Below are 56,773 nucleotides of genomic sequence, written 5' to 3' on the forward strand. Positions count from 1 at the left end.
CGGTTGTCGAGGACACACCGCCTGCGCCGGAAACACGCCAGCCCGAACAGCAGCGCCCGGCCGAAGAGCGCCAGCCCGAGCGCGAACAGCCGCGTCCGGCCCCGCCGGCTGCCAGCGCCAGCGGCAATTTCGTGGTGCAGATCGCCGCCTTCCGCACGATCGAGGAGGCCGAAGAGGCGTGGATTGCCTTCGTGACCCGCTTCCCGGACCTCTCCTCAGGGCGCAGCCCCTCCATTGTCGAGGCCAATCTGGGCGCGCGCGGCATTTATCACCGTCTGCGCATTGCCGCGTTTGAAACGCGTGATGACGCCTCGCGCTATTGCCAGACGCTTTCCTCGCGCGGGCAGGACTGTCTGGTGGCGGCCCGATGAGCGTGACGGCGGCAATCTATGGCCTGATGGGTGAAAGCCTGACGCCGGAGGAGAAAGCCTTCTTCCGCGATGCGGACCCGTGGGGCTTTATCGTCTTTGCCCGCAATATCGACCGGCCCAAGCAGATCATCCGGCTGATGGGCGAGCTGCGCGATTGTGTGGGCCGCGATGCGCCCATTTTCATCGATCAGGAGGGCGGGCGTGTGCAGCGCCTCAAAGCCCCGCTCTGGCGCGCCGCGCCGCCTGCCGCCCGCTTTGGCGAGCTGTGGGACCGCGAGCCGGAACTGGCGCTGGAGGCCGTGCGCCAGAACCATCGCCTGCTGGCGCAGGAACTGCGCGATCTGGGCATTGATTGCGATTGCGCGCCGGTGGTCGATCTTGCCATTCCCGGCGCAGACGCGGTCATCGGCGACCGCGCCTTCCACGCCGAACCCGGCCCCGTCGCCGAGATGGCGCGCGCCGCGCTGGCGGGCCTGAAGGATCAGGGCGTGGCCGGTGTCATCAAGCACATACCCGGCCATGGCCGGGCCGATGCCGACAGCCATTATGCGTTGCCGGTGGTGCGCGAGGATCACGAAACCCTGCACGAAACGGACTTCGCCGCCTTCAAGGGCGTGGCTGAAGCTGCATCCATGGCGATGACGGCCCACGTCACCTACACCGCGATTGACCCGGAGAACTGCGCCACCCTGTCAAAGGATGTGATCGCGCAGATCATTCGCGGCGAGATGGGCTTTGACGGCCTGCTGATGAGCGATGATCTCTCCATGAAGGCGCTGTCAGGAACGCTGCGCCAGCGCGGCGAGCGGGCGCTCAAGGCGGGCTGTGACATGCTGCTGCACTGCAATGGTGAGCGCGCGGAGATGGTGGAGGTGGCCCACGCCGCCATCACGCTCTCCGGCAAGGCGCTGGAGCGGGCCAGGGCCGCAGAAGAGGCGCGTGGCACGGCCCAGGGGCTGGACGTCGCCGCCACCCACGATGCCATGGCGCGCTGCTTTGCCGAGGCCGGGCTGGAGGCGCCAGCGCCGTGAGTGATCTGTTCGAGGAAGATGTGCGCTTTGAGGCCGTCCGCGATGCGGACGAGGCCGGTAGCGCGCTTATCCTCGATATTGAGGGCTGGGAAGGCCCGCTGCACCTGCTCTTGCATCTGGCGCGCAAGAACAAGGTGGATCTGGCGAAAATCTCTATCCTGGCGCTGGCCGAGCAGTATCTCGTCTTCATCGAGGAGGCGCGCGAGAAGCGGCTGGACATCGCGGCTGAATATCTCGTCATGGCGGCCTGGCTCGCCTATCTCAAATCCCGCATGCTATTGCCCAAACCGCGCCCGGAAACCGATGAGCCGGAGCCGGAGATGATGGCGGCGGCGCTCGCCTTCCGTCTGATGCGCCTTGATGCGATGCGCGCAGGCGGCGAAGCGCTTTACGACCGGCATCTGCTCAAGCGCGATGTGTTCGAGCGCGGCGCGCCCGAAGGCGTGCGCTCCATCCGCGCGCCGCAATATGAAGCGAGCCTGTTTGATCTCTTGAAAGCCTATGCCGGTACGCGCGAGAAGTTTGCCTTCTCCACCTACGAGCCGGAAAAGCCCAAGGTTTACAGCCTGGAGGCAGCCCGCGCCCGCCTCAGCCTGCTCTCAAAGCGCCTGACGGGGTGGGAGCGGCTGGACAGCCTGCTGCCGGGCGCGGACGAGCTGGGGCCGGATGCGCCGCCTGCCGCGTCGCTGATGGCATCTTCGCTTCTCGCGGCTCTGGAAATCACCAAGGATGGTGAGGCGGCGCTGCGTCAGGAGGCGGTCTACGGCCCGATCTGGATGCGCGGGCAGGAGAGCCGCCCATGAGCGATCCGATTGCCGAAGCGATTGCCCGCCTGCGTGCGCGGCAAGGCCCGCAAGCCGCTGCATTGGCCGAACCCTCGCAGCAGGCGATACGCATGGCCGAGGCGCTTTTGTTTGCCGCGTCCGAGCCGCTGGACGCTGAAACGCTGGCCGCGCGCCTGCCCGCGGGCACCGATATTCCTGCCACCATCGCTGCCCTGCAAGAGAAATATGCCGATGCGGGCGTTCGGTTGAGCGAGGTGGGCGGGCGCTGGCGGTTTGAAACCGCGCCGGATCTTGCCCATTTGCTGGCGGAAATCCGTGAGGAACCGAAAAAGCTCTCCCAGGCCGCCTTGGAGACGCTTTCCATCATCGCCTATCACCAGCCGGTCACGCGCGCCGAGATCGAAGAGATACGCGGCGTTGCCGTCTCCAAGGGTACGATCGATCTCCTGTTCGAGCTGAAATGGATACGCCTGCGCGGCCGCCGCCGCAGCCCCGGCCGTCCGGTTACCTTTGGCACGACCGACACTTTCCTGGAATATTTCGGCCTGGCCGCGATCACTGATCTGCCGGGGCTGGGTGATCTGAAAGCCGCCGGGCTTCTCTCCTCGCGCCTGCCGGCCAATTTCGACATTCCGGACCCCGCGCGCCTGGCCGACAACGAAGACCCGCTGGACGATGAGGACAGCGCCCACTTCCATCTCGACTTCCTCGAAGGCGCCGAGGACGAGCGCGAGGAGTAGGGGATGGCCGGTGTCTCCCCCCGTTTGCGGCGGAGGAAACCGTCACACATCCTGCACGAGGTCCCGGACAACTGTCCCCTAGCTCGTCATTCCAGAAGCCCGAAGGGCTATCTGGAACCCAGTCGTTTATTTGTGCTCCGCACATCCGTGCGTCGCTGCGGGCAAAAGTGCCCGGCGCGCGGTCGCGCTTTTCAGGCCGCTTAGCGGCCTGCAAGGGCAAAGCCCGCCCGCGACTTTTTCGCGGAACATCGCAACGCGGATGCGTTGCGGAACCAAAAAGCTGGGTTCCGGCTTTCGCCGGAATGACGAGGTGGAGAGGCCGGAGGATGACAGCTTTGTGTGCCCCCCCACCTGAACCCGCCATTGGACCCTTGCGCGATAATCCTCTACGGGTATAGGCCAGTGGCCGTAACGGCATTCCCGCACGGAGAGCGCATATGGGACCGCATTGGAGCATTTTTGTCATCGTTGGCATTCTCGTGCTCGTCCTGTTTGGCGGGCGCGGACGGATTTCCGCGATGATGGGTGATTTCGCCAAGGGCATCACGGCCTTCCGCAAGGGGCTGAAAGATGACAGCAAGGACGAGGACGCCGCCGAAGAGCGCCCCGCCGCCAGCATCTCTGCCGAGACGCGCGAAGACGAGCGCACGGGCTCTTAAGCCCGTCAGGAGCTAGAGTTCCATGAATCCCGGCTTTGGCGCTGCCGAGCTTATCATCATTGTGATCCTCGCCCTTGTGGTGGTGGGGCCGAAAGACCTGCCGCTGATGATGCGCAAGGCCGGGCGTTTTATCGGCCAGATGCGGGCCATGGCGCGCGATTTCCAGAACAGTTTTGACGAGCTGGGCCGCGAGGCGGAGCTGGCCGAGCTGAAAAAGGAAGTCGAGGCGCTCAAGAAAGCCAATCCGGTTTCCGAAGTCACCGAAGAATTGCGTGCGGCCGAGGCCGACCTGAAGCGCTCTGCCCTCGACAAGCCGCATCCGCGCGCCGTAAAGCCTGCCAAACCTGCGCTGGGTGATGAGGCGATGCTGCCGCTGGATACCAGTCCCGAAGCCGCAGCCGATAGCCCGCCCGCTCAGAGCAGGCAGGACTAGGCCATGTCAGGCGAGAAGCTGTCAAACGCCGGTGCCGCTGGTGCGCAGGATGACGAGGTGGAAGCCTCGCGCGCGCCGCTGATGGAGCATCTGACCGAGCTGCGCACCCGGCTGATCTGGGTGCTGGGCGCGGTGGCGCTGGCCTTCGTGCTCTGCTTTGCCTTTGCCGAGTGGATCTACAACATCCTGCTGGTGCCGTTTGAAGAGGCGGCGCGTCAGGTGCGCGGCGAAGATTTGCAGCTCCAGCTCATCTTTACCGGCCCGCTGGAGTTTTTCTTCGTCAAGCTGAAGCTCGCTCTGTTTGGCGCCATCATCGTGGCCTTTCCGATGATTGCCTATCAGGTCTGGGCCTTTGTCCGCCCCGGCCTCTACAAGAATGAGCGCCTTGCCTTTGCGCCCTTCCTGATTGCCTCGCCGGTCCTGTTCGCGGCCGGCATCGCCTTTGTCTATTATTTCATCCTGCCCTTCGTGATGGGCTTTGCGCTGGGTCAGGAGCAGACCGGGGAAGAGGGCCGCACAGCCATCCAGCTCCTGCCGCGCGTGTCAGAATATCTAAATCTCGTCACCACGCTCATTCTGGCGTTCGGGATATCCTTCCAGCTGCCGGTCCTGCTCTCCCTGCTGGGCAAGGTGGGGATCGTCAATTCGGGGCAGCTGGTGCGCTTCTGGAAGTTTGCGGTGGTCGGCATTGCCGTCTTTGCCGGCTTTGTCACCCCGCCCGACCCGATCAGCCAGATTTTCCTCGCCGCGGCCATGTTCGGCCTTTACGGGCTTTCCATCCTGGCGGTGAAGATGGTCGAGCCGAAGGAATTGGAGGGGTAGGGTTTTCCCTGATCCTTCGAGCGCCACTGCGTCCGAAAGGATGAGGGAAAACAGGCTCATTCGCCCCTCATCCTGAGGGTGAGCGAAGCGAACGTCTCGAAGGACGAGGGGCGAGCACGAGGTCCCGGCTCCGCTTCGCGGGCCGGGAGTTCAGGCTTATGTGAGTGCTCTCCAACCAATATCGCGGCGGTAGACGCCTTCGGGCCAGTCGATCTCACCAATGGCCGCATACGCCCGGTCCACAGCTTCGCGCAAATTCTCGCCGGTCGCGGTGACGTTCAGCACGCGGCCACCGTTTGCGATGAAATTGCCGTCTGCATCGAGCGCGGTGCCTGCGTGGAAGATCATCACGCCGTCGCCATGGCCCGCATGGTGCAAATTCCTGATTGTGCTGCCCTTTTCCGGCGTGCCGGGATAGCCGGGCGCGGCCATCACCACCGTAACGGCCGGTTTCGGATTGGCGTCCATGGGAAGAAGCTGCGCGAACTCGCTGGCGCGCATGCCCCCCGTTGAGGCCGCGAGCAGAAGCGGCACGATATCGGCCTCGATCTGCATCATCAGCACCTGACATTCCGGATCGCCAAAGCGGCAGTTGAACTCGACAACCTTGGGGCCGTCCGGCGTCACCATCACGCCGATATACAAGACGCCGCGATAGGGCATGCCGTCACCGGCCATGCCGCGCAGCATCGGCACGGTGACCTCTTCCTCCACCCGCTTCATCAGTTCGGGCGTCATCACCGGCGCGGGCGCATAGGCGCCCATGCCGCCGGTGTTGGGGCCGGTATCGCCATCGCCGATGCGCTTGTGGTCCTGAGCGGCGGGGAGGGTCAGGTAATTGATCCCGTCGGTGATGACGAAGATGGAGGCTTCCTCGCCTTCCATGAATTCCTCGATGACCAGCTCTGCCGACGCCCCGCCAAACTTGCCAGACAGCATGTCGGCGAGCTCGGCCTCGGCCTCCTCGCGCGTTTCGGCAATGACCACGCCCTTGCCTGCGGCCAGCCCATCGGCTTTCAGCACGAAGGGTGCGGTCAGCGTGTCGAGGAAGGCTTTGGCAGCGGCCACATCGGTGAAGCGGCCATAGCGCGCGGTCGGCACGCCATAGGCGGCCATGCGGTCCTTGGCAAAGCCCTTGGAGGCTTCCAGCTGGGCGGCAGCCTGCGACGGCCCGAACACGTCAAATCCGCGTGCGCGCAGCATGTCGGCAAGGCCCTTGGCGAGCGGAGCCTCAGGCCCGATCACGATCAGATCGGGTTCCAGCTGCAAGGCAAGCTGCTGGATGCCCTCCACATCATCGGCAGCGACATCAAAGCACGGGCCGATCAGGTCAATCGCCGGGCTGCCCGGCGCGCACCAGACCGTGTCCACGAGCGGGCTCTGCGCGATCTTCCAGGCCAGCGCATGCTCGCGCCCGCCAGAGCCGATGATGAGGATGTTCATGGCCGCCCCTGCTCTTGTTTATGCGATGGCCGTCTCTTAGCGGGGCTGCACGCCTCTTGTCGACCGCCGGGCGGCATTACGGCTAGTCTGGCACCGAAACGACTCAAGAGCCGAAATGACCGATCTTACCAACGCACCGGAATATACCGTCTCCGATCTCGCCCGCGCGCTCAAACGCACGGTGGAGACCGAGTATGGCCATGTGCGGGTGCGCGGCGAGCTGGGCCGGGTGACTATCCCGAAATCCGGCCATATGTATCTCGACCTGAAGGACGCCGAGGCCGTCATTGACGGCGTGATGTGGAAAGGCTCGGTCTCGGCGCTGTCCTTTCGCCCGGAGGAGGGGCTGGAAGTGATAGTCGAGGGGCGGCTTTCCACCTTCCCCGGCCGGTCCAAATACCAGATCATCATCGAGCGCATGGAGCCTGCGGGCGCTGGCGCGCTGATGGCTCTGCTGGAAGAGCGCAAGCGCAAGCTGGCCGCCGAGGGTCTGTTTGCGCCAGAGCGAAAAGCCGCCATCCCCTATCTGCCGCGCGTGGTGGGGGTGGTGACATCGCCCACGGGCGCGGTGATCCGCGACATTCTGCACCGGCTGGACGACCGGTTTCCGGTGCATGTCCTCATCTGGCCGGTGCTGGTGCAGGGCGAGGGGGCAGCGGCCCAGATCGCCGCCGGTATCGAGGGGTTCAACGCGATTGCGCCCGGCGGGCCGGTGCCGCGCCCGGATGTGCTGATCGTCGCGCGCGGTGGCGGCTCGGTGGAGGATTTGTGGGCCTTCAACGAGGAAATCGTAGTCCGCGCGGCGGCCGCCTCGCAGATACCGCTCATCTCCGCTGTCGGCCACGAAACCGATACCACGCTGATTGATTTTGCCTCTGACCGCCGTGCGCCGACGCCTACGGGCGCCGCTGAAATGGCCGTGCCGGTGCGCCGCGAGCTGATGGAGCGCATTGAGGGCGCGCGCGGGCGGCTATCGGCCGCGCTGCTGCGCACGGTGGAGCGTAAAGGATCCGATCTGCGTTCGGCCTCGCGCGGTCTGCCCCGGCCCGAGAGCCTGCTGGGTGATGCGCGCCAGCGGCTGGATTATGCCCATGAAGCGCTGGTGCGTGGGCTGACGCTCGGCATTGAGCGCAGGCGCGGCACGCTGGAGCGCCTGGCCGTGCAGCTGCGTCCGCTAGCGCTCAAGCGCGAGATCGCTGAACGCCGCCAGAGGCTGGTTCAGGCGGGCGAGCGCATGCGCGCGGCCAAGCTGAGGCGGCTTGGCGATGATGGCCGCAGGCTGGCGGCGCTCACCTCCACGCTGGAGGCGCTCTCCTATCACAACGTCCTGAAACGCGGGTACGCGATCATCGAGGATGGTAAGGGCGCGCTGGTGCGCTCTGCCGGTGATCTGGCACCGGGCGATGCTGTCACCTTGCGCCTGCATGATGGCGAGCGCGCAGCGGCGATTGCAGGCGGCGTGGCCCCGCCGCGCAAGGACAAGCCGGCCAGCAAGCCCAAATCCACTAAAACAGCCTCCACGCAGCAAGGCTCGCTTTTTTAACCCTCACCGCTGCACGCGCGGCCTCCGGCGTGCTACATCTCTTGATGATGGTCCGCCCCCGGACCCGGTCAGGGAGATGTCTTCATGCGTGTACTTCTCACCAGCGTAGCCAGTCTTGCCCTTCTGGCCGCCTGCAATGGCGAAGCGCCGGAGAGCGTTGATGAGGCTGTTGAACAGACAGGCGACGCGACGAGTGATGCCGCCGAAGAATCCGGCGAGCTGTTTGGCGGTGCGGACGGGACCGAATCCGGCTTTGTGGGTGCTATCGAAGAGGCCGTTCAGGCTTCGATGGACCGCCCATCGCTGGAGCAGGTGCTGGCGCATCCGCGCCGCGAGGCAGACCGGGCCCGCGACCCGTACCGGCATCCGCGCGAGACGCTGGAATTCTTCGAGGTGGAGGCTGATTACACCGTGGTCGAGGCGCTGCCCGGCGGCGGCTGGTATGGCCGCATCCTCGCCCCCTGGCTGGCGGCGGAAGGCGAATATTACGGCCTCAACTATCCGATGAGCGTGTTTGAACAGCTCTTCCCCAATATCACCGACGAGCAGCGTGTCCGGCTGGAAGGCTGGGAGGCAGGCTTCCCTGCTGCCGCCGCCGAATGGGGCGGTCCGGCGCAAGGCGGCTACACCTTCGGCTCGATCCCGCAACGCGCGGCCGGTTCAGCCGATGTGGTGCTCTACATCCGTGCCCTGCACAACATGGCCCGTTTTGGCTTGCTGGAAACGGCGGTCAATGACGCCTGGACGCTTTTGAAGACGGGCGGCGTTGTCGGCGTGGTCCAGCACCGCGCACCTGCCGGTGAAACCGATGAACGCGCCGATGGCTCGCGCGGGTATTTGCGCGAAGCCGATGTCATCGCCGCCTTCGAGGCACGCGGTTTCGTGCTGGAAAGCGCCTCTGGCATCAACGCCAACCCGAACGATCCTGCCGATCACGAGATGGGCGTGTGGGCGCTGCCGCCATCGCTGGGTGGCCCTGAGGAGACCCGCGAAGCCATGCGCGCCATCGGCGAAAGCGACCGCATGACCCTGCGGTTCAGAAAGCCGTAGGGGGTAGCGGTTTCTCCCCCCGCTTGCGGGGGGAGGGCATTACATCTTCTGTCATCCTCCGGCCGCGTAGCGGTCCGGGGGACCCATGCCTCTTTAGTTCCGCAACGCATCCGCGTTGCGATGTTCCGCGAATACCCGCCTGCGCGGGCACAGGCAGTCGCGGGCGCGCGTTCGCGCTTTTCAGGCCGCAAAGCGGCCTGGAAGCCCTCGTCCTTCGAGACGGCTTCTGACGAAGCCCCTCAGGATGAGGGCTTTGGGTCTGCTTTTCCCCTCATGCCTCGGCCACGTGGTGCTCGAAGCACGAGGGAAAAGCAGAGGGACGCTTATGGCCCCGCCACCGTCGTGCGGTGCATCAGGCGGGCATGGCCGTCATAGCCGCCCGTCGCCATGTGCTGGGTGCAGCGATTGTCCCACATCAGCAGCATGTCGCTCTGCCATTTGTGGCGATAGACGAAGCGCTCGTCATGGGTGACGCCATAAAGCTCGACCAGCAGGAAGAAGGCTTCCTCGTCGGTCAGGCCCTTGACCGTTTTCACATAGCCCGGATTGATGAAAAGCGTCTTGCGGCCCGTTTCCGGATGGATGCGCACTATGGGGTGGGACTTCGTGTTGCGCGCCTCCGGTGCGGCACGGATCGTCATGGAGCGGTCCTTGGCGTCATTCTCGCCATAGACCCCGTCTGGCGCATAGGCCAGGGCGGCAGAGTGGATGGCTTCCAGCCCTTCCAGCCTCGCCTTCATCTCCTCTGACAGCGCCTCATAGGCCGCATAGCCATTGCAGAAGAGGGTATCCCCGCCCACGGGCGGCGTGATCTTGGAATGCAGGATCGTGCCGGCGGGCGGGGTGTCCTGAAAGCTCCAGTCAGAGTGCCAGGCAGCAGCAAAGACGGACGCCTTCTCGTCCGCCGCGCGCTTCACCTCGATAATGTGGGGGTGGCCCTCGATGGGCGCGATGAAAGGATCATCGCCAAAGGGGCCAAAATACTGCGTGAAGCGCTCCAGATCCTCATGGCTCATGGGTTGGCCGGGAAAGGCCAGCACCAGATGCTCCAGCCACGCTGCGCGGATGGCGGCTACCTCGTCCGCGTTTAGCGGCTTTGACAGATCAACGCCCGTTACCGATGCGCCAAGGCTTGCGCCGCTGGGCGTTACCTTGATGTGTGAAGCGGCCATGGCCGGTCTCCTCCCGTTTTTTTGCAGCAAGGCTGCAGGCGGCAGGAGCTCCGGTCAAGCAGGCCTTTGCCTAACCCACATGCTGCATATGGTGGAGCCATTGCAGATGGTGCTCGTAATGGCGCAGCACATCGCGGATGAGCTGGTTCTTTGAATAGCCAAACACGTCGTAATGCTGGCCGCCTGCGCGCAGGAAGACCTCGGCCCGCGCGTAGGAATTATCATCCGTGTCGGTGCGGTTGATCTCGGCATCCGAGCTCGCCTCATAGGCCTTCAGCGCCACGCCGTAGATGAAGTCCGGGTCATCACCATGTCCGATCCGCAAAGACAGCCGGTCATCCTCCCGCTCGATTGTCGCGCTGTGCCCCAGCCTCTCCATTTCGGGCGCCAGCTCGCCAAAGGCCGGTTCAGCGGTGGCATTGATCCAGCTTTCCACCTCCGCCGGGGCAGGGCGGGAGAACATCAGGCGCAGGCGCACTTTCCATGGCACCGCAACGCCCTCCACGGGCATTTGTGCGGCGCTCCGCTGACCGGCTTTGCGCGCGGTCTCCATGGACCAGGCACGCACCAGGCCGATAAAGGCCAGGCCAATGACCAGCGTGAACGGGAGGGCGGCGGCTATGGTTGCCGATCGCAGGGCGGCGAGCCCCCCTCCGATCAGCAGGACGGCTGCCACAACGCCCTCCAGCAGCGCCCAGAACAGGCGCTGCCAGACTGGCGGCGTCAGCGTGCCGCCGGAGGCCAGGGTCGATTTCACCAGAGACCCGGAATCCGACGAGGTGACGAAAAAAGTGGTGATGAGGACGATGGCTATCACCGAGGTGATCGAGGCCAGCGGCAGCGTGTCCAGCAACGCAAACAGAGCCAGCTCGGACTGTTCGGTGCGAACCGCCTCGATGATCGGACTGGCGGTATTGGCCATGACCTCCAGAAGGGCTGAATTGCCGTAAATCGTCATCCACAGGAAGGTGAACAGGGTCGGGCCGAACAGCGCGCCGATAATGAACTCGCGAATGGTGCGCCCGCGCGAAATGCGCGCAATGAACATCCCCACGAAGGGCGACCAGGATATCCACCAGCCCCAGTAGAACAGTGTCCACGTGCTGACCCATTCACCGTCGCCATAGGCATCGACGTTAAACGTCAGTGTCGCCAGCTGGTCTACATAATGGCCGATATTCTGGACGTAGGCGCCAATCAGGAAGAGCGTCGGCCCCATGACCAGAACGAAGACCAGAAGCCCGATGGCCAGATAGAGATTGATCTGCGAAAGCCGCCTGATCCCCTTGTCCAGCCCGGCGAGAACCGACGCTGTTGCGATCAACGTGATGATCGCGATGAGTACGACCTGCACTTCCTCGCTGATGGTCAGGCCGAAGACCACGTTCAGGCCGGCATTGATCTGGGTGACGCCATAGCCGAGCGATGTGGCCACGCCAAACAGCGTGCCCAGAATGGCGATCACGTCCACGATATGCCCGATAGGGCCGTAAATACGGTCACCAATCAGCGGATAGAGCGCGGAGCGTATGGTCAGCGGCAGGCCGTGGCGGAAGGCAAAATAGGCAAGGCTTAGCCCCACGATCACATAGACCGCCCAGGCGTGTATTCCCCAGTGGAAGAAGGTTAGCACCATGGATTGCTGGGCCGCGGCCTGGGTCTCAGGGCTGGCGTCTGGCGGGCTTAGATAATGGGTGATGGGTTCGGCGACGGCGAAGAACATGAGGCCGATGCCCATGCCGGCGGAGAACAGCATCGCAAACCAGGCCATGAAGCCGAACTCTGGCACGCTGTCGTCAGGACCCAGCTTGATGCGTCCCCAGTCAGACAGCGCGACGATAAGCGCAGCGATCAGGAATATCCCGATACCCACCGAATAGACCCAGCCAGCCGTGTCGGTGATGAAATCGCGTGCGGTGTTTAAAATCGTTTCGGCCTGATCGCCGGCGATCAGCACAGCGGCCACCCCGCCAATGGCCAGAATGGCGGCGGGGATGAAGACGGCCGGTTCGATCTGCTTGGTCATGGCGGGGCCTTTTCTTACAGCGGTCAGGCGGCGTTGGATTGTGTGTGGTCGCGGCGCCAGTCAGTGAGGGCCGGGCCGAGCGCGCTTTTCAGCGGGTCAAGGAAGGGTTCAAACGCTTTCCATTGCTCCAGGCCGGAACGGTAGAGGGGCTGGCGCACCTGTTCGGAGCTGGCGGTGCGCACTTCGCGCCGGGTCTTGTGGAAATCGACACAAGCCTGCTCGAACGGCAGGCCGCAGAAATCGAGAATGCGGCGCACCTGAGCTTCAATATCGTCGACCACATCTTCATGGATGACGCGCAGGATTTCGCCGGGCAGCACCGCGTCCCAATGGTCCATCAGCTCCGCATAGGCGCGGTAATAGCGCCCGATCTCTTCAAGCCCGTAGGTGAATTCCTGGCCCTCGGCAAAGAGCTGCTTGAACCCGGAGAAGCAGCACGCCATCGGGTGGCGGCGCGCATCAATGATCTTCGCGTTCGGCAGGATCAGCTTGATCAGCGCAATGTGCCGGAAATTGTTTGGCATCTTGTCGGTGAAGAAGGGCGCACCCTTGCGGTGGATCGCCGTCTCCTCGATATAGCGCCGCCCCATCGCGGCGAGTTCGTCTCCGTCCATCTCATGGAGGACACGCGGATAGCGTGTGCGGTCTGAACGGTCGCGGCCGCGAAGTGAATGGGCGGCGGAGAGGATATTGGGCAGTTCCAGCGTGCCATCCACCTGGCTGTGCGAGGCCAGGATCTGTTCGAGCAGGGTGGAGCCGGCGCGCGGCAGACCCACGATGAAGATGGGGGCCGGATCGTCATGCCCCTTGCCGGACTGTGCGGCGAACAGCTCCGGCGTACACAGCGCTTTCTGGGCTTCCAGCTCTTCTTCCATCTGGTCAGAGGTGTAGCGGGTCTGGCGGCGTTTGAGATCATTGCCGCGCGCATAGGCGGCAAAGGCGCTCTCGAAGTCCTCGCGGTCTTCATGCGCCTTGCCGAGCGCGAAGCTCAGATGGATGCGCTGGGTGTGGGAGAGGGCTGCGTTCTCTGCCTGCGCCAGCATCGCGGCCAGCTCGCCATCGTCAAAGCGGTAGGTTTTCAGGTTTGCCAGCGCGTACCAGGCGTCGGTGTGCTCCGGCTGGCTGGCCAGAGCCGCCTTGTAGGAAGCGACAGCCTTTTCGCTTTCACCAGCGGTCTTCAGTGCATGACCGCGCGAGGTGAGGGTGGCCGGGTCGCCCGGAATTTTTTCAAGCACGCGGTCAAAGGCCGACAACGCGGTTTCGTAATCGCCCGTCTGCATCGCCTCGATGGCGTAATGCGACAGGAAGACCGGACTGTCCGGATCGCGCTCCAGAAGGGCGCGCGCCTGCTCCAGCGCGGCGGCAAATTTCTGGCGCTTGCGCAGGACCTGAATGTAGTCGAGGCGCACCTGGATATTGTCCGGCTCGAAGGCCTGCGCGTTCTCCAGAAGAATCTCGGCATCGTCGGTGACGTTGAAGCGAACGCCTATTTCCGCCAGCAGGCGCATCGCCTCGACATGCCTTGGATTGGCTTTGAGGAAATTGCGGCACAGCGTCTCCGCGCGGATCAGCCGGCCCTCATAAAGATGGTGCATCACCGCCACGACAGGCTTTGGCAGGCCCGCTACGCGTTCACCTTGCGCGCGCGCCTGTCCGGCTTCGCCGGTCCGCCCCAGAGCCATGAGAATATCGCTCTGCGCAGCCCAGCTGGCGGTTAGGGCGGGGTTGTGCTGACAGGCGCGGGCATAGGCTTGCAGGGCATTCTCGTTGCGGCCCTTTGCGCGCTGGAGATGGCCTTCCTCCTGCCAGGCCCGGCCAAATTCGGGCTGGGCGGTCTTCAGCCGGTCCAGCGCGTCTTGCGCGTCATCCAGCCGCCCCAGATAGCGCTGGCAGACAGCCGTCATGTAGAGCGCCTCGCCATGCTCCGGCTCGGCGTCCAGAAAAGGGCCAGCAATATCCAGCGCCTCGGCGAAGGCGCCGGTCATGATCTTTTCCTGCGCCGCCTTCAACGCCGCATCGTGTGAATTGGAAGTCTCTGTCAAATCATGCCCCGCCAGGGAAAAGAGAAAGCGCCCCGCATCGCGGGACGCTTTCCATTATCGGTCATGCAGCCGGTGAGACAACACCGGAAGATGTTCCAAATCAGTACTGGACACCGACACGTATACCGACCGTACGCGGACGCATGATCGTTACACGTTCGCGGTCGAACACGAAGTTGTTGCTGAGCTCTGCACGCTCATTGGTGATGTTGTCAGCAAACACTTCTACCCGCCATTGCTCGGCGGCCAGGCCCGCAGAGAAGGCCAGCACGGTATAGCTGTCCAGATCGGCAGAATTGATGTCGATCACATCGCTGCGCGAACGGTCCGAATAGATGAGCTGCGGCATGACGTGCGCCGTCCAGCCATTATCGGTGTTCCACTCATAACGCGCCCGCAGATTGCCCTGGAAGTTCGGGGCAAAGGCGAGCTCGGCGCCGGCCGTCACATCATCGGTCGGCGTGATGACGCGCGTGATTTCGGTGTCGAGGATCGAGAATGCACCCGACACGGTCAGGCCCGGAATGCCCATAGGTGCCCAGGTGAGATCACCTTCCACACCACGGATTTCCGCGTCTGCTGCGTTGTCGGAGAAGAACAGGTTCACGATGCTCGGATCGAAGATCGTGGTCTGCAACCGGTCAATCTCGACATAGAAGGCGCTGCCGTTGAACCGCAGCTGGCGGTCAAACAGCTCGGTCTTCCAGCCGAACTCGTAATTGCGCACATCATCGGTATCGAGCGCGAAGGGCACGGTGTAGCTGCCCGGCCCGGGCGCGCCGCCCGGACGGTTCAGCAGGCCCGGACGGAAGCCTTCCGAATAGGTCGCGTAGAACAAGAGATTGTCCGCAGGCGTCCATGTGCCCGTCACCTTGGTGATGACACCGCTGGTGTGGGCCGACGACGGCGCACGCACCGAGTTGAAGATCTGCTGGGCCTGGGCAGGCGAGTATCCCATCGCCTCGATGTCGGCGAGCGAGTCGGCCAGCGTGAAGGTCTGGCGCATGGCCGGATCACACGAACCGATGAAGGTGAAGGTGCCAGAGCCGTCATACAGATCGGAAATATTGGTTCCGAACGCATTCTGGTCAGTCCCGCCGGAATTGCAGAAGGACGAGTTGGCCGTGCCCTGCAGGCCGACATCAATATCGTACCAGCGTGCGCCCAGCGTGATGGCGAACGTGTCCGGCACAAGGTCGAACGTCACTTCGCCGAACACGCCCAGCTGTTCGTCGGTGCGGCGCACATCATTGCGGAAGATCACGCCCGCCGGAAACGGCCCGGCATCAGACTGGAAGGCGCCCGGGAAGGGGAAGTTCGGGGCAAACGGCCCGAACGGTTCCGCCGCGATCATGCCCGGATAGTGGAAGTCATTACGCTCATCCAGCGTCAGATCGCTGTAGAACGCGCCAAACGTGGCCCGCAGGCGGTGTTCCTGCGGCGTGGTGGCGCGCAGCTCATGCGTCCACACCTCGGTCTGCGAGGTGGAGTTCACGAACAGGTTCGGCGCCTGGCAGGTGCCGGCCGGGTCAGCCGCGCCCGGATACGTCACCGACCCGTCGCAGATATAATAGGGCAGGTACTGGCCGACGAAGAGATAGTCTGAATAGTCAACGCGCTGATCGGTCGAGCGGTCCGTATAGGCACCGGCATAGACCACATCGAGCATGCCGATGCGCCCTTCGGCGGTCCAGCTCACATTGCGGAACTCGTCTTCGATCCGGTCCTGTTCAAAACGCTGGATCTGCAGGTCGTCGAGCTCCGGATCAACGAAGAACACGCCGTCGGCTTCGACGCGCTGCTGCGCGTAACCAACCGTCAGGCGCCAGTCATTATTGAACTCATAGCGTCCCGAGATGCGGAAACCGGCATAAGTGGTGTCGTTGAAATTGTCCTGCACCAGCCCGGCATTGTCGGCTTCGATGAAGTTGACGCCAGAGAAGTCCTGGCCGGCCTGGAAGCCAGCGCGCTGGGCCGAGACCGGCACGCCATTGGCGCGCATCGTGCCTTCAGGCCGGAAGCGGGCTGATTCCGACGCGTCGCGCGTACCCGCCACATTGTCGATATAGCCGCCCTGATTGTCGACATAGGCAACCGCGCGGATGGCGAAATTATCGCCGAACGGCAGGTTCACCACCGCTTCCAGCTGATTGCTCATATCGCCGTCCTGCGTGAACGACACGCCGGCCTGAGAGGAGGCGGAGAACTCGCCGAGAACCGGCTTGTTGGTGATCAGGCGCACCGTACCGGCTTGCGAGCTGGCGCCGTAAAGCGTGCCTTGCGGTCCGGGCAGAACCTCGACGCGTTCCATGTCGGCAGCGTAGACATCCAGATTGCGGCCGGGCTGGGCGAGCGGCTGCTCGTCCAGATAGAAGGCGACGTTGGGCGAAAGGCCCGCGACGCCCGCCACCGTCAGGTTCGGCGTCGTCGAGGCAATGCCGCGGATATAGATGGTGCTCTGGCCCGGCCCGCTGCCACCAGCGGTGATGCCGGGCAGCTGGGTCAGATAGTCGGTGAACGTGTCCACGCGCAGCTCGTCGAGCGCACTGGAATCGAGCGCATTCACCGCCACCGGAATCGATTGTGCGTCGGCCTCGGTCTTGGTGGCCGTCACGGTGATGACTTCAACCTGCGCGCTGGCCGCGCCCGCCGCGCCTGCGGCCATCATGGTTGCAGATAGAATAGTGCTTGTGAGCACCCGTTGCTTGAACGATCTCAAAGGTCCGCCCCTTTTTTTGCTGAATGGTTCGTGGCGGAGTTATAGGGATCGCGACCCGTCTGGCCAGAATTGCTTCCTGCAAAAAGGAGTTTTCAGACCGATTCCGCCGCACCCCTTGTTCAGCGGCGCGCATAAATACATGAAAAAACGCTATAAAAGCCGGTTGTGATAGTAATGCAACGCTATTTCATACATTCTTCACACAGCAATTCCGGCGAGGCGCTTGGCGTAAAAATGCATCGTGAGCGAAGCAATTATGCGAGTCGCTGGCGCGTCGGCGCGGCCTGCTCTACAACGCGATACTCCCACAGACAGGGTGAGCCCCGTGAAGGATCATGACGAGATACTGATCGCGCTGCGCCGGATAATCCGGGCGGTGCATCTGCGGTCCAAGAAGCTGGAAAAGGAAACCGGGCTGACAGCGCCGCAATTCATCGTGCTGCAGGCGCTAAGCCGTCATGGCGCGATGAAGCCGAGCGCCCTGTCACGCGAAATATCGCTGGGTCAGCCGACCGTGACGGCAATTCTGGACCGGCTCAAGCGCGCCGGACTGATAGAGCGCACTGCCAGCGCCAGTGACCGCAGAACGTGCCCCGCGCAGATAACGCCCGCCGGTCTTGCCGTGATCGAAACCTCGCCGGAACTTTTGCAGACCGGCTTTCTCAAAGCTTTCCGCAAACTTCCCGACTGGGAGCGGCACATGCTGATCGGGGCGCTCCAGCGCGTCGCCGAACTCATGGATGCCAGCGATGTCGATGCCTCGCCCATCCTGACCGGGTGTTCTGAAATGGTGAAGCCTGCGTCAGACAACAACGAGCCGCCGAAGGCCTGACTTGCGGTGGCGTGACGCTGCGGGCTAAACCGGGCGCACCAAATCGCTTTTTCCTGTTCCTTCAGTCCGGCTGGCACGCTTCATGTTCAAGAAAATCCTCATTGCCAATCGCGGCGAGATTGCCGTTCGCGTCATCAAGACCTGCAAGCGCATGGGGATAAAGACCGTCGCCGTTTACTCAGAGGCCGATGCCGACAGCCTGGCGGTGGAAATGGCCGATGAGCGCGTGTTCCTGGGCGGATCGCTGCCCGCCCAGTCCTATCTCGACATGGACAAGATCATCGCGGCGGTAAAGGAAACCGGCGCAGAGGCCGTCCATCCGGGCTTCGGCTTCCTGTCGGAGAACGCGAAGTTTGCCGAACGCCTGAAAAAAGAGGGCATTGGCTGGATCGGTCCGAACCCGCATGCCATCTCGGCCATGGGTGACAAGCTGGAGAGCAAGAAGCTCGCAGCCGCTGCCGGTGTCAGCACCGTGCCGGGATTCAAGGGCGAGATCGTCGATGACCAGCAGGCCGTCGAGGTGGCCGGTGATATTGGCTATCCGGTGATGATCAAGGCGTCGGCTGGCGGTGGCGGCAAGGGCATGCGCATCGCGTGGGACGAGAGCGAGGTGCGCGAGGGCTTCCGCGCCGCGCGCTCCGAAGCCAAATCCTCCTTCGGCGATGAGCGCATACTGATCGAGAAATTCGTCGAGAAGCCGCGCCATATCGAGATACAGGTGCTCGGCGACAAGCACGGACACGTTATCCATCTCAATGAGCGTGAATGCTCGGTCCAGCGGCGCAATCAGAAGGTTCTCGAGGAGGCGCCATCTCCCTTCCTCGACAAGAAGACGCGCGAGAAGATGGGCGAGCAGGCCGTCGCGCTGGCAAAAGCGGTCGATTATGACAGCGCAGGCACGGTGGAGTTCATCGTCGACCCGAACAAGAACTTCTACTTCCTTGAAATGAATACGCGTCTGCAGGTGGAGCACCCGGTTACCGAACTGACCCACGGGCTTGATCTCGTTGAGCAGATGATCCGCGTCGCCGCTGGCGAGAAGCTGGAGCTGGCGCAAAAGGATGTGACCATCACCGGCTGGGCGGTCGAGGCGCGGCTCTATGCCGAAGACCCGTATCGCGGCTTCCTGCCCTCCATCGGGCGTCTGGTGCGCTATGTGGAGCCGGCTGAAGGCCCCAGCGGACCGGGCACGCTGCGCATCGATTCCGGTGTGCGCGAGGGCGATGAAATCTCCATGTTCTATGACCCGATGATCGCCAAGGTGATCGGGCAGGGCGATACGCGCGAGAAGGCCATCGACGCGCTTTCCGCCGCGCTGGACCGGCTGGATGTGGCAGGCCTGCAGTCCAACGCGCCTTTCCTGGCCGCCGTGCTGGACGAGCCTGATTTCCGCAAAGGCGCGATCCATACCGGCTATATCGAGGAGCATTTCCCCGATGGCTTTCACGGCACCGCGCCCAAGGAAAGCCAGTGGCGCGCCTTCGTGGCTGCATCGGCCCTGATCCATACCGTTTTCGTGGAGCGCGCGGCGCGCATTGCCGGGCGCATCACGCCGGGCGTGGGCGATGGCAAGCCGCATAACTGGACGGTTCTCATTGATGACCAGCAGTTTGCGGTCGAGATAACGCTGGAGCGCAGTCTTGATGGCGGCTTTGCCGCCACCGTCTACATGCCGGGCCTCGGCGCCGAGCCGGTCAATCTGGAGACGGGCTGGAAGCCGGGCGATCATCTGTTCGAGGCAAAGCTCGGCAAGGAAAGCTTTAGCCTGTCGGTGGAAGACCGCACGCAGGGCTACTGGCTGCGCCACCGGGGCTTTTCCGCGCTGGTGCGGGTCTATTCCCCGCGCATTGCAGAGCTGGCTGCGCGCCTGCCCGAACGCCCCGAACCCGATACCAGCAAGCAGATCATCAGCCCGATGCCGGGCCTCATCGTTTCGGTCGCGGTGGAGCCGGGCCGTGAGGTGAAGGCGGGCGAGGTATTGCTCACCGTTGAAGCCATGAAGATGGAAAACGTGCTGCGCGCCGAGCGCGACGGCACGGTGAAAACCGTCAGCGTGAAAGCAGGTGACAGCGTGGCCGCAGACGAGCTGCTGGTAGAGCTGGAGTAACTTTTTTCAGGTTTCTTGTTGACCGCCCCTGCCTTAGGGGCCGACCTTGGGCCAAGGATTGAATCGCGTACCTGGCCCCCTCGAGCCTCTGCGTGCCGATCCGGCTTGTTTTGACCACTTCCCGGAGGGACTAAGACATGAATTTCATGGACGCCGTAAAATCGGTCTATTCCAACTATGTTGGCTTTCAAGGGCGCGCCCGCCGCAGTGAGTATTGGTGGTTTTTCCTCTTTTACCTCATTGCCTATAGCGTGCTTTACGCCATCGATCTGAGCGTTATCGGCTTCCCGGCGCTGTCGGGCATTTTTGCCCTCGCCAGCTTCCTGCCCTCACTCGCGGTGGCTGTGCGCCGTCTGCACGACACCGGACGTTCGGGCTGGTGGATTCTGATCAGCCTGGTGCCGCTGGTCGGCTTCATCGTGCTGATCATCTTCTACGTCTCGGACAGCCAGCCGGGTGTGAACCAGCACGGCCCTAATCCGAAAGGCGTTGTGGCGGCTGCTGCCGATGCCGTGACCGGCGGCTAGCCAATACCTCTGCTGAGGTGAATTTTGCGGGCGCGGGGTGATCCTCGCGCCCGTTCTCGTGTGGAATAACGAAGTGACGGAAATTCCGGGACTTTTCAGAAGAATCGCTGGAGCGTTTTGGCGATTGTATTTCAGCAGGCATTGGGAGGCTAGAAATGCCGGAATTTATCAAGCGGTTCGTTAGTTTCGACAAGCTTATCGCCACGACGCTCATCAAGATACTTTACTGGATCGGCATGGTGGGCATCGCGATTTATGTTCTGGTGGGCATGGTAAGCGGGCTCGCCATGATTACCCAGAACTTCATGGTCGGAATCGGCATGTTCCTGCTTGCCCCGATCGGTGGTGCGATCGGCGTTCTGTTCTGGCGTTTCCTGATGGAACTCTACATCGTGATCTTCTCCATCCATGACCGCCTCGGTGAAATCCGCGACAAAACCGGCTCATCCGCATCGTGAACCGGCCATCGGCCGGTTTCATCACGTGATCGCAGCGGGCGCGGGTGCCAAACCCGCGCCCGTTTCTCTTCCGCCCGTTCCCGGCTTGGGCTAGAAGCGGCCCGAAACACGCTTTCCCCCGTCCCGGAGCCCCCTTGTGCCGATCAACTTCCGTGCATTTTTCCTGCCCGATACGCGCGCTGACGCGGACACGTTCTGGCTGGGGCTGGGATTTATCGCTTTTGCCGACGCGCTGCGCCTGACCCTGCTCGATGCGGGGCTGGCCATGTTTGCCTGGCTGCTGATCCTGTTCTGCCTTGCCGCGCTTCATATCAACCGGCTGCGCGATGCCGGACGCCAGGGCCCGCTGGTGATCGTGCCGCTGGCCGCGGGTGTGGCGGTCAAGGCGATTGTCGCCATCATCGCGGTGACGGTCGCCATCCTGCCGGGCTTCATGGACTATCTCGAAGCGCAGGGCGTGGACATCAACGACCCCGCGCAGGTGCAGGCCGCCGGTCAGGACGATGAGCTCATCGCCGGTTTCCAGCAGCTGATGATCGAGAACGAGGCCGATACGCTCGCGGCGTTTTCCGCTGGCGACTGGCCGTCCGCCATCGCCTTCTGGCTGACCGTGTTTGCCATCGGCTTCTGGTTTGCGCGCATGCCCCGCAAGGGGTGAGGGTGGTTTTCCAGAGGCTGCGAACGGGTTTCCTCCCCCGTTTACGGGGGAGGTGTCAGCGCAGCTGACGGAGGGGGGAACCTTTTCTGTTTTAAATCCCCCCTCGGTCCTTCGGACCACTCCCCCCGTGAACGGGGGGAGAAAACGTTATCGTTGCCCCCCTCAAACCGGCGGTGCTTCGTCCTCCACCCCGCCGAAAATCTCCACGAACGCTGATTTCAGCGCAAAGTCTGCATCGTCCATGGTCACGGGCAGGCCCAGATCGGTCAGGCTGGTGACGCCAAAGGATGGATTGGTGATGCCGCACGGGACTATTCCACCAAAATGGGAAAGGTCCGGCTCGACATTCAGCGCGATGCCGTGAAACGAGATCCAGCGGCGCAGGCGGATGCCGATCGCGGCAATCTTGTCCTCGCGCGGCGGGCCACCCATGGCTGTGCGGTCCACCCACACGCCAATTCGGTCGCAGCGCTTTTCGCCCTTCACATTGAATCGATCCAGCGCGCCGATAATCCAGTCTTCGAGATTGTTGACGAACTGGCGCGCATCGCGGCCGCGTTCCCGCAAATCCATCATCACATAGGCCACGCGCTGGCCCGGCCCGTGATAGGTGTATTCACCGCCCCGGCCGGAACGGTAGACCGGAAATTTCTCCGGCTCGCGCAGGTCTGACGCGTCCGCGCTGGTGCCCGCAGTGTAGAGGGCAGGGTGCTCCAATAGCCAGATCAGCTCGCCCGCCTCGCCGCGATGAATGGCGGCCACGCGCGCCTCCATCGCCGCAACGGCGGCGTCATAATCGACCGGGGCTGCAGAAACTGCCCATCCGGCTGGTTTTTGTTGCATTGCTTAACGCCTCGGAAACCGGCCCGGAACATCGTGTGTAAACGCGCCGCTTTCAAGTGAGGGTGTGCGGCGGGAAAACGCGGGACAAGGTATCATCATCTTATGAGTCAGCTCGGCGCTGTGCAGATTGAAATTGCGGTTCTTCTGGGCCGCTCGCGCCTGCCCATCCAGCAATTCTTGCGGATGGGACGCGGCGCGGTGATTCCCCTTGATGCCGCCGAGCATGAAGAAGTGTGGATTCTGGCCAATAACCATCCCATCGCGCGCGGCGAGATCGTCATACAGGGCGATCATATCGCCGTGTCGATCACCGAAGCGGCTGACGTTCACGACTATTTCGCCGCCTGATAGGAGCTTTCGGCGTGCGCGCGAAAATAGAGCGCGCTCGCGCAGTGAAGGGCTTTCCTTTCCTCTTGGGTCTTGCTAAACGCCCGTCTCCCAGTTTGCGGCCGTGGCGGAACTGGTAGACGCGCAGCGTTGAGGTCGCTGTGGGGCAACCCGTGGAAGTTCGAGTCTTCTCGGCCGCACCATTTTCTCTCCTGCGGGAGAGATATGAAAAACCACCCGGTTCGCATGTCGCGGGCCGGGTGTTTTCATTTTTGCGCTGCTGACATCACCTCAAGCCTCGCCTTGCCGGGCTGCACACAGTAGGCTTGCCGCCATAATCCTGCCTTCCGGCGAGGGGAGGCTTAAGGTCTGGTTGTTCGCTGTGCTGGAGGGTGCTTCTTGCGCCGTATTGTCTGCCTTTCCACGCTTGTGATTGCGGGCGCGCTTGCTGTCACAGGCCCGTCTGCCCTGATGTCCGCTGCAAACGCACAGGACGGTGCCAGCAGCGGGCTTTCCCTGCATGCGGGCTGGCAGAGCGGGCCGGAGCTGGAAAGCGCCCGCGCCGGTCTGGCTGCCGTCACGCTGGATGATCAGATCTATGCCGCAGGCGGGGCAGGGCGCGTCACTCCGCGCGACAATTTCGAGGTCTATGACAGCGAGATCAATCGCTGGCGGCCTCTCTCCCCCCTGCCTGAAGGGCTGGAGCGCTTTGGCCTTGCTGCCGCTGACGGGCGCATCTGGGCGGCCGGCGGATACGGTTCGGAATCGGGCCGCGAGCCGATTGCGGAGATGTGGTCCTATGACCCGGAAACCGATGTCTGGCAGAGCGAGACGCCCATGCCCGCGCCGCGCGCGGCCTTTGCCATGGTGGCCCATGAGGGCCGGCTGTATGCCGTAGGCGGCACTGAAGAGCCGGGCGGCATTTTCGTCTTCGACATCGAGACAAGCGAATGGGCCGCCCTGGAAGCACCATCAGACCTGCGCCGCCGCGATGCCGGCATCACGCTGGTCAATGGCGAAATCTGGGTGACTGGCGGGATTGTGAACCGTCGCGCGGTTGCCCGCGTGGACATATACAATATCGATGCGCGCCAGTGGCGGCGCGGCCCGGACCTGCCGCAGGCGCGGGCCGGTCATGCCCTGGTCTTTGACGGATCGCGCGTACTGGCGCTGGGCGGACGCGGGGACGATCTGCGCTCCACCCATGACACCGTGTTCACCGCCGCGCCGGACGCGCGCAGCTGGCAGGCTGGAGGCGCGCTGACAGCCGCGCGCACCGAGGCGGCGGCTGCGGTGCTGGACGGCGCCGTGTTTCTGATCGGGGGCGGCGTCGGCGGCGGCGTGTTCGCGCCCTTCACCGCGCTCGCCACTGTGGACGTTCTGGGACGCAGCCAGTAGCGCGGCAACCAATTTGCAACGATACCGCAAAGGCCCCTGACGGGCGTTTCGGAACGGGACACTTATGAAGCCGCGCTTGAAATCCAGCCGCGCCGCGCGCGAACTCATCAAGACCCATGAACCCTTCCTGGGCGACGCGCTGCGCCGTGGACGGCGCTGGGCGCTGGGCTACGGCCACACGGCAGCGGCCAGGGAAGGCGCGCGCATCAGCCGTGAAGATGCCGAACTGCTGCTTCTCTATGATGTGATCCAGGCCGAACAGGCCATCGGCAAGGCGGTGGGCGAGGACCTGCCCGGCGCTGTCCGCGACGCGCTGGTCTCCTTTGCCTGCTCCATCGGTGCGGGTGCATTCAAGGTGTCGGACGTGGCGCGCCTCGCCCGTGACGGCCGTCATCTGGAAGCCGCGGCCGCGCTGGAAACCTGGGTGCGCGCCGAGGAAGATGGCCGTCTGGTCGTCTCCGAGCGCCTGGTGCGCCGCCGCGCTGCCGAGAAGGCGCTCTATCTGCGCGGTGTGCAGGAGCAGGCCGAACCGGCCCCGGCCGCCGAGCCTGCGCCCGAACCCGCGCCGGAGCCTGCAGAGGCCGCGCCGCGCATCGGCCCGCTTGTCGATCTGGAGCTCGAATTTGTCGATCCGCCAGAGCCGGGCGGCATGGTGTTGGAAGATGAAGCGCAAGCGGAGCCGGAAGCTGAAGTTCAGCCCGTAGCTGAACCTGAGCCGGAACCCGAGCCCGAGCCTGAGCCTGAAGCGGCCGCCGAACCGGCTGAAGAGGAATCGCCCGCTCCGGCACCGGCGCTTGCGCCCGGCGGGATGGATGATCCGACCGGCAGCGTCATTGCGCGCATGAATGCGCAAATGGCCGAGACGCTGGCTGTTCCGGCGCACCCTGCTGACCAGCCGGAAGCGGAGTCTGAGCCCGTGCGCGGCGATGCCCGTCTGGGTTTCAGCTTCATGAGCCGCGCCGAGCCGGAAAGCCCGGCGGCAGCCGAAGTGCAGCCCGCAGCGCAAACCGAACCGGAGCAGCCCCGTTACAAGGTTGGCCCGGTCCCGGTCTATGCGGCCATATCGTCAGTAACGATCACCCGTACCGATATTGCGGTGCCGGTCACGCCGGCTGTGCCCCAGGCCGCTCAGCCCGGCACTATCAGCGCTGATGCGCCTGCCCCCAGCGCAGGCTTTTCCGGCGAGGTGCAGGCCGTAGGCCGCCCGGCCGACATGCCTGAGGAAGACGAGACCGCTGACGCGGATGAAATCCATCCCGGCGTGCTCATGGGCAGTGCGGCTCCGGCACCCGAACTGCCGCAGGCCGGACCCGGTCCGGCACTGCCCTCAAAACAGGCCGGCAGCGGCACATGGCTGTTCGCCGCGAACCTGGCTGTCGGTGTGGCGATGACGGGCTTTGGCCTGTGGACGATTATCGAGCGGGGCTCTGATCCGGAGATCGTCGATTTTGGCCTTCTGGGGCCGGTGGCAGCGGCCATGGGCATTGCGCTGACCATCACCTCTGGCTGGATACTCCTCACCCGCAAGAGCGAGCCCAAAGCCTCAGCTGAAAGCGCTGATACGGCGAACCAACTCACCCCGCCAACAGCGGAATAAAGACAGCCGGAGCTTGACCGTAATGGCGGGCGTGGTATCTCGCCTGCCATGATATCGAACCAATACCCGACGCTGGAATTCCCCCTGGGGGAGACCGCAGAGATGCTGCGCGACACCGTGCGCAGCTTTGCTTCCGACAATATCGCGCCTTTGGCGGCCGAGATCGATGTGAAGGACGAGTTCCCGCATCATCTCTGGCGCGGGATGGGCGAGCTGGGCCTTCTGGGCATTACCGTCGGCGAGGAATATGGCGGTTCGGGCCTTGGCTATCTCGAGCATGTGATCGCGATGGAGGAAATCTCCCGCGCGTCTGCTTCGGTGGGCCTTTCCTACGGCGCGCACTCAAACCTGTGCGTCAACCAGATCAAGCTCAATGGCAGTGACGCGCAGCGGGAGAAATACCTGCCCAAACTCGTCTCCGGCGAGCATGTCGGCGCGCTCGCCATGAGCGAGCCGGGCGCAGGCTCTGACGTCGTTTCCATGCGCCTGAAAGCTGAAAAGAAGGGCGATCGCTACGTCCTCAATGGCTCGAAAATGTGGATCACCAACGGGCCGAGCGCCGACGTGCTGGTGGTCTATGCCAAGACCGATCCCAATGGCGGCTCCAAAGGCATCACCGCCTTCCTGATCGAGAAGGACATGAAGGGTTTCTCCGTCGCCCAGAAGCTCGACAAGCTGGGCATGCGCGGCTCTGAAACCGGCGAGCTGGTGTTTGAAGACTGCGAAGTACCCGAAGAGAACGTGCTCGGCGGCATCGGCCAGGGCGTGCGCGTGCTGATGAGCGGGCTCGATTATGAGCGCGCCGTGCTCTCTGCCGGGCCGGTCGGCATCATGCAGGCCTGCATGGATGTGGTCATGCCCTACATCCACGAGCGCAAGCAGTTCGGCAAATCCATTGGCGAGTTCCAGCTGGTACAGGGCAAGATTGCCGACATGTACACCCGCATGAACGCGTCGCGCGCCTATGTGTATGCCGTGGCGCAAGCCTGTGATGCGGGCAAGACGACCCGCAAGGACGCCGCTGGCGCGATCCTCTTTGCTGCTGAGGCCGCCACGCAGTGCGCGCTGGACGCCATCCAGATTCTCGGCGGGAATGGCTATATCAACGAATACCCGACCGGGCGCCTCTTGCGCGATGCCAAGCTCTACGAGATCGGCGCTGGCACCAGCGAAATCCGCCGCTGGCTGATCGGCCGGGAATTGTTTGGCGAGAGCGCTTAGAGCCTTCCTATACTTCGTCATTCCGGGCGAGCTTTTGGCGAGACCCGGAACCCAGCTTTTGTTTTGATGCTCAGCCCATCCCCCGCCTCCGTGTTGTGTTCCGTGAGATTGTTGAGGATTTCGAGCGGGCTTTGATAGCCGAGGCATCGCAGGCGTGTGCGGTTATAGTTTTGGACGAAGTTTCGGATATAGGCGTTGCGCTGCTCGTGCGTGTCGAAGCAGTTGCGGCCCTGATTGCGTCCGTTTGGCGGGTGGGCGTCGAGATGTTCCTGCAGGCGGCGGTTGAAGCGTTCTGCCATACCGTTGGTCTGCGGACGGAAGGGGCGTGTGAGCCGGTGTTTGACACCGTGGGCGGCGCAGACCCGGTCGAAGGCATGGGTACCGCTGGGACGGTCTTCGGGCTTGCCCTTCTTGTCGACGGCGAACCGGTCTGTGAACTCTGATCCGTTATCGGACAGGACGGTGTGGACCTTCAGCGGGAAGCTTTCCAGGAAGCGCTCGAAGAAGGCGGCGGCGTTGGCTGCGCTGCGCGTGTTGAAGATGTCCAGATGGACGAAGCGCGTGGCCCGGTCGATGGCGATGAAGGCATAGGCGGGCTGCCGGTTCAGGCGTGTCAGGTGCTTCACATCGACATGGATGAACCCGGCGGGCTGGCCGGTCTCGAACACGCCGGTGCGCGCACGCGCCTGCACGGGCCGGGCCGAGATGCCATGACGGCGCCAGCAGCGGTGCAGGGCCGCGCGTGACAGGTCCGGCTTCACACAGCGCCGCATCACCTCCAGCGCATCATCCAGCGACAGGCCCACATGACAGCGCAGCTCGACAGCCAGCGCTTCCTCCACGCCGCTCATAGAGGTCTTCAGCGTATGGGGCACATGCGGGCGGTCAGCCACTTCGCTGCGCGCCCGCCAGCGTCTTATCGTAGTCTCTGACACCCCCAGCTCGGCCGACAGCACAGCAACCGGCTTGCCACAGGTCTGGATGTAACGCCGTGTCGCCGGCGTCGTGCGGGCATTGGCATGAAGACGCAACTCCATCACCGGCCTCCCAGTCTGGACCGCACATACTCTACACCCGCAGACACCGAAGCGGTATCCAAACAATCAAACGAGATGAAACACCTCCGCGGGGGCAGGCCGGGCTTCGCGCCATTTACTGCCCCGCTGGTCCAACCGGGGTCCCCGCCCCGACGGGGGACCCATGGACAAGCCCGGTGGCTGAAAAATGGACCCCGGCTCTGGGGCCGGGGACCCGGTGGAGAGGCAAGCGGGATATAAGACAGATCACGAAGCGGCCTGAAAAGCGCGATCCCCGATCAGGCCGGGGACGGGCCTTCGCGCCCGCGACTGCCTGTCCCCGCGCAGGCGGGTATTCGCGGAACATCGCAACGCGGATGCGTTCCGGAACTAAAACACTTTGGGTTCCAGATAAGCGCTAAAGCGCTTTCTGGAATGACGAGGGAAATGGGCATTTCCCTTTTCGTCGTTCCCGCCTGCGCGGGGATGACGATTGGTGTGGGGAGTCTGGCCCTTACCCCCTACTCCCCCGGTTTCAGCCGCGCCATAAGCCGGTGATCAGCGCTGTTGAGCATGGCAATCGTGCTGTCGTACCCGGCGACGATGGCGTCGTCGTATCGGCGCCATTCGCGCAAATCCATCTCTATGTCGGGCAGGACGAGCATGTCGGCTGCCTCGCGCGTTTCGGCGTGTTCATCCAGCGTGGCGGCGGTGGCCGCGCGCATCAATAGCGAGGCGATGGGCGGCGGATCAGACAGGCCATGGCGCATCGCCCAGCCGAAAAAGCCCGGCGGATTGATGAAATCCTTCGGGTTGATGGCGCGGTTGCGCGTCACATCCACACCGATATTCGCGCCGCGATGGCTCGATTTGAGTTCCTTGATGGGGAAGTTGTTGAACACCGCCCCGTCCACCAGCACGTTCTCGCCATCGATCACGGGCGGCAAAAGCCCAGGAATCGCCAGAGAAGCGCGCAAGGCATCACGCAGGCGGCCTGTCCGGTGGATGCGCACCGCGCCATCGGTCAGGTTTGAGGACACGCAGAAGAAGGGCCGGTGCAGATCGGCAATGTCGACATCGCCGAAATGCTCGGCGAGGCGCTTTTCCACCTCCTTGCCGCGCACCAGGCTAACCACCGGCAGGGTCCAGTCGTTCAGGGGGCTGGATTCCACAAACGCCTTGCGGATGCGGGTATCGATCTCGTCATTGCTCCACCCCATGGCGACACCGGCGGCGATGATCGCGCCCATGGAGGTGCCGGCCACAAAGTCGAACTCGATACCGTGATCGCGGAAGGCCTGGATCGCGCCGATATGGGCATAGGCGCGGCTGCCGCCGCCAGACAGGACCAGCCCCACCGAGCATCCCGCCATGGTGCGCGCCAGATGGGCCACGTCGCGCTCCTCGAACTGGCGCCAGTGGAAGCAGCGCGCGGCCTCGGCGGCGTCCATCCATTCCTGCGGTGTGGCGACGCTACGGCTGCCGCCATGATGCAGCAGCACGACATCGATCAGGCGCAGCTTGGCAGCCGGTGAGGGGTCTTCAGGCAGGATGGGCAAAGAGGGTCTGGCGTCGCCGCGCGCCAGCAGCCAGACGCGGTCAGCCCGGCCAACCGCCTGACGCGCCCAGGACACGTCATTCAGGCGGGCGGTGAGGATGACAATGTCGCCGGTGCGTTCGGCCTCATCTAGCTGTGAGGGCGGTATCACATCGCCTTCCTCGCCGATGATCGTGCAGCTGCGCCCCAGCGCCGCGAGCGCGTCTTTCAGCTGGCGTGAGCGCAAGGCGAGATCAATGGTCGGCGAGGTGGAAACCAGCGCAAATACGCGCGGCTCGGCCTTGGAACGCAGCGTGCCGCCGCGCAGGCGGAACAGCATCATGCGCGCCAGCTCGCGCATCAGGCTGGCATGGCGCCGGGTCAGCTTCTCGAACGCGGCCTTGGGCAGGCGGATCAGCTCGCTATCGCGCAGCGCATAGATATTGGCCGAATGGGGCCGGTCCTCGACCAGCGCCATTTCGCCAATCGGCTCGCCAGCGCGGATATGGCCGACGAGTTCGGGGCGTCCGTCCGCGCCGGTGCGGAAGGCCGCCAGCGCGCCGGAGCGCACCAGATAGAAGGCATCAGCCGGATCGCCGGCTTCAAACAGGGTCTGACCGGCGGGCAGGCAGAACCATTCCACCTCGGCCTCGACAGCCTTCAGCGCGGCTTTCTCAAGCCGGTTCAGGAAGGGAAGAAAGCCAAGCTTCATATCCATAATGGTTGCGCCCCTGCCGGGTTGCGTAGCGCGCTACCCGGTTATCGTCCAGATACCGCCCAAGATAGGCTCATGAGTCCGCACGAACGAACACCCGTGTTTGCGGATGGCGTTCTCCGGCCCCATGCCTTCGGCGTTCGTCATTCCAGAAGCCTTAAGGGCTTGCCGCTATAGCGCTGGCCTTCAACACTTCGTCGTTCCCGCGCAGGCGGGAACCCAGAGCCGTTTGCGCAGGGCCATTGCTGGTCAAACTCTGGATGCCCGCCTGTGCGGGCATGACGAGAGTGGGTGTCTCCCCCCGTAAACGGGGGAGGACATCGGAGTGGGCCGGGCTCCCGTTCATCCCGGACTGACGAGGAGCGCGTGGCCCCTAGCCCGCCTGAACCTCGGCGATCCATTCATCGATCAGCTCTTCAAGGATGGCCAGCGGCACGGCGCCATCGCGCAAGACCACCTCGTGGAACATGCGGATGTCAAAATCATCGCCAAGCGCTGTCTCGGCCCGCTCGCGCAATGCGAGGATTTCCAGCATGCCGATCATGTAGGCGGTCGCCTGGCCCGGCATGACGATATAGCGCTCGATGGCGTTGATGGCGTCCCCGCGCGAGTTGGGCGTGTTCTCGACGAGATACTCGATGGCCTGTTCGCGGGACCATTGCTTGTAGTGCAGCCCGGTATCGACGACGAGGCGGGCGGCGCGCCACAGCTCCATCGCGAGGCGGCCAAAGTTGGAATACGGGTCTTCATAGAAGCCCATTTCCAGCGGCAGATACTCGGTATAGAGGCCCCAGCCTTCGGTATAGGCGGTATAGCCGCCAAACCGGCGGAAGGCGGGTACGTCCTCCAGATCGGTCATGATGGCGAGCTGCATATGGTGGCCGGGATTGCCCTCGTGATAGGCCAGCGCCTCCATCTGGTAGATCGGCATGTCGGCCATATCGCGCAGGTTTGCGTAGTAGATGCCGGGGCGCGAACCGTCGGCTGCCGGGCGCGAATAGAAGGCCTTGCCGGCGGACGCCTCGCGGAAGGGCTCCACCCGGCGCACTTCCAGCGCGTGTTCGGGCAGGGTGATGAAGTATTCGGGCAGGCGCTCATTCATGCGCTCGATGATGGCGGTGGCCTCATCAAGATAGGCCTGACGGCCTTCATCGGTGTTGGGATAGTAGAATTGCGGATCCTCGCGCATGAACACGAAGAACTCCTGCAGGCTGCCGTCAAATTCCACTTCCGCCATGATGGCTTCCATCTCGCGATGGATGCGCTCCACATTCTCCACGCCCAGATCGTGGATGTCCTGCGCGCTCAGGTCTGTGGTGGTGAAATTGGCCAGGCGCGCATTGTAGAAGGCGTCGCCCTCGGGCAGGCGCCATACGCCGTCACCGGCGGCTGCGCTTTCGCGCTGGGCGGTCATCACCGAGATCAGGCGCTCATAAGGGGCTACCCAGCTTTCAAGTGCCGTGCGGCCTTCATTGAGCAGGCGCAGGCGGTCTTCGGCGCTGATATCTATCTGGTTGATATTCCGCTCATAGCTTTCCCAGACGATATTATCGCCTTCACCCTCGAACGGCGCGCCGGAAATGACGTTCTGCGCGGTCTCGATGATGTAGTCATACATCCAGCGCGGCGGCTGGATGCCCATCTCGAAACGGGCCTCGGCCTCGTCGATCAGCGTGTTCATCACCTCGTCCACGCTGCCTGCACGGGAGACCCAGGCCTCGGCGGTTTCCAGCGAGTTGATGCGGTGAATGGTGGTCAGGAATACCGGGATATTGGCATGCATGCCGCTCATCTGGTGGAAGACATAGCCGTGGCGGCGGAAGGGATGGTTGGCCCTTGCATTCTCCTGACCGTATTCAAACAGGCGCCAGCTGAGCTGGGCTGACGGGTCCAGCGCGTCGAAGTCGAAATTCCCGCGCATATGGGCCAGCCGGTCTTCGCTGATCTGGAAGCTCTCTTCGGCAAATTCATTGCTGAAATCGCCCCACTGGCCGTAATCCTCATCGATAATGCCGCGATAGGCCTTCATCAGCGGGCTGCGGTCGAGGTCTTCCTGCTCGATCTGTTCAAACCAGGCGTTCAGGCGCTCGGTTTCGCTCTGCTCGGCGGCGGCGTCCTGCGCGGCGATGCTGGCAAAGGCAGGAGCCGCCACCATCGGAGCCGACAGAAGAATAGCCGTCATGGCGGCGCCGGACAGGCGCTGGCGAAGTGTGCTGGTCATGAGTTTTGAACTCCCCGGTTCTTGTCTTTCAGGTGTCGCGGCCCAGCCTTTTGACCGGCGCGAGCGGCGTGAAATTGCCCTCGCGCTTTTCAGACCGGGCGGCCATCGCCTCGACAATATCATGGGGATTCCAGATGGAAGCCTGCAGTGTCATCACATGTTCGAGACTGTCTGCCACCGTGTGATCGCGCGAATAGAGATGGGATTTCTTGATGCCCGCAATCGTCAAAGGCGGGCGGCTGGCGATGCGGGCTGCCACTGCGTCCACCTGCGCCTTGAGGGCCGCTTCGTCGGGCAGCACGCCATTGAGAAGGCCCAGCGCATAGGCGCGCTCAGGGGCAAGTGTTTCGCCCGTATAGGCCAGCTCCAGTGCGATACCGGGGGGGATCAGGCGCGGCAGGCGCTGCAGCGTGCCGACATCGGCCATCATGCCGATATTGGTCTCCTCGATGCGCAGCCAGGCGTCTTTCGTGGCGTAACGCAGATCACACGCCGTCACCATGTCCACCCCGCCGCCGACGCACGGCCCCTGCATGGCGGCGATGACCGGAAAGCGGGCGCGCTCGAACGCCGTGAATGCATCCTGCAAGGACATGGCGGCGCACATGAAGGCTTCGCGCGTGGCGGCGGTATCGGTGGTCAGCGCGTTCGGGTCAGAGAACACCGAAATGTCCATCCCGGCGGTAAAGACCGGGCCTTCAGCATCGAGAATCAGCACCCGTGTCTCACCTGCGTCCGACAGCGCATTCACCGCATCGGGCAGCTCGCGCCAGAAGGCGGGCGTCATCGTGTTGCGCTTGTCAGGACGGTTCAGCGTCAGGCGGGCAATCGGCCCGTCTGACGACAGGGCGAAGCTGGAATAACTCATGGGCGCGCTCCCGGTCACAAGGTGAGGGCGTCACTCTAGACCGGGAGGCCGGGCATGCCAGTGTGTTATCAGCTGCGTTCGGGCTGGACAGCTATTGCAGATAGTCCAGCGGATCGATCACGGTGAAGCCGGGCGCTTCCTCCAGATACTGGTCGAGCAGGTATTTGTGGCCCGCGCCGTAAATGACCAGCACCCGCTCGCCGGGCTGGGCGATCTGCGCGATGCGGGCGAAAATGATCATGTTGCGCCCCCACCATGCGGCCATCTGGTGCGCGCCCACCGGATCCTCGACCGTTCCGGCCTGCGCCAGCCAGAGATACATGCGGTGGAAACCCAGCATCTCGGCGGAGTTGGCGTCGATCAGCCGTTCGCGGATAGTGCCATCGGCATTACGCGAGAAGAACGCTTCCACCTCGCCAACCGTCTGCTGGAAGGCTTCGAGCAGATCTGTCTGTCCGGCCTCCTGCGCGGCCCCCAGCATGGCCTGGAAGTCCATCCCGTTCTGATAGTCCACCGCCCAGACCTGTTCATGGCCCATACGCGCTGCCAGACGCAGGCCGATCTGGTCGCGCTCATTGACCGTCAGCTCGGCTTCGCCAGCGCGCCAGGCCCGGTAGCGGTCATTGATCCAGTCTTCATGCTCGGGTTCCAGCTCGACGATGATCCGGTCCGGCTGGAAGGCTTCGATCCGGTCCAGAATGTCGGCGATTTCCTGCTGGCGCTGAGGGGAGAGGAAGTCGTCCACCTCCGGATTGACGTAGTCACTTCCTCCGCTGAAATGGATGGTGCCCAGTACCATGACCTGCGTATCGCCGGCCGGACGCGTATCATCGTTTTGAGCATAGGCACTGCTTGCGCAGATAAGTGCGCCCAGGAGGCCCGCGAACTGTTTCAGCATGAAAACTTTCCTTCGACGAAATGGAGTGGCTTTACCACCATGATGCAGGCAAGAGGCTGTCTGGATGCAATGACCGGACAAACAAGCCAACGCACTGCTTACATTGCACTTGCGCCATGTTACCGGCTAAGAGCAGCGCTTGCTGCCATCTCGACATCAGGAAGCCGCTCATGACCCAGCTTACCTCCAGGCTCGACCCCGCCTCCGACAGTTTCAAGGCCAATGCCGCGCGCATGGACGAGCTGGTAGCCGAGCTGAAAGCGCGCACCGCTGAAGCCGCGCTGGGCGGGCCGGAGCGCGCACGCGAGAAGCATCTGGCGCGCGGCAAGCTGCTCCCCCGCGAGCGCGTGGAGCGCCTGCTGGACCCCGGCACGCCGTTTCTGGAGATCGGCGCGCTGGCGGCCAATGGCATGTATGAGGGCGATGTCCACGGCGCGGGCATGATTGCCGGCATTGGCCGCGTATCGGGCCGCGAGGTGATGATCGTCTGCAATGACGCCACGGTGAAGGGCGGGACATATTATCCGCTGACCGTGAAGAAGCATTTGCGCGCGCAGGAGATTGCCCGCGAGAACCGGCTGCCGTGCGTGTATCTGGTCGATTCGGGCGGCGCGAACCTGCCCTTCCAGGCCGATGTCTTCCCCGACCGGGAGCATTTCGGCCGCATCTTCTTCAATCAGGCAAACCTCTCATCCGAAGGCATTGCGCAGGTGGCCGTGGTCATGGGCTCATGCACCGCGGGCGGTGCCTACGTGCCTGCCATGAGTGACGAGACCGTGATCGTGAGGAAGCAGGGCACGATCTTTCTGGGCGGTCCGCCGCTGGTGAAGGCCGCGACCGGGGAGGTGATCTCGGCAGAGGATCTCGGCGGCGCGGACGTTCACGCCCGCCGCTCCGGCGTGGTCGATCACTACGCTGCCAATGACGACCATGCCCTGCAGACCGCGCGGCGCATCGTGGCCGGGCTCAACACGGTAAAACGCGTGGATATGGATCTGGCCGAACCGGAAGCCCCGGCCATCGATCCGGAAACGCTGAATGGCGTGATCCCGTCAGACGTGCGCACGCCCTATGATGTGCGTGAGGTGATCGCGCGGCTGGTGGACGGTTCGCGCTTTGACGAGTTCAAGGCGCTCTACGGGGACACGCTGGTGTGCGGCTTTGCGCGCGTACACGGCATGCCCGTCGGCATCATCGCCAATAATGGCGTCATCTTCTCTGAAAGCGCGCTCAAAGGCGCGCACTTCATCGAGCTGTGCTGCCAGCGCGGCATACCGCTCCTCTTCCTGCAGAACATTACCGGCTTCATGGTCGGCTCCAAATATGAGGCGGGCGGCATTGCCAAGGACGGGGCCAAGCTGGTCACGGCGGTATCCTGTGCGCGCGTGCCGAAAATCACCATCATCATTGGCGGCTCTTATGGAGCGGGCAATTACGGCATGTGCGGGCGCGCCTATGGCCCCCGCTTCCTCTTCATGTGGCCGAACGCCCGCATTTCCGTCATGGGCGGGGAGCAGGCCGCCAGCGTGCTCGCCACCGTCAAGCGCGATGGCATGGAGCTGCGCGGGGAGGAATGGAGCGCCGAGGCCGAAGACGCCTTCAAGGCCCCGATCCGCGAGAAATACGAGGCAGAGGGCTCGCCCTATTATTCCACTGCGCGGCTGTGGGATGATGGCGTGATCGCGCCGTCCCAGACCCGCGACGTGGTGGGCCTTGCGCTCTCTGCCTGCCTCAACGCCCCGATCGAAAAGACGCGGTTTGGCGTGTTCAGGATGTAGTCATTCTTGCATTTCACTGGCTCCCGCGTTTCACCGGCGTAAGCCGGTGCCCAGTCTTTTTCCTAATGCTCAGCCCATCCCCCGCCTCCGCGGGGGCAGGCCGGGCTTCGCGCCGTTTACTGCCCCGCTGGTCCAACCGGGGGCCCCCGCCCCGACGGGGGACCCATGGACAGGCCCGGCGGCTGGAAAAATGGACCCCGGCTCGGTGGCCGGGGACCCGGTTTTAGAACGGCTCATACCCGTCCGGCCCCGTCAGGGGCCGCAAGGCCGACCGGCCGCCCGCGACTTTTCGCGGAACATCGCAACGCGGATGCGTTGCGGAACCAGAAGAGGCATGGCTTCCCCGGACCTCGCTGCCGCTCGGCCGGAGAATGACACGCGTAGAGGTTTTCCGTTCTCCCCCGCGTTTCCTCTCTCACCCCTCCGCCCCATTAAATCTTGGTAGGAAAGCAAAAACCCGCTTTCGCGCCGCGCGCGCCGGGATAATCATGCGGCCATGAAAAACATCCTGCGCTGCTCCGTGATTCTTCCCGCCCTGCTGCTGTCTGCCAGTCCTGCGCTGGGCGATGAGCCGCCCGCAGACCTGTTCCAGCGGGCGGTGGCCACCGCCCAGCTTCATAATGACCGCGCCGGCGAGGTGTGCGGCTTTGCCTATGCCCCGCACTGGAACGAGGATGGCGGTTTCATCGTGGAGCAGGGCGAGGGCGCTGCCCGCTGGCTGGACGCCCGCTCACAGCCGCTGGATGAGGAACTGGCGGCAAACTTTCCCGAAGACCCGCGCCAGATGATCCGCCAGTCGCCTGACCGCCTTCTGGAGAGCGCAGACACGCCGCGCTTTGTGCGCTGGGAGGACGGGCTGGCCATCTACCAGTTCCAGCCGGTGAGCCTTCCGCTCGCGGGTGGCGGATTCAGCTTTGACGTCGCCGAAAACGTGGTGGCCGAAGTCGGCATAGACCCGGACACGGCCATGGTGGCATTCCGGGAAGTGAAGGCTCCGTCGAGCTTCCGGCCCAACGCGGTCGTGCGCATTCGCGATTATGAAACACGGGTCAATTTCCGCCCCGCCTGGCCCGACGGCCCCGTTGTGGTGGCAGACCAGCGCTATGCGATTGTCGCCGTTGCCATGCTGCAGACCCATAATCTGACCGGCTCCAGCACCTATTCAGGCTTTACGCGCTGCGAGGCAGGCTGAGCCGCCCAATCTGCCGCATGGCGTTTGGCTGCAACGCACGCTAATGTCCCCACTTCAACTGGGGAGATTTGAGACATGGCGCGTTCCATCCTTCTGGTAAACGGACACCCCGATCCCTCGAAGGAGCGGTTCTGCCATGCCTTGTGCAATGCCTATCAGGAGGGCGCGCACGAGGGGGGCAACGCGGTGGCGCGGGTGGATATAGGCGCGCTGGAATTTGCCTTTCTGGAGAATGCGCAAGCCTTCGTCACGCCGCCGCCGGTCGATATTGCCGCCGTTCAGGCCATGCTGGAGCGGGCCGATCACATGGTGCTCGTTCACCCGCTATGGCTTGGCACCCTGCCTGCGCGCACCAAGGCATTTCTGGAGCATCTCGCCCGCAATGATTTCCTTGTGAAGACCGAGGTGAAGGGCATGTGGCCGGCCAAGCGTATGCGCGGCAAGTCAGCGCGTATCGTGATGACCATGGGCATGCCGGGCTTTGCCTACAACATTTTCTACCGCGCCCATTCCCTGAAAGCGCTGGAGGCCGGTATCTTCCAGATGGCGGGGTTCAAACCCGTCCAGCACACGATTTTCGGTGCCATTGATTTCAGCGCTGAGAGCCGCCAGCGCATGCTGGCGAAAATGCGCGCGCTCGGCCGCGCCGGGAAATAGCGCCTGCTGCACGCTGGCCAGCTTTCCCTTGCCAATCGCGCCTGTCCCCGGTTTTATGGATTAACCATATCCAAACTGAGCCGGGGGGCGAATTTCATGGATGCACTTCAACCTGTGCTGGACTTTTTCCGGCAGGGATTCAGCACCGTAAACGGTGTTCAGGGGCTGATCATCGCGCTGGTCGCGGCCTTTCTTCTGCCTGCCTGGAGCCGTCTGATCGTTTTCGTGTTTGGCGCGACACTGGTTCATCTGGTGGTCGATGCGCTGCTGCCGGTGCTGGCCAATAACGCCGCATTGCGCCTGCCCGACGTGCTCTCCATGCCGTTCTGGCGCTACGTCGCGGCCCTGCTCGCGGGCTATCTGATCGTCATCAGCCTGCTCGCATTGCTCAAGCGATTGCTCCTTAGACGGTAGAATTGCTGCGTCTGCACTATGCCGCCGGGCGCTCAACCCGCCCGTGCAAGGTGCGTTTTTGTTTGCTTTTTGGTAAGAATTTGGCACGGTTCGGGGCGGGAATGCCCGTCCGGGCAGGCGAATGAGGGGAAACATAATGGAAATTCTCGATACGGTATGGGGTTATCTTGAGCCGGTATGGGCGTGGTTGCGCGCCGGGCTGGACATTCACGGGCCGGGCAACTGGACCGAGTTGGGCATCCAGATGGGCGTGATTGCCGTCGTGATGGCGCTGATGATGCAGAGCTTTGGCGCAATCCTGATCTTCACCGTGGTGGGTGTCATCATCCACGTCGTGGTCGACCAGGTATTGCCGATGGTGCGCGACAGCGCGGCCTTCTCGATGCCGCCGGTATCGGACATGAGCTACTGGCAGTATATCGCCTTCCTGGCGCTGGCCTACTTCGTGGGCCTGATCGTGCTCTTCCTGATCAAGAGCATCATCTTCCGCCGCTAGGCATCTGCAAGTTGACGGGCAGGGGCGCTGATCGGGGGATTGGCGCCTTTTTCCCGTGCTGACATGAAAAGCGCCCCGGTCATCTGGCCGGGGCGCTTTGCTTTGGGCGCCTCACTGGCCTAATGATGGCGCAAAGCACGCGATTTGCGCGCGCACCGATGAGGAGCCTCCCCCATGAGCCAGAACGATGTCCTTCTGTCCGTCACGCCGGGCGGCACCGCGATCATCACGCTGAACCGCCCCGACAAGCACAACGCCTTCAACGCCGACGTGATCGCCACCCTGTCGGATATGTTCGAGACGCTGCGCGCCAATACTGACGAGGTGCGTATGGTGGTCCTGCGCGGGGCTGGCCCCAGCTTCTCTGCCGGGGCGGATCTGGAATGGATGAAGGCGGCCGCCGACTGGACCCATGACGATAATGAGGAAGACGCGCTGGGCCTGGCGCGCATGCTGCGCCGCCTGCACGACCTGCCGCAGCTGACTGTGGCGCTGGTGCAGGGCGCGGCCATGGGCGGCGGGGCCGGGCTGGTGGCCGCCTGCGATGTCGCCATCGCGGTGAAAGACACCAAATTCCGCTTCTCCGAAGTGCGCCTCGGCCTGACGCCCGCCACCATCTCGCCCTTCGTGGTCCGGGCCATCGGCCCGCGCTGGGCCAAGGCCCTGTTCGCCACCGCCGAAGGCTTTGACGGCGAGTTCGCCCATAAAATCGGCCTCGCCCAGTATGTGGTGGACAGCGCGGACGATCTCGATGACGCGCTGGAAATGGTCGCAAAGCTGGTCTTTGCCGCTGCGCCGGGCGCGGTCGCGGCCTCCAAGGCGCTGGTGGACGAGGTGACGGGGCAGGAGATTGATGACCGGCTTGGCAAGCACACGGCCAAGCTGATCGCTGACCGGCGGGTTTCCAAGGAGGGCCGGGAGGGCCTTGCCGCCTTCCTTGAAAAGCGCAAGCCGGGCTGGGTGAAGTAACGCGCCGCGCCGCGCCGGCCATGCTCTCCCTGCGCCAGCTTGAGGCTGCGTTTCACGCGCGCCGCGAAGCCTTGCGAGCCCGGCTCGTGCGCGGGCGATGGAGCGGCTATGCGTTCGAGTTTCTGGCCTTCGGCATCAAGCAGGGCTGGGCCTGCCTGTTCGGCGCGCTCATGCTCGCCCTGCTGCTGGCGACTTTCCTCTACTATCCTGCCGATGCGCCGCTCGCCCGTTATGATTTCCTGACCCTTGCCGCCATTGCCATCCAGATTGGCATGCTCGCTTTCGGGCTGGAAAACTGGGAGGAGGCGCGCGTCATTGCCGTCTTCCATCTGGTCGGCACGGTCATGGAAATCTTCAAGGTGACGATGGGGTCGTGGATCTATCCCGAAGCGGGCGGGGCAATTCTGGTCATCGCGGGCGTGCCGCTCTTTTCCGGCTTCATGTATGCGGCCGTGGGCAGCTATATCGCGCGGGTCTGGCGGCTTTTCGATTTCCGCTATGACCGCTTCCCGCCTTTGTGGCTGCAGGGCCTGTTGGGACTTGCGATTTACGTGAACTTCTTCACTCACCACTTCACCATCGACATCCGCCTTGGTCTCTTCGCAGCTAGCGCGCTCATCTACGGGCCGTGTGTGATCTGGTTCCGGCCAGACAGGGTGCATCGCTGCATGCCGTTACTGCTGGCTGCGATTCTGACCGCGCTCTTCATCTGGTTTGCCGAGAATATCGGCACCTTCGCCAGAGCCTGGGCCTATCCGGGGCAGGAATCTGGCTGGCACATGGTCTCGCTCGCCAAGCTCGGCTCCTGGTATCTGCTGATGATTATCAGCTTCGTGCTGGTGGCGGCGGTCCACCGCGCCTCCGTTGCGCGCTTGCGTCTGCGCGCCTGATCGCCCACAACGCCGCAACAGACCTGATCAGAGAATTGAGGGCGCGCCCATGATAACCAAACTCCTCATTGCCAATCGCGGGGAAATCGCCTGCCGTGTCATCCGTTCGGCGCGCCAGATGGGCATTGCCAGTGTCGCGGTCTATTCGGACGCCGACGCGAACGCCCCGCATGTGAAAATGGCTGATGAGGCGGTGCATATCGGCCCGTCACCGGCACGCGAGAGCTATCTGATCGCCGAGCGCATCATCCAGGCGGCCAAGGACACTGGCGCGGACGCGATCCATCCCGGCTATGGTTTCCTGTCGGAGAATGCCGCCTTCGCCCGTACCTGCGCGAAGAACGGAATCATTTTTGTCGGCCCGAGCCCGGAAGCTATCGAGGCGATGGGCCTGAAAGACCGCGCCAAGGCGCTGATGGAAGAGGCAGGCGTGCCGGTTACGCCCGGCTATCACGGCGATAATCAGGACGCGGACTTCCTAAAAGAGCAGGCCGACAAGATCGGTTATCCGGTGCTCATCAAGGCGGTCGCCGGCGGCGGCGGCAAGGGCATGCGCAAGGTGGAGAAATCGGCCGATTTCGCCGCCGCGCTGGAAAGCTGCCGGCGCGAGGCGGCCTCCAGCTTTGGCGATGAGAACGTCCTGATCGAGAAATACATCACCAGCCCGCGCCATATCGAGGTGCAGGTGTTCGGCGATAGCCATGGACAGGTGGTCCATCTGTTCGAGCGTGACTGCTCGCTGCAGCGCCGCCACCAGAAAGTGCTGGAAGAAGCGCCAGCCCCCGGCATGAGCGAAGAGGTGCGCGAGGCCATGTGCTCGGCGGCTGTGCGCGCCGCGCAGGCGGTCAATTACGCGGGCGCTGGCACGGTGGAGTTCATCGTCGATGGCTCCGGCGAGCTGCGCGCGGACGGTTTCTACTTCATGGAAATGAATACCCGCCTGCAGGTGGAGCATCCCGTCACCGAGATGGTGACAGGGCTAGATCTGGTGCGCCTGCAGCTGGAGGTCGCCTCTGGCGGGCATGTCCCGGCGCAGGACGAGATCACGCTTTCCGGTCATGCCATCGAGGCGCGCCTCTATGCCGAAGACCCGGTGACGGGCTTCCTGCCCTCCACCGGCGTGCTGGAGCGCCTCGATCTGCCCGAGGGCCGTGAGGGCGTGCGCGTGGATTCCGGCGTGGAGCAGGGCGGCGAAGTCACCATGTTCTACGATCCGATGATCGCCAAGATCATCGCCCACGGCGGCGACCGCGAGGAAGCCATTGAGCGCCTCATCGACGCCATTGACAGCGATGTCGGCGTCTGGCCGGTGCGCACCAATGCAGGCTTTTTGCGCCGCGCGCTGGCCCATCCGGACTTCGGCGCAGGCGATGTCTATACCGGCTTTATCGAGGCGCATCTGGATGAACTCGTGCCGCCGGGCCTGCCTGCGCTGCACTATGGCGTGGCGGCGCTGGTCCTCTCCGGGGCCGGGCGCGGCAGCGATCCGTGGGATTCGCTTGCCGGTTTCCGTCTGAACGCCGCGCCGCGCGTGGAGTACGGGTTTGATGCGGGCGGGGAGCGCCTGTCCGTGCGTCTCGCGCAAGGCGGCGTCAGCGTGAACGGTGAACCGCTCCAGCTCAGCGACGTGCAGGGCTATCTGGGTGAGCAGGGCGGGGTGGTCGAGTTCGTTCACGAAGACGACACGCTGCTCGCCGCTGTCGAGCATCATCGCGACGGGCTTCTCATCACCCTGCAGGGCCAGGCCGTGCTGGTGCGCGATCATGATGCTGCCGTCGATGCCGATGCGCTGGCGGGCGGCGATGCGGTCAAGGCGCCCATGCCCGGCAAGGTGCTCTCTCTGGCCGTGAAGCCGGGCGACACCGTCGCCAAGGGCCAGACGCTCGCCGTGATGGAGGCGATGAAGATGGAAATGGCGCTCACCGCCCCGCGCGACGGCGTGGTGGATGCGGTCAATGCCGCCGAAGGCCAGCAGGTCAATGAAGGCGATGTGCTGGTCGCGCTGGCGGAAGAGGGGGAGTAGTCCCCTTACTCCCCACCTGTCATCCTCCGGCCGCGTAGCGGTCCGGGGGACCCATGCCTCTTTTAATTCCGCAGCCCTTTCGGGCTGCGATGTTCCGCGAAAAGTCGCGGGCGCGCAGTCGCGCTTTTCAGGCCGCAAAGCGGCCTGCAACGATACCGCTAGCTCTCACCTCTCAGGCATGGGTGGCCCGGATAAACCGGGCCATGACAGTGATTGGGAAATCGCGCCGGGAAATTGGCTCCTTTACGTACTCCCATCGTCATTCCAGAAAGCGCGTCAGCGCTTATCTGGAACTCAGTTCTTTTAAAAAGGCTGGGTTCCGGCTTGCGCCGGAATGACGAGGTTGGGGGGTATCTGAACATTCTGCAGGTACGCCGCCGAGCTTCTCAACCGGGGGATGATCCCGGACTGGTGATGTCCTCCCCCGTTTACGGGGGAGGTGTCTGGCTTGCCAGACGGAGGGGGGTAGGTGCTTTTCCCTGATCCTTCGAGACGTTCGCTTCGCTCACCCTCAGGATGAGGGGAAAAGCACACCAAAGCCCTCATCCTGAGGAGGCCGAAGGCCGTCTCGAAGGACGAGGGCCGCTACTGGCACGTCCTTCGCATGATGCATGCCCGATCCCCTCACGCTGTCCCTGATCCGGACAGAAGCGACAAAGGTTTCGGCCATGCACGTTCTGGCAGACTGGACTGATCAGACCCGCAGCGATTTTCGTGAGCGCATTACCCGCACCACGCACAATCTGCACACCTCGCCCCTGTTCAGCGAGGCGGCGATCGAGCGCCTGATCGAGATTCATCCGCGCGAATACGCCGATTTTGCCACCATGGACGAGACCGGCAGCCGCAACTCCTGGAAGACGGGCGATCCGGGCCAGCTGTCCGGCAAGGAGCTGATCCGGGCAGTGAAATCCGGCCGGCTCTGGATAAATTTGCGCAATCTGTTCGGCATTCACGACGAATACCGCGCCCTGCTGGACCAGATGTTCGAGGAGCTTCAGGACGAAAATCCGGGCTTTCATCCGGTGCGCATTCTGGGCGGGCTTCTGGTCTCTTCGCCGCAGGCCAAAGTGCCGTTCCACATGGACCGCACTGACACCATGCTGTGGCATATCAGCGGGAAGAAGCGCGTCTTCGTCTATCCCCACCATGATGATGTCGCCACGGATGCCGAGCGCGAGGAAGTGCTGCTGCACGCCTTCAATGACGAGCTGAACTACCGCCCCGAAGCGGAAAAGCACGCAAAATATTTCGATCTGGAACCGGGCGAGATGATCTGCTGGCCGCTGCACACGCCCCACCGTGTGGAGAATATGGGCACGCTCAATATCTCGCTGGCGACCGAGTACACGACGCCGGAAGCGCGCAAGCAGAATAATGCGATGTATTTCAACGGCGTGATGCGCCGCCGCTTTGGCTGGCAGCCGCCGCGCATTGCCGAAACCCATGGCCTGAACCGCACGGCGCGCTTTGTCGCCGGGGCGCTGATGCGCAAGGCGGGGATCAGCGTGCCGGTGGAGACGCCGCACGAGGGTGGCTACCGCTTCGAGATCGATCCCGATGCGCCGCTGGGCGTGCGCGCCTGATGGCTGCTGCGACGCGTAAGCGCGTAGCCCCGCCACTGCTCGACTGGAGCGAGGATCACCGCGGCGAATTTGCCAGAGGCGTGGTCAGCGCCCGCCACCAGCTTGCCCGCCTGCCGCTCTTCACTGACGAGGCGCTGGCCGCCATGCTGGACCAGCATGACCGGGCCAATCTGGATGTCTGCACGATGGGCCGCGATCCGGCGGAGCGCTCCAGCTGGCGCGATGTGCCGGTCTGCCGCCATCTGCCCGGTCATCATCTGATCGAGGCCGTGCATCAGACCCGGCTGTGGGTACATGCCCGCCACGCGCTGGATACCGATAGCGAGCTGAAACCCGTCTTTGCCGCCATGATGGACCAGCTGCGCCATCTCAATCCCGGCTGGGCGCCCTTGCGTGCCTATGGCGGCGTTGTCATCGCCTCGCCGGGCGCGCAGGTCTTCCTGCATTCGGACATTTCCGAGACGATGATGTTCCAGGTGCGCGGTTCGCAGCAGGTTTTCGTCTACCCGCCGCGCGATCCCTGGGTCAGTGACCGGGCGCTGGAAGGCGTGCTGCTGGGCGAGGCGGGCGAGGATCTGCCCTATGACCCCTCATGGGATGCAGAGGCCGCGCGCATCGATATGGAGCGCGGCAGCTTTGCCGCCTGGCCGCTGCATGCGCCCCACCGCATCCGCTTTGGCAATGAGCTGTCGGTGACGCTGGTGCTGGAAGTGGTGACGCAAGGATCGCTGGTGAAGAACGGCGTGCTGCACGCCAATGGCCTGATGCGCCGGGCCGGGTTCAACCCGAAAAGCGCTGATACGGCCGGCCTCGGCGCGGCGGTGAAGCTCGCCATTTCGCGCGCCGCGAAGGCGGCTGGCGCCGTGCGCAGGCGGCGCGGCGAGGCGGACATCTCCGATGTCTCGCTTGCCCGCGCGCTGGAACAGGCCTGACCACTGCAAAACGACCGGTCAGGGACTTTGACCACGCCCCGGTTTCGTCCTAGCTCATGAGGCATGGGCCTCAATCTTATCAAGCTGTGCGTCGGCACCGACACGATCGAAGACCTGGAAGCCTGGCGCGCCAAAATCGCGCCCGGCGACAAGCCGATGTATCACGTCACGCGGATGAGCCCGAAGCGGGCCGATGAGCTGCTTGATGGCGGCTCGCTCTACTGGGTCATCAAGCGCGTCATCCAGGTCCGCCAGCGCATTATCGGCCTCGAGGAAGTCACCGGCAGTGACGGTATTTCGCGCTGCTGCATCTGGCTCGACCGCGAACTTGTCCGCACCGCCCCGCGTCCGAAAAAGCCGTTTCAGGGCTGGCGTTATCTGACAACCGCCGACGCCCCGCCAGACCTGTCCTCGCCTGCCGCCGGCGGCGAGGAGCTGCCCGATGAGCTGCGCGCCACGCTCATCGAAATGGGGGCTTGGTAGGGATTGTTTTTTCTGTTGCTCGGCCCATCCCGGCTTCGCTCGGGAAGCCGATCAATTTCGAGTGGCGGCTTCAAGCCCCTCTCGCTAACCTGTTTGCATGCAGATCAATCTCACCCGCGAGCAAATCCTCGAGTATGAAGCACGCTACGTTTATGACGCGGACGATGTGCTGGGCGCGCGGATGGAGGCTGCTGCTCGACGCGGTCACATGACGCGTGACGATCTTATCGAGGTCGCGAGGTGGAAATGGCGGGGTGGTGCCACGCGCAAGCTTTGTTCTCAAAACTCGGAAGCCGAGGTTGAAGAGATCACCGGCATTTCCTTCGCAGCCAAGACCGAGAGACTTCGAATTGGCGCGTTGCTCGCACTGCACGGCGTCCAATGGCCGATGGCCAGCGTCATATTGCATTTCGCGTTTCCTGACCGGTATCCCATCCTGGACGTAAGGGCCATGAATACAGTCGGGACTTCGACACACTACACTTTCGAGAAGTGGCTGGAATATACCAAGCTCTGCCGCGAGTTTGCTGCTAAGCACGATGTCAACATGCGGACCCTCGACAAGGCGCTGTGGGCCTACGACAAGGGCTCGCCCTGACGCTCGCCCAGATGAGTTGTGGCGCCGGCCCGGATCGGTCAGCGCGACATGGATTCAGCCCAGGCCTGAACCCTTCCCGCAGGCGTTTCGCTGCACCCGCCAACTGCTCACAATTTCCCGCTTTCCGGCACGCAGCGCCGCAAGCGCGACCGCGCGCCCGCGACTTTTCGCGGAACATCGCAACGTGCATGCGTTGCGGAGCTAAAGAGCCTACCCCCTTCTCGCCGGGTTTGCCGGCACATTGTCGATCAGGCGTGTCTTGCCGACGCGCACCGCCGCCAGCACGCGGGCCGGGCGGGCCAGCGGGCCTTCGCCGACAATCTCCAGCCGGTCGGCGTCGCGCACCTCGATATAGTCCACCGCGTCAAACACGGATGCGGCCAGAATGCGCGCATGCTCCAGCGCCCTGGCCGCCGGTTCCCCGTCTTCCAGCGCATGGGCGAGATCGCGCAATATCACGTTGAGGCGGCCCGCGCGCATGCGCTCGGCGGGCGAGAGATAGACATTGCGCGAGGAGAGCGCGAGGCCGTCCGCCTCGCGCTTGGTCTCCACGCCCAGCACTGTCACCGGCAAAGCGAGATCGCTGACCATGCGGCGGACCACCATGAGCTGCTGATAATCCTTCTCGCCGAACACGGCGATGTCGGGGCGGACCTGTCCGAACAGGCGCGCCACCACGCTCGCCACGCCGGCAAAGAAGTGCGGGCGCGCATCGCTTTCAAGCCCGATGGCCGGGCCTTCTACAGATACGGTAGTGGCAAATCCGTCCGGATAGACCTCCTCCACCGAGGGCGCATAGAGCAGATGGCAACCGGCCGCGGCCAGCAGGGCAGAGTCCGCCTCCAGCGTGCGCGGATAAGTGCCAAGGTCTTCATGCGCGGCAAACTGGGTGGGATTGACGAAAATACTCACCACCACGCGGTCGCACACCTCCATGGCTTTGAGCACCAGCGCGATATGGCCCTCATGCAGCGCGCCCATGGTCGGCACAAAACCGATAGTGTGGCCGTCCGCGCGCCACTGGCTGATCTCGCGGGCGAGACTCTCGGCAGTGTGGACGGCGGGGCAGTGCAGGGCAGGCAGCATGGAGGAACTCCGCAGGGCAGGGCCGGGAAGCTAGACGGAGCAATATGCTGGAGGCAAGGCACCGACTCGGCGCACATTACTGATAATGATCAGACTGGCTCTTCCCATCTTGAGCGCTTTGGCGCTGGGCGCGTGCAGCGTCACCGGCGGCCAAGCCGGGCGTGATGCCTCGCCCGGTGCGCAGCAGGCGCTGCGCCTTGCCGCCAGCTTGAGCGAGGCGGCGCGCGTCGATGATCCTGTGCTGGCGCACGTCACAGACGAGATGGATGCGCTGGAAGCCGCGCTCGCGCGCGGTGTGCCGCTGGCCGAAGCCCCGCCCGTGGAGGAGGAGCCATCACTGGCGCTGGTGCCGGCTCCTGACGCCCGCCAGCAATCCCTGCTCAGCCTGATGCATGGCATACATCTGGCTTCCTATCGCGAAGAGCGTCATGTGGCCGAGGGCTGGCGCGCCCTGCAGGGCCAGCACGCCTCGCTTTCCGGGCTGCAGGCGCGCCATGTGCCAGCCGATCTGGGTGAACGCGGCGTCTATCTGCGTCTTGTGGCCGGACCGTTCGACAATGCGCAGGACGCAGCCACCGCCTGCCGGGTGATACAGGCCGCGCAGAACTGGTGTGCGGTGACGGCATTTGATGGCACGCCGGTTCACTCCCCACAGTGATTCACTGACTGTGTGTATCATCTGTTTGCGCCGCGCGCGGGCAGGGTTATCTCTTGAGTGAAGACGCGTCGTTTCGGAACCGCTCCGCCCATGAACTCACCGGCCAGCCTCCAGGTATCACGCAACACCATGCCGCAACCGCTCCGCGCGGGCGTGCGCGAGGCGCATGTGATTGTGGTGGGAAACGAGAAGGGCGGGGCGGGCAAGTCCACCGTCGCCATTCACCTGGCCATTGCCTTGATGCGCATGGGCCATATGGTGACGGCGATTGATCTCGATCTGCGTCAGGCCTCTTTCACCCGCCATCTGGAAAACCGCACGCGCTGGGCCAATACGCGCGGCGTGGACCTGCCTATTCCCGATCAGGCCGTGATGCGCCCCAGCCTGTCGCGCGACATGGATGTGGCCGAGGCCGAAGAGCGCGCCGCCTGGGAACGCGAACTGGCAAGCCTGAAAGCGCGCAGCGACTTCATCGTCATCGATGCGCCGGGCCATGACACGCATTATTCGCGCCTCGCGCACGCTAGCGCCGACACCATCATCACCCCGGTCAATGACAGCTTTGTCGATTTCGACCTGCTGGCCGATGTCGACCCGGAAACTTTCGAGGTGGGCCGGCCCAGCGTCTATTCCGAGATGGTGTGGAATTGCCGCAAGCAACGCGTGGCGCGCGATAAAAAGCCTATCGACTGGGTGGTGATGCGCAACCGCGTCTCCACGCTGGATGCGCGCAATACGCGCCGCGTGGCCGATGGGCTGCGCAAGTTGTCGGAGCGCATCGGTTTTCGCATTGCGCCCGGCTTTTCAGAGCGCGTCATCTATCGCGAGCTGTTCCCGGTCGGCCTCACCTTGCTGGACCTGACCGAGAGCGGGTCTGCCATTCCCTTCACCATGAGCCATGTCGCCGCGCGCCAGGAATTGCGTGATCTGCTGATCGTACTGAAACTGCCAGCTCTGGCCGGAAAGCCTTTCCCCTTCTGATGGTGGCGGGATGAATATTCTGTTCGCAGTTCTGATCGCGCTGGGTGCGATGGTGATGCTGGCCTGGCTGTTTGCCAGAGCCAAGCCCTCATCCGTAGTGAAGACCGGGCGCAGCGTGGCGGCTGTCGTGGTGATTGCGCTCGGCGTGCTGATGACGATGCGCGGCATGGGTATTCTGGGCGTGCCGATGGTGCTGGCCGGGATCGGCTTCCTGCTCACCGGCACATGGCGCGGGCGTGGCGCCCAAGGCAGCGCGCGCGGTGACCGCCCGCACCCCCGGCCGCAAGGGGAAAGCATGAGCCTGGCCGAGGCACGCGCCACGCTGGGTGTGGAGCCCGGTGCCAGCCATGACGAGATCCAGCGCGCCTATCGCGAGATGATGAAGAAGGTCCACCCCGATACCGGCGGCAGCGGCGCGCTCGCCCGCCGCGTGCAGATGGCGCGTGATCTGCTGATCGGGGATTAGGTTATCGCCTGTCCTCCCCCGTTTACGACTGGGTGAACTCCCGGACGCGCGAAGCGCGAGCCGGGACCTCGTGCAGGAGAAGTGGAGGCAGGCCCCTGTCTGTCCTCCCCCGCCTGCGGGGGAGGTGTCAGCGAAGCTGACGGAGGGGGGAGCTTGTTTCGATTACCCCCCTCGCCCCTTCGGGCGTTCGACGCTTCGCGTCTCACCCCACCCGTAAACGGGGGGAGACATCGAAGCCGGGAGATCATTTGAGCAGGAAGGTGCAGATGCGCTTTAAGCGCCCTGATTGACCGCGAAGCAGGCTTCATTAAGCCGGGCCAGCTCGGCGCAGACCTGACGGGCCGTGGCCGGGTCGATCGCTTCAAAGCGCGCCCGCCAGAGCGAGCGGCCATCGCGCGTCACCTCCTCGGTCACTTGCGTGGCTCCTGACAGGGCAGGGGCAAGGCCCAGAACCGTCTCCAGCCGCGCCTGTGCGACCGCGCGCGAGCCAAACGCGCCCACCTGTACCGCCCATCCACCGCTGGCGGCTCTGGCGGCTGGCTGGCTGGCGGATGCTACGGGTAGCGTTGCCGGGGCGGTTGAGTCAAAGCGTACCCGGTCACTGCCTGTATCGCGGCCCGGACGGACGAGGTCTGGAATATCCTCCACGACGATGCGCACCGGCGGCGCGGCCTCGCCGCTCTCCCCGGCTGCCGAACCCATCGCGGTGGGGCCGGGCAGGCCGGAGAGTTCAGCGGTGAGGATTTCCTGCTCGCGGATCGGACTGATGCGCGGCGAGCTCAGATTGGCCAGGATCATGCCATCGCGCCGGGCATCAAATGTGGAGAAGGCCGCTTCCACCAGCTCGGTCGCGTGCGCATCGCGTACCGGACCCGTCGCGCCGCCCATGACCACGGTGACGAGGCGGCGGCCATCGCGCTCTGCGGTGACGGCGATATTGAAGCCGGAGGCGCGGATATAGCCGGTTTTCATCCCGTCCACGCCGCGCACCCGGCCGACCAGCGTGTTGTGCGTGGTATAGGTGCGCCCGGCATGGGTGAAGCTGCGCTCGTTGAAATAGTGGAAATACTGGGGGAAATCGCGGTGCAGGGCGTGCGCCAGCCGGGCCATGTCGCGTGCCGTGGTGCGTTGTGAGGCATCGGGCAGGCCGGAGGCATTGCGGAACACCGTGGCCGTCAGGCCCAGCTCCACGCCCCGGTCCGTCATCTGGGAGGCAAAAGCCGTCTCGCTGCCGCCCAGCCGCTCGGCGACCATCACGGCGACATCGTTGGCACTGCGGATAACCAGCGCGCGAATGGCGGTCTCCACGCTGATCGTGCCGCCAGCGGGCACACCAAGCTTTGAGGGCGGGCGCGAGGCCGCTTCTGCCGACATGGTAAGCTGGCTGGCAAGCGTCAGCTCGCCGCGCTCCAGCGCATCAAACAGCATGTAGAGCGTCATCATCTTGGTCAGCGATGCCGGGTAGCGCGTGGCATCAGGCCGGCGCGCATGCAGCACCTCGCCTGTGTCCATGTCGGCGACGAACGCCGCGTAACGATCCTGCGCAAAGGCAGGCGCGCCCGGCACCAGAAGCGCAAGCGCAAACACCAGGAAGCAGGCGGCGAGATGACGATGTTTCATAGGCCCGCAAGATCACAGCAATGCGTTGACGGGCCGTTAACCGCCTTTCGCAACGGGGAAATTGTGCGCTGCACAAAATATCCTTGACTTCGCCGGGGCGATTCCACATATTTGCTGCAGTTGCGAACTAGCAAGCAGGACCCAGTCCCATGCCGGCCGATGCTTTGAATACCAACGCCGATACCGCCACGACGGAAGAAAAACCCGTTGTGACACAAGCGGCGGCGAGCACGGCGCCCAAGGCAAAGGCACCTGCTGCCAAAGCTGAACCTAAATCTGAGGCGGCTGCCGCGCCTGCGAAGAAAGCGGCGGCGTCCTCGAAGAAACCTGCGTCCCGTAAGCCCTCCGCCCCCCGCAAATATACGGGCGCACCCAAAGGAGACACTATCATGGCTGCTGCCAAGAAAGACCTCGCCAAGGAAACGTTTGAAACCTTCACCGCCGCGTCGAACGACGCCGTGAAGGACAGCATCGAGAAGTCGATGGCCGCCGTGAACGATCTCAGCGCCTTCCACAAGAATTCGGTCGAAGCCGTGATCGCCTCTGCGACCACCGCCTCGAAAGGCTTTGAAGAGCTGAACGCTCTGGCCGCCGGCTATGCCAAGAAGTCGATGGAAGACGGCATGGTCGCCGCCAAGTCGCTGGCCTCTGCCAAGTCGGTCCAGGAAGTGATCGAGATCCAGTCCGAATACACCAAAACCTCGCTCGAAGCCTATCTCGCCGAGATGAACAAGGTCTCCGACCATGTGTCCTCGATGATGAAAGACTCCCTGAAGCCGCTCAATGAGCGCTTCGCGGCAGCTGTCGAGCTGATGCAATCCCAGCGCTAGTCTTCCAGCATTTTCAGCAAAAGTGGGAACCGGTTTTGCGGTTCGAAAATGCGACCACTTGGAAGTAAGAGCGCGTACAGATTTCCGGCAGGCGAGGGGCCAATCCCTCGCCGCTGGTGACAAGTCCTCCCTGACTGGCCCGGCTCTGCCGGGCCATTTTTTTTACTGGAGACGTCTGGCCCGGCTCTGCCGGGCCATTTTTTGGCTTTTGCCTCGTCCCCGCTTGCGGGGCTGGGGCGGACATAACCCACCCAGCCTCCCACTTCGTCATTCCAGAAGCCCGAAGGGCTATCTGGAACCCAGTTGCTTGAAAAAACTGGGTTCCGGCTCTTCGCTTCGCTGCGGCCGGAATGACGAAGGAATTAGCAAAAGGCGCTCTGGGTCCCCCGTCGGGGCGGGGGACCCCGGTGGATAGGTCGTTAGCCATTCGGGCCGCGTAGCGGCCCGCAAGCGCGAATGCGCGCTATTTTAGTTCCGCAACGCATCCGCGTTGCGATCTTCCGCGAAAAGTCGCGGGCGCGCGTTCGCGCTCTTCGGACGGCGCTTCGCCGTCCGCAAGGCCGACCGGCCGCCGGGCACTTTTGCCCGCACCGACCGAGCGGAGGCGAGGGAGGACAAGAAATATGGTGCCGGCGGAGAGGATCGAACTCCCGACCTTCGGTTTACAAAACCGCTGCACTACCGCTGTGCTACGCCGGCCAATGCGCTTTGCGCGCTGCGTCATAAAACGAAAGCGGCGCGCCGGGCAAGCGCGCCGCTGCCGCACACAGTGTCAAAGCCTCACTTGCGCCAGACCAGAATGGCCGATGCCGCGAGTATCCCCAGCAGGAGATGCACCGCGTCCAGCGCCAGCGCGCCGGGCGTCATGGTGATGGCGTAGGCAAAGCCGTAAAGCAGCGTGCTGAGCGAGAAGCCCGCCCAGACGATGACGCCGATGCGCAAATGCGCCTTCAATCCGCTGGCGCCCGCCGTCTCGAACAGGGCAGCCAGCCCCAGCACAGTCAGGATGGGCATGACCGGCCCCAGGAAGATTTTCCATTCATGGCCGGCAAAGCTGTCTGCCGTGTAGCCGTACTGCTCCATCCAGAAGGCGGAGAAGACAAGGCCGTATATGAGATAACCGATGATGTAGATGGCGACCGCAGCGGCGATGACCGCTAGAAGGTCGTGACCGAAAATTCTGGGCATGAGTGTTTCCCTCCCCGTCCGGGGCGGCTATTGCTCCGCCCTCGAACTGTCATTGATGGCGCGGCTTGCGCCTGCCTTAACCATACGCCCACCGGGGATTTGCCGCCATGGCCCGCATACTGATCACCTCCGCCCTGCCTTACATCAATGGAATCAAGCATCTGGGCAATCTGGCCGGCTCCATGCTGCCCGCCGATGTCTATGCGCGTTTCCAGCGTATGCGGGGCCATGAGGTGCTCTATATCTGCGCCACGGACGAGCACGGCACCCCGGCAGAGCTGGCCGCCGCTGCGGCCGGGCAGGACGTGCGCACCTATTGCGATGAACAGCACGAGATCCAGAAAGAGATCGGTGAGCGCTTTGCCCTGTCATGGGATTATTTCGGCCGCACCTCGTCGCCGGAGAATGCGCAGCTGACCCAGCACTTTGCCGAAGTGCTGGAAAGCCGCGGCCTGATCGCGGAGATCGTCGAAAAGCAGATCTATTCCAAGGCCGACAAGCGCTTCCTGCCGGACCGCTATGTGGAGGGCACCTGCCCGAACTGCGGCTATGAGAAAGCGCGCGGCGACCAGTGCGATAATTGCGGCAAGCTGCTTGAACCGACCGATCTGAAAGACCCGTATTCCACCATTTCCGGCTCGCGTGATCTGGAAGTGCGCGATACCCGCCATCTGCAGCTTCGCCAGAGCCAGATGGAGCCGCGCCTGCGCCAATGGGTCGATGAAGCCACGAACTGGCCGCAGCTCGCCCGTTCCATCGCCTATAAATGGCTCGATGAAGGCTTGCGCGACCGCACCATCACCCGCGACCTTTCATGGGGCGTGAAGGTGACCAAGGATGGCGCGCCGCGAGACGGCTTTGAGGACAAGGTCTTCTATGTCTGGTTCGACGCGCCGATAGGCTATATCGCGGCGACCGCCGAATGGGCGAAGGCCACCGGCAATGACTGGGAGCGCTGGTGGCGCACCGACAAGGGCGCGGGCGATGTCTCCTACGTCCAGTTCATGGGCAAGGATAATGTCGCCTTCCACACGGTCAGCTTCCCGGCGACCATTCTCGGCTCTGAAGAACCATGGAAGCTCGTTGACCGCCTGAAAGCCTTCAACTGGCTGAACTGGTATGGCGGCAAGTTCTCGACCAGTAGCAAACGCGGCGTGTTCATGGACGCGGCGCTGGATCTGCTGCCGTCCGACTACTGGCGCTGGTATCTCACCTCGAATGCGCCGGAAGGCTCTGACACCCAGTTCACCTGGGAGAGTTTTCAGGGCGTGATCAATTCAGACCTCGCCAATGTGCTGGGCAATTTCGTCAACCGGATCACCAAGTATTGCGCGGCGAAGTTCGACGGGCAGGTGCCAGCCACCGGCACACCCGGCGAGGCCGAAGCCTGGATCGCGGCCGAGCTGTCTGAACGGCTAAAAGCGCTCAGCGCCCATTACGAGGCGATGGAATACCGCAAGGCGGCGGCAGAGACCCGCGCTATCTGGGCGGCGGGCAATGAGTATCTCACGAAGGCCGAGCCGTGGGTGAAGTACAAGAGCGATGTGGATGGGGCCGCCGTGGGCGTGCGCACCGGCCTTAATCTCGCGGTGCTGTTTGCCATTATCGCCCAGCCGGTCATTCCCGATACGGCCAAGAAGGTTCTCGATGCACTCGGCGTTCCTGATGACAGGCGCAGCTGGCCGGACTGGCAGGACAAGACCCTGCTCGACGCCCTGCCGCATGGCCACGCCATCACCCCGCCGGACGTGCTGTTTGCCAAGATCGAGGATGCGTCGGTGGAGGAATGGCGCGAAAGGTTCGGCGGGGAGTAGGAAAAATCTGAAATCCCGGAAGCGCGCAGCGCTATCCGGGACCTCGTGCAGGAGACGCGGAGAGAGGCCCCGGGTCTCGCTCACGCTCGCCCGGGGTTTCAGAGCTGGCAGTCAGCGCAAACTCCTGCGCCCCGCCTTTACCAGCTCGGCGGTGCGGGTCTCGATGGCCGTTTCCAGCGCGGCGATGAAGGCTTTGGGATCATCGCCGGGGTGGATCGGGTCCAGCAGCTCGATAATGGCAAGGCCGGGCCGGAACTCCCATTTCTGCTGCGGCCAGAACACGCCCAGATTGGTGGCGACCGGAATGACAGGGCGGTTCAGCACTCTGGCCAGCTGGTAAACGCCGAGCCGGTAGCGCTTCTTCGAGCCGACCTCGCTCAAGCCCCCTTCGGGGTAGATCAGCACATCGCGGCCAGAGCGTTGGAGCGCCTGCAGGCCGGTATCAAGGCCGCCATTGGCGCGCTTGCCGCCTGCATTATCGACCACCACGGCCTCGGCGCGTTTGAGTATCCAGCCCACGAGCGGGTATTTGAGCATGTGATCGCCGATCACATAGGTCAGCTCGCGATGGCGCGAGACAAGGCAGATGCCGTCGCCCCAGGACTGGTGTTTCGACGCGATCACCGCAGGCTCGGTATCGGGCAGTACGTGCAGGCGGCGCACAAGAAGATTGAGCCCGCAAAGCCCCATCCAGCCTGTCATGGCGCGGCAATAAAGCCAGATCGCGCCCATCGTCGCCCAGCGGCCGGGTACAAGCGTGGCCGGGGCCACCAGCAATACGCCGATAGCCACCGTGATCACCCAGTAGCCGGAATGGAAGATATGCGTTCGCAGGGCGCTCTCCCTTGCCGCGTGAGCGGGCTATGATGGAACGCGCAGCGATTCCGTAAAAGGGGAGGGCGCATGCCGCCAAAGAACATCGCCATTGCGGGCTGTGGCCCGGCCGGGCTTGCTGCCGCGCTGCTGCTGCACCGTGATGGCCATCGCGTGCGGCTTTATGAGCGGTTTGAGACGCCGCGCCCGATTGGTTCAGGGCTGCTGATCCAGCCGACCGGGCTGGCGGTGCTGGAAAGGCTGGGCCTCGACACGGCGTTAAAGGCCCATGCAAGCGTCGTAGAGCGCCTCCTCGGCAAGGCGGTGCGGGTCGGGTGCGACGGTGCTCGACGTGCGCTATAGCGCGCTTGGCGAGCCCTTGCGCGTGGGTCTGGGCATCCACCGCGCGGCGCTGTTTTCGATCCTTTATGACGCGGTGCTGGCTGAGGCCATTCCCGTCCATACCTCCGCCGAGATTACCGCCAGCGAGCTGGGTCCAAACGGCCAGCGCGCGCTTGTCATGGCCGATGGGGCCCGCGAGGGGCCGTTTGACCTGATTGTCGATGCGCTAGGCACGCGCACCCCGCTCGCCGCGCCGACGGGAAAGGAACTCGCCTATGGCGCGCTCTGGGCGAGCCTGGACTGGCCGGAAGGCTCCGCGTTGAACCCCCATGCGCTGGAGCAGAGATACCGCGCCGCCTCCATCATGGCGGGCGTGCTGCCTATCGGCACCGCGCCGCATGACGCACGCGCCAAGGCCGCGCTCTTCTGGTCCATCAAGGGGGCGGATGTGCCTAAGTGGCGCGCGGCAGGGCTGGATGCGTGGAAAAGCGATGTTCGCGCCGTCTGGCCAGCTGTCCAGCCGCTGCTGGACCAGATCAGCGACGCAGAACAGCTCGTCTTTGCCCGCTATGCGCACCGCACGCTGAAAAAACCCGGTGAAACGGGCCTCATCCATATTGGCGATGCCTGGCACTCAGCCAGCCCGCAGCTTGGGCAGGGGGCCAATATGGCGCTGCTCGATGCCTGGGCGCTGGCGCTGGGGCTGCGTGAGGGATCGGATGTGCCAGACGCCATTGCCCGCGCGATTGCCTGTCGCCGCTTCCATGTCTGGCTCTATCAGGTGCTGACGGCGTTCTTCACGCCGGTCTACCAGTCCGATAGCCGCCTCATCCCCTTCCTGCGCGACCGTCTGGTCGGCCCGGTCTCCAAAGTCTGGCCGGCACCACTCGTACAGGCG

52 protein-coding genes and 2 tRNA genes (2 of these 54 cut by a window edge) are annotated in these 56,773 nt (G+C 63.8%); 38 read left to right on the plus strand and 16 right to left on the minus strand.

Annotated elements, in window-relative coordinates; genetic code table 11:
• The 7 genes from X907_RS06200 to tatC all read left to right on the plus strand — a co-directional run.
• Positions 1–371: the 3' end of an SPOR domain-containing protein gene (locus X907_RS06200; protein ID WP_127566282.1), read on the plus strand. It extends 448 nt beyond the left edge of the window; only the last 371 of its 819 coding nucleotides appear in the window; the start codon falls outside the window, past its left edge; it ends in the stop codon at positions 369–371.
• A complete protein-coding gene (gene nagZ, locus X907_RS06205; RefSeq protein WP_127566284.1) occupies positions 368–1,402 on the plus strand; it encodes a beta-N-acetylhexosaminidase in 1,035 nt (344 codons plus the stop codon). The genes X907_RS06200 and nagZ overlap by 4 nt, the downstream gene beginning before the upstream one ends.
• Positions 1,399–2,205, plus strand: coding sequence for a segregation and condensation protein A (locus X907_RS06210; protein ID WP_127566286.1), 807 nt, complete (start codon positions 1,399–1,401; stop codon positions 2,203–2,205). Before nagZ ends, X907_RS06210 begins: the two co-directional genes overlap by 4 nt.
• Complete coding sequence (gene scpB / locus X907_RS06215) at positions 2,202–2,927, plus strand: SMC-Scp complex subunit ScpB (protein WP_127566288.1); 726 nt, start codon at positions 2,202–2,204, stop codon at positions 2,925–2,927. Before X907_RS06210 ends, scpB begins: the two co-directional genes overlap by 4 nt.
• A gap of 437 nt (positions 2,928–3,364) precedes the next feature.
• On the plus strand, positions 3,365–3,586 hold the full coding sequence (locus X907_RS06220; protein WP_127566289.1) for a twin-arginine translocase TatA/TatE family subunit: 222 nt from the start codon (positions 3,365–3,367) through the stop codon (positions 3,584–3,586).
• A 22-nt stretch (positions 3,587–3,608) separates the two neighbouring features.
• A complete protein-coding gene (gene tatB / locus X907_RS06225) occupies positions 3,609–4,019 on the plus strand; it encodes a Sec-independent protein translocase protein TatB (RefSeq protein ID WP_127566291.1) in 411 nt (136 codons plus the stop codon).
• A 3-nt stretch (positions 4,020–4,022) separates the two neighbouring features.
• Positions 4,023–4,841 carry a twin-arginine translocase subunit TatC gene (gene tatC / locus X907_RS06230; RefSeq protein WP_127566293.1) on the plus strand — a complete coding sequence of 273 codons (819 nt, stop codon included), beginning with the start codon at positions 4,023–4,025 and terminating at the stop codon, positions 4,839–4,841.
• Between the two features lie 156 nt (positions 4,842–4,997).
• Here the strand turns inward: tatC and purD are convergent, their stop codons facing one another.
• Positions 4,998–6,284, minus strand: a complete 1,287-nt coding sequence (gene purD, locus X907_RS06235; protein ID WP_127566295.1) for a phosphoribosylamine--glycine ligase — start codon at positions 6,282–6,284, stop codon at positions 4,998–5,000.
• Positions 6,285–6,399: 115 nt separating this feature from the next.
• On the opposite strand from purD, the gene xseA reads away from it, so the two are divergent.
• A complete protein-coding gene (gene xseA, locus X907_RS06240) occupies positions 6,400–7,827 on the plus strand; it encodes an exodeoxyribonuclease VII large subunit (RefSeq protein ID WP_127566297.1) in 1,428 nt (475 codons plus the stop codon).
• Positions 7,828–7,911: 84 nt separating this feature from the next.
• Positions 7,912–8,877, plus strand: a complete 966-nt coding sequence (locus X907_RS06245) for a class I SAM-dependent methyltransferase (protein WP_127566299.1) — start codon at positions 7,912–7,914, stop codon at positions 8,875–8,877.
• Positions 8,878–9,200: 323 nt separating this feature from the next.
• Here the strand turns inward: X907_RS06245 and X907_RS06250 are convergent, their stop codons facing one another.
• The 4 genes from X907_RS06250 to X907_RS06265 all read right to left on the minus strand — a co-directional run bounded on the left by X907_RS06250 (position 9,201) and on the right by X907_RS06265 (position 16,785).
• Positions 9,201–10,049, minus strand: coding sequence for a TauD/TfdA dioxygenase family protein (locus X907_RS06250; RefSeq protein ID WP_127566301.1), 849 nt, complete (start codon positions 10,047–10,049; stop codon positions 9,201–9,203).
• A 70-nt stretch (positions 10,050–10,119) separates the two neighbouring features.
• Positions 10,120–12,075 (minus strand): BCCT family transporter, encoded by a 1,956-nt coding sequence (locus X907_RS06255; protein WP_127566303.1) that lies wholly within the window; start codon positions 12,073–12,075, stop codon positions 10,120–10,122.
• Positions 12,076–12,098: 23 nt separating this feature from the next.
• Positions 12,099–14,060, minus strand: a complete 1,962-nt coding sequence (locus X907_RS06260) for a tetratricopeptide repeat-containing sulfotransferase family protein (protein WP_127566305.1) — start codon at positions 14,058–14,060, stop codon at positions 12,099–12,101.
• A gap of 157 nt (positions 14,061–14,217) precedes the next feature.
• Complete coding sequence (locus X907_RS06265; RefSeq protein WP_127566307.1) at positions 14,218–16,785, minus strand: TonB-dependent receptor; 2,568 nt, start codon at positions 16,783–16,785, stop codon at positions 14,218–14,220.
• A gap of 376 nt (positions 16,786–17,161) precedes the next feature.
• Here X907_RS06265 and X907_RS06270 point away from each other — a divergent pair, with 376 nt between their 5' ends.
• The 5 genes from X907_RS06270 (at position 17,162) to X907_RS06290 (ending at position 21,418) form a co-directional block, all read left to right on the plus strand.
• The gene (locus X907_RS06270; RefSeq protein ID WP_127566309.1) at positions 17,162–17,668 is read left to right on the plus strand and encodes a MarR family winged helix-turn-helix transcriptional regulator; all 507 of its coding nucleotides are present in this window, start codon (positions 17,162–17,164) and stop codon (positions 17,666–17,668) included.
• Positions 17,669–17,750: 82 nt separating this feature from the next.
• Positions 17,751–19,775, plus strand: a complete 2,025-nt coding sequence (locus X907_RS06275; RefSeq protein ID WP_127566311.1) for an acetyl-CoA carboxylase biotin carboxylase subunit — start codon at positions 17,751–17,753, stop codon at positions 19,773–19,775.
• Between the two features lie 137 nt (positions 19,776–19,912).
• Positions 19,913–20,302: a DUF805 domain-containing protein gene (locus X907_RS06280; RefSeq protein WP_127566313.1), complete on the plus strand. Its 390-nt coding sequence runs from the start codon at positions 19,913–19,915 to the stop codon at positions 20,300–20,302.
• Between the two features lie 155 nt (positions 20,303–20,457).
• Positions 20,458–20,760, plus strand: a complete 303-nt coding sequence (locus X907_RS06285) for a DUF4282 domain-containing protein (protein ID WP_127566315.1) — start codon at positions 20,458–20,460, stop codon at positions 20,758–20,760.
• Positions 20,761–20,896: 136 nt separating this feature from the next.
• The gene (locus X907_RS06290; protein ID WP_127566318.1) at positions 20,897–21,418 is read left to right on the plus strand and encodes a hypothetical protein; all 522 of its coding nucleotides are present in this window, start codon (positions 20,897–20,899) and stop codon (positions 21,416–21,418) included.
• A gap of 162 nt (positions 21,419–21,580) precedes the next feature.
• Here the strand turns inward: X907_RS06290 and lipB are convergent, their stop codons facing one another.
• The gene (gene lipB, locus X907_RS06295) at positions 21,581–22,261 is read right to left on the minus strand and encodes a lipoyl(octanoyl) transferase LipB (protein WP_127566320.1); all 681 of its coding nucleotides are present in this window, start codon (positions 22,259–22,261) and stop codon (positions 21,581–21,583) included.
• Positions 22,262–22,363: 102 nt separating this feature from the next.
• Between lipB and X907_RS06300 the strand changes: the two genes are divergently transcribed.
• The 5 genes from X907_RS06300 to X907_RS06320 all read left to right on the plus strand — a co-directional run bounded on the left by X907_RS06300 (position 22,364) and on the right by X907_RS06320 (position 26,804).
• On the plus strand, positions 22,364–22,609 hold the full coding sequence (locus X907_RS06300) for a FliM/FliN family flagellar motor switch protein (RefSeq protein ID WP_127566322.1): 246 nt from the start codon (positions 22,364–22,366) through the stop codon (positions 22,607–22,609).
• A 97-nt stretch (positions 22,610–22,706) separates the two neighbouring features.
• A tRNA-Leu gene (locus X907_RS06305) sits at positions 22,707–22,791 on the plus strand.
• A gap of 196 nt (positions 22,792–22,987) precedes the next feature.
• The gene (locus X907_RS06310) at positions 22,988–23,986 is read left to right on the plus strand and encodes a Kelch repeat-containing protein (protein WP_127566324.1); all 999 of its coding nucleotides are present in this window, start codon (positions 22,988–22,990) and stop codon (positions 23,984–23,986) included.
• 64 nt (positions 23,987–24,050) lie between these two features.
• Positions 24,051–25,583 (plus strand): lysozyme, encoded by a 1,533-nt coding sequence (locus X907_RS06315; protein ID WP_127566326.1) that lies wholly within the window; start codon positions 24,051–24,053, stop codon positions 25,581–25,583.
• A 48-nt stretch (positions 25,584–25,631) separates the two neighbouring features.
• Positions 25,632–26,804 carry an isovaleryl-CoA dehydrogenase gene (locus X907_RS06320; RefSeq protein WP_127566328.1) on the plus strand — a complete coding sequence of 391 codons (1,173 nt, stop codon included), beginning with the start codon at positions 25,632–25,634 and terminating at the stop codon, positions 26,802–26,804.
• Between the two features lie 17 nt (positions 26,805–26,821).
• Here X907_RS06320 and X907_RS06325 read toward each other — a convergent pair whose 3' ends face one another.
• The 5 genes from X907_RS06325 to X907_RS06345 form a co-directional block, all read right to left on the minus strand.
• Positions 26,822–27,841, minus strand: a complete 1,020-nt coding sequence (locus X907_RS06325; protein WP_127566330.1) for a DDE-type integrase/transposase/recombinase — start codon at positions 27,839–27,841, stop codon at positions 26,822–26,824.
• A gap of 500 nt (positions 27,842–28,341) precedes the next feature.
• On the minus strand, positions 28,342–30,075 hold the full coding sequence (locus tag X907_RS06330) for a patatin-like phospholipase family protein (protein ID WP_127566332.1): 1,734 nt from the start codon (positions 30,073–30,075) through the stop codon (positions 28,342–28,344).
• Between the two features lie 370 nt (positions 30,076–30,445).
• Positions 30,446–32,293: a DUF885 domain-containing protein gene (locus X907_RS06335; protein WP_127566335.1), complete on the minus strand. Its 1,848-nt coding sequence runs from the start codon at positions 32,291–32,293 to the stop codon at positions 30,446–30,448.
• A 28-nt stretch (positions 32,294–32,321) separates the two neighbouring features.
• The gene (locus X907_RS06340) at positions 32,322–33,161 is read right to left on the minus strand and encodes an enoyl-CoA hydratase-related protein (RefSeq protein ID WP_127566337.1); all 840 of its coding nucleotides are present in this window, start codon (positions 33,159–33,161) and stop codon (positions 32,322–32,324) included.
• Positions 33,162–33,252: 91 nt separating this feature from the next.
• Positions 33,253–34,059, minus strand: coding sequence for a DUF5694 domain-containing protein (locus tag X907_RS06345; RefSeq protein ID WP_127566339.1), 807 nt, complete (start codon positions 34,057–34,059; stop codon positions 33,253–33,255).
• Positions 34,060–34,229: 170 nt separating this feature from the next.
• Here X907_RS06345 and X907_RS06350 point away from each other — a divergent pair, with 170 nt between their 5' ends.
• The 12 genes from X907_RS06350 to X907_RS06405 all read left to right on the plus strand — a co-directional run bounded on the left by X907_RS06350 (position 34,230) and on the right by X907_RS06405 (position 46,077).
• Positions 34,230–35,837, plus strand: a complete 1,608-nt coding sequence (locus X907_RS06350; RefSeq protein WP_127566341.1) for a carboxyl transferase domain-containing protein — start codon at positions 34,230–34,232, stop codon at positions 35,835–35,837.
• Between the two features lie 496 nt (positions 35,838–36,333).
• The gene (locus X907_RS06355; RefSeq protein ID WP_127566343.1) at positions 36,334–37,029 is read left to right on the plus strand and encodes a hypothetical protein; all 696 of its coding nucleotides are present in this window, start codon (positions 36,334–36,336) and stop codon (positions 37,027–37,029) included.
• Positions 37,030–37,104: 75 nt separating this feature from the next.
• Complete coding sequence (locus X907_RS06360) at positions 37,105–37,686, plus strand: NAD(P)H-dependent oxidoreductase (RefSeq protein ID WP_127566345.1); 582 nt, start codon at positions 37,105–37,107, stop codon at positions 37,684–37,686.
• A gap of 96 nt (positions 37,687–37,782) precedes the next feature.
• Positions 37,783–38,100, plus strand: coding sequence for a hypothetical protein (locus X907_RS06365; RefSeq protein WP_127566347.1), 318 nt, complete (start codon positions 37,783–37,785; stop codon positions 38,098–38,100).
• 136 nt (positions 38,101–38,236) lie between these two features.
• Entirely contained in the window at positions 38,237–38,596 is a 360-nt protein-coding gene (locus X907_RS06370; protein WP_127566349.1) for a hypothetical protein, read from the plus strand.
• 174 nt (positions 38,597–38,770) lie between these two features.
• On the plus strand, positions 38,771–39,565 hold the full coding sequence (locus X907_RS06375; protein WP_127566351.1) for an enoyl-CoA hydratase-related protein: 795 nt from the start codon (positions 38,771–38,773) through the stop codon (positions 39,563–39,565).
• A 20-nt stretch (positions 39,566–39,585) separates the two neighbouring features.
• Positions 39,586–40,455 (plus strand): DUF817 domain-containing protein, encoded by an 870-nt coding sequence (locus X907_RS06380; RefSeq protein ID WP_127566353.1) that lies wholly within the window; start codon positions 39,586–39,588, stop codon positions 40,453–40,455.
• A gap of 49 nt (positions 40,456–40,504) precedes the next feature.
• Entirely contained in the window at positions 40,505–42,478 is a 1,974-nt protein-coding gene (locus X907_RS06385) for an acetyl/propionyl/methylcrotonyl-CoA carboxylase subunit alpha (protein ID WP_127566355.1), read from the plus strand.
• A gap of 611 nt (positions 42,479–43,089) precedes the next feature.
• Positions 43,090–44,064: a cupin domain-containing protein gene (locus X907_RS06390; RefSeq protein ID WP_127566357.1), complete on the plus strand. Its 975-nt coding sequence runs from the start codon at positions 43,090–43,092 to the stop codon at positions 44,062–44,064.
• Positions 44,064–44,996 (plus strand): hypothetical protein, encoded by a 933-nt coding sequence (locus X907_RS06395; RefSeq protein ID WP_127566359.1) that lies wholly within the window; start codon positions 44,064–44,066, stop codon positions 44,994–44,996. The genes X907_RS06390 and X907_RS06395 overlap by 1 nt, the downstream gene beginning before the upstream one ends.
• Positions 44,997–45,059: 63 nt before the next feature.
• Positions 45,060–45,479 (plus strand): DUF1489 family protein, encoded by a 420-nt coding sequence (locus X907_RS06400; protein ID WP_127566361.1) that lies wholly within the window; start codon positions 45,060–45,062, stop codon positions 45,477–45,479.
• A 97-nt stretch (positions 45,480–45,576) separates the two neighbouring features.
• Positions 45,577–46,077: a hypothetical protein gene (locus X907_RS06405; protein ID WP_127566363.1), complete on the plus strand. Its 501-nt coding sequence runs from the start codon at positions 45,577–45,579 to the stop codon at positions 46,075–46,077.
• A 210-nt stretch (positions 46,078–46,287) separates the two neighbouring features.
• Here X907_RS06405 and panC read toward each other — a convergent pair whose 3' ends face one another.
• Positions 46,288–47,163, minus strand: a complete 876-nt coding sequence (panC, locus tag X907_RS06410) for a pantoate--beta-alanine ligase (RefSeq protein ID WP_127566365.1) — start codon at positions 47,161–47,163, stop codon at positions 46,288–46,290.
• Positions 47,164–47,272: 109 nt separating this feature from the next.
• Between panC and X907_RS06415 the strand changes: the two genes are divergently transcribed.
• The 3 genes from X907_RS06415 to X907_RS06425 all read left to right on the plus strand — a co-directional run bounded on the left by X907_RS06415 (position 47,273) and on the right by X907_RS06425 (position 49,268).
• Complete coding sequence (locus X907_RS06415) at positions 47,273–47,821, plus strand: hypothetical protein (RefSeq protein WP_170175484.1); 549 nt, start codon at positions 47,273–47,275, stop codon at positions 47,819–47,821.
• Positions 47,822–47,950: 129 nt separating this feature from the next.
• The gene (locus tag X907_RS06420; RefSeq protein WP_127566369.1) at positions 47,951–48,802 is read left to right on the plus strand and encodes a division plane positioning ATPase MipZ; all 852 of its coding nucleotides are present in this window, start codon (positions 47,951–47,953) and stop codon (positions 48,800–48,802) included.
• Positions 48,803–48,812: 10 nt separating this feature from the next.
• Positions 48,813–49,268: a J domain-containing protein gene (locus tag X907_RS06425; protein ID WP_127566371.1), complete on the plus strand. Its 456-nt coding sequence runs from the start codon at positions 48,813–48,815 to the stop codon at positions 49,266–49,268.
• Between the two features lie 273 nt (positions 49,269–49,541).
• Here the strand turns inward: X907_RS06425 and X907_RS06430 are convergent, their stop codons facing one another.
• Positions 49,542–50,888 (minus strand): serine hydrolase, encoded by a 1,347-nt coding sequence (locus tag X907_RS06430; RefSeq protein ID WP_127566373.1) that lies wholly within the window; start codon positions 50,886–50,888, stop codon positions 49,542–49,544.
• A gap of 389 nt (positions 50,889–51,277) precedes the next feature.
• On the opposite strand from X907_RS06430, the gene X907_RS06435 reads away from it, so the two are divergent.
• Positions 51,278–51,718, plus strand: a complete 441-nt coding sequence (locus X907_RS06435) for a phasin family protein (RefSeq protein WP_127566375.1) — start codon at positions 51,278–51,280, stop codon at positions 51,716–51,718.
• A 624-nt stretch (positions 51,719–52,342) separates the two neighbouring features.
• On the opposite strand, the gene X907_RS06440 is transcribed toward X907_RS06435, so the two are convergent.
• Both X907_RS06440 and X907_RS06445 read right to left on the minus strand, forming a co-directional pair.
• Positions 52,343–52,417 (minus strand) — tRNA-Thr (locus X907_RS06440).
• A gap of 81 nt (positions 52,418–52,498) precedes the next feature.
• Positions 52,499–52,906 (minus strand): DUF1761 domain-containing protein, encoded by a 408-nt coding sequence (locus X907_RS06445; protein ID WP_127566377.1) that lies wholly within the window; start codon positions 52,904–52,906, stop codon positions 52,499–52,501.
• A gap of 107 nt (positions 52,907–53,013) precedes the next feature.
• Between X907_RS06445 and metG the strand changes: the two genes are divergently transcribed.
• The gene (gene metG / locus X907_RS06450; RefSeq protein WP_127566379.1) at positions 53,014–54,720 is read left to right on the plus strand and encodes a methionine--tRNA ligase; all 1,707 of its coding nucleotides are present in this window, start codon (positions 53,014–53,016) and stop codon (positions 54,718–54,720) included.
• Positions 54,721–54,831: 111 nt separating this feature from the next.
• On the opposite strand, the gene X907_RS06455 is transcribed toward metG, so the two are convergent.
• Positions 54,832–55,521: a lysophospholipid acyltransferase family protein gene (locus X907_RS06455; protein WP_127566381.1), complete on the minus strand. Its 690-nt coding sequence runs from the start codon at positions 55,519–55,521 to the stop codon at positions 54,832–54,834.
• A gap of 102 nt (positions 55,522–55,623) precedes the next feature.
• On the opposite strand from X907_RS06455, the gene X907_RS14575 reads away from it, so the two are divergent.
• Entirely contained in the window at positions 55,624–55,896 is a 273-nt protein-coding gene (locus X907_RS14575; RefSeq protein ID WP_233352555.1) for an FAD-dependent monooxygenase, read from the plus strand.
• A protein-coding gene (locus X907_RS06460) for an FAD-dependent oxidoreductase (protein WP_233352556.1) crosses the window boundary here: on the plus strand, positions 55,886–56,773 show its 5' portion. 54 nt of this gene lie beyond the right edge of the window; the window shows 888 of its 942 coding nt (coding positions 1–888); it begins with the start codon at positions 55,886–55,888; the stop codon falls past the right edge of the window. Before X907_RS14575 ends, X907_RS06460 begins: the two co-directional genes overlap by 11 nt.

Source organism: Glycocaulis alkaliphilus (assembly GCF_004000605.1).
GTDB classification, from domain to species: domain Bacteria; phylum Pseudomonadota; class Alphaproteobacteria; order Caulobacterales; family Maricaulaceae; genus Glycocaulis; species Glycocaulis alkaliphilus.

Excerpts from the sequence above, each read along its gene's own strand:
- nagZ (WP_127566284.1), top strand. The coding sequence starts at position 368 with ATGAGCGTGACGGCGGCAATCTATGGCCTGATGGGTGAAAGCCTGACG.
- scpB (WP_127566288.1), top strand. The coding sequence starts at position 2,202 with ATGAGCGATCCGATTGCCGAAGCGATTGCCCGCCTGCGTGCGCGGCAA.
- X907_RS06220 (WP_127566289.1), top strand. The coding sequence starts at position 3,365 with ATGGGACCGCATTGGAGCATTTTTGTCATCGTTGGCATTCTCGTGCTC.
- tatB (WP_127566291.1), top strand. The coding sequence starts at position 3,609 with ATGAATCCCGGCTTTGGCGCTGCCGAGCTTATCATCATTGTGATCCTC.
- tatC (WP_127566293.1), top strand. The coding sequence starts at position 4,023 with ATGTCAGGCGAGAAGCTGTCAAACGCCGGTGCCGCTGGTGCGCAGGAT.
- purD (WP_127566295.1), bottom strand. The coding sequence starts at position 6,284 with ATGAACATCCTCATCATCGGCTCTGGCGGGCGCGAGCATGCGCTGGCC.
- xseA (WP_127566297.1), top strand. The coding sequence starts at position 6,400 with ATGACCGATCTTACCAACGCACCGGAATATACCGTCTCCGATCTCGCC.
- X907_RS06245 (WP_127566299.1), top strand. The coding sequence starts at position 7,912 with ATGCGTGTACTTCTCACCAGCGTAGCCAGTCTTGCCCTTCTGGCCGCC.
- X907_RS06250 (WP_127566301.1), bottom strand. The coding sequence starts at position 10,049 with ATGGCCGCTTCACACATCAAGGTAACGCCCAGCGGCGCAAGCCTTGGC.
- X907_RS06255 (WP_127566303.1), bottom strand. The coding sequence starts at position 12,075 with ATGACCAAGCAGATCGAACCGGCCGTCTTCATCCCCGCCGCCATTCTG.
- X907_RS06260 (WP_127566305.1), bottom strand. The coding sequence starts at position 14,060 with ATGACCGGCGCCTTCGCCGAGGCGCTGGATATTGCTGGCCCTTTTCTG.
- X907_RS06265 (WP_127566307.1), bottom strand. The coding sequence starts at position 16,785 with ATGATGGCCGCAGGCGCGGCGGGCGCGGCCAGCGCGCAGGTTGAAGTC.
- X907_RS06275 (WP_127566311.1), top strand. The coding sequence starts at position 17,751 with ATGTTCAAGAAAATCCTCATTGCCAATCGCGGCGAGATTGCCGTTCGC.
- X907_RS06280 (WP_127566313.1), top strand. The coding sequence starts at position 19,913 with ATGAATTTCATGGACGCCGTAAAATCGGTCTATTCCAACTATGTTGGC.
- X907_RS06285 (WP_127566315.1), top strand. The coding sequence starts at position 20,458 with ATGCCGGAATTTATCAAGCGGTTCGTTAGTTTCGACAAGCTTATCGCC.
- lipB (WP_127566320.1), bottom strand. The coding sequence starts at position 22,261 with ATGCAACAAAAACCAGCCGGATGGGCAGTTTCTGCAGCCCCGGTCGAT.
- X907_RS06300 (WP_127566322.1), top strand. The coding sequence starts at position 22,364 with ATGAGTCAGCTCGGCGCTGTGCAGATTGAAATTGCGGTTCTTCTGGGC.
- X907_RS06315 (WP_127566326.1), top strand. The coding sequence starts at position 24,051 with ATGAAGCCGCGCTTGAAATCCAGCCGCGCCGCGCGCGAACTCATCAAG.
- X907_RS06320 (WP_127566328.1), top strand. The coding sequence starts at position 25,632 with ATGATATCGAACCAATACCCGACGCTGGAATTCCCCCTGGGGGAGACC.
- X907_RS06325 (WP_127566330.1), bottom strand. The coding sequence starts at position 27,841 with ATGGAGTTGCGTCTTCATGCCAATGCCCGCACGACGCCGGCGACACGG.
- X907_RS06330 (WP_127566332.1), bottom strand. The coding sequence starts at position 30,075 with ATGGATATGAAGCTTGGCTTTCTTCCCTTCCTGAACCGGCTTGAGAAA.
- X907_RS06335 (WP_127566335.1), bottom strand. The coding sequence starts at position 32,293 with ATGACCAGCACACTTCGCCAGCGCCTGTCCGGCGCCGCCATGACGGCT.
- X907_RS06340 (WP_127566337.1), bottom strand. The coding sequence starts at position 33,161 with ATGAGTTATTCCAGCTTCGCCCTGTCGTCAGACGGGCCGATTGCCCGC.
- X907_RS06345 (WP_127566339.1), bottom strand. The coding sequence starts at position 34,059 with ATGCTGAAACAGTTCGCGGGCCTCCTGGGCGCACTTATCTGCGCAAGC.
- X907_RS06350 (WP_127566341.1), top strand. The coding sequence starts at position 34,230 with ATGACCCAGCTTACCTCCAGGCTCGACCCCGCCTCCGACAGTTTCAAG.
- X907_RS06355 (WP_127566343.1), top strand. The coding sequence starts at position 36,334 with ATGAAAAACATCCTGCGCTGCTCCGTGATTCTTCCCGCCCTGCTGCTG.
- X907_RS06360 (WP_127566345.1), top strand. The coding sequence starts at position 37,105 with ATGGCGCGTTCCATCCTTCTGGTAAACGGACACCCCGATCCCTCGAAG.
- X907_RS06365 (WP_127566347.1), top strand. The coding sequence starts at position 37,783 with ATGGATGCACTTCAACCTGTGCTGGACTTTTTCCGGCAGGGATTCAGC.
- X907_RS06370 (WP_127566349.1), top strand. The coding sequence starts at position 38,237 with ATGGAAATTCTCGATACGGTATGGGGTTATCTTGAGCCGGTATGGGCG.
- X907_RS06375 (WP_127566351.1), top strand. The coding sequence starts at position 38,771 with ATGAGCCAGAACGATGTCCTTCTGTCCGTCACGCCGGGCGGCACCGCG.
- X907_RS06380 (WP_127566353.1), top strand. The coding sequence starts at position 39,586 with ATGCTCTCCCTGCGCCAGCTTGAGGCTGCGTTTCACGCGCGCCGCGAA.
- X907_RS06385 (WP_127566355.1), top strand. The coding sequence starts at position 40,505 with ATGATAACCAAACTCCTCATTGCCAATCGCGGGGAAATCGCCTGCCGT.
- X907_RS06390 (WP_127566357.1), top strand. The coding sequence starts at position 43,090 with ATGCCCGATCCCCTCACGCTGTCCCTGATCCGGACAGAAGCGACAAAG.
- X907_RS06395 (WP_127566359.1), top strand. The coding sequence starts at position 44,064 with ATGGCTGCTGCGACGCGTAAGCGCGTAGCCCCGCCACTGCTCGACTGG.
- X907_RS06400 (WP_127566361.1), top strand. The coding sequence starts at position 45,060 with ATGGGCCTCAATCTTATCAAGCTGTGCGTCGGCACCGACACGATCGAA.
- X907_RS06405 (WP_127566363.1), top strand. The coding sequence starts at position 45,577 with ATGCAGATCAATCTCACCCGCGAGCAAATCCTCGAGTATGAAGCACGC.
- panC (WP_127566365.1), bottom strand. The coding sequence starts at position 47,163 with ATGCTGCCTGCCCTGCACTGCCCCGCCGTCCACACTGCCGAGAGTCTC.
- X907_RS06420 (WP_127566369.1), top strand. The coding sequence starts at position 47,951 with ATGCCGCAACCGCTCCGCGCGGGCGTGCGCGAGGCGCATGTGATTGTG.
- X907_RS06425 (WP_127566371.1), top strand. The coding sequence starts at position 48,813 with ATGAATATTCTGTTCGCAGTTCTGATCGCGCTGGGTGCGATGGTGATG.
- X907_RS06430 (WP_127566373.1), bottom strand. The coding sequence starts at position 50,888 with ATGAAACATCGTCATCTCGCCGCCTGCTTCCTGGTGTTTGCGCTTGCG.
- X907_RS06435 (WP_127566375.1), top strand. The coding sequence starts at position 51,278 with ATGGCTGCTGCCAAGAAAGACCTCGCCAAGGAAACGTTTGAAACCTTC.
- X907_RS06445 (WP_127566377.1), bottom strand. The coding sequence starts at position 52,906 with ATGCCCAGAATTTTCGGTCACGACCTTCTAGCGGTCATCGCCGCTGCG.
- metG (WP_127566379.1), top strand. The coding sequence starts at position 53,014 with ATGGCCCGCATACTGATCACCTCCGCCCTGCCTTACATCAATGGAATC.
- X907_RS14575 (WP_233352555.1), top strand. The coding sequence starts at position 55,624 with ATGCCGCCAAAGAACATCGCCATTGCGGGCTGTGGCCCGGCCGGGCTT.